General features: G+C 61.4%; 53 protein-coding genes and 2 pseudogenes (1 of these 55 only partly in view). 17 read left to right on the top strand and 38 right to left on the bottom strand.

The annotated features are described in order from the left end of the window. The 8 genes from AD664_RS00305 to aceK form a co-directional block, all read right to left on the bottom strand. Window positions 1–399: the 5' end (the start) of a GNAT family N-acetyltransferase gene (locus AD664_RS00305; RefSeq protein ID WP_053143613.1), read on the bottom strand. It extends 726 nt beyond the left edge of the window; only the first 399 of its 1,125 coding nucleotides appear in the window; it begins with the start codon at window positions 397–399; the stop codon falls past the left edge of the window. Window positions 400–533: 134 nt separating this feature from the next. Then, complete coding sequence (locus AD664_RS00300; RefSeq protein ID WP_256206977.1) at window positions 534–1,610, bottom strand: RHS repeat-associated core domain-containing protein; 1,077 nt, start codon at window positions 1,608–1,610, stop codon at window positions 534–536. A 192-nt stretch (window positions 1,611–1,802) separates the two neighbouring features. Beyond that, the gene (locus tag AD664_RS00295; protein ID WP_053143609.1) at window positions 1,803–3,113 is read right to left on the bottom strand and encodes an OprO/OprP family phosphate-selective porin; all 1,311 of its coding nucleotides are present in this window, start codon (window positions 3,111–3,113) and stop codon (window positions 1,803–1,805) included. Between the two features lie 287 nt (window positions 3,114–3,400). Continuing rightward, a complete protein-coding gene (locus AD664_RS00290; RefSeq protein ID WP_053143607.1) occupies window positions 3,401–3,637 on the bottom strand; it encodes an anti-sigma factor in 237 nt (78 codons plus the stop codon). Further along, the gene (locus AD664_RS00285) at window positions 3,631–4,242 is read right to left on the bottom strand and encodes an RNA polymerase sigma factor (RefSeq protein WP_047739221.1); all 612 of its coding nucleotides are present in this window, start codon (window positions 4,240–4,242) and stop codon (window positions 3,631–3,633) included. Before AD664_RS00285 ends, AD664_RS00290 begins: the two co-directional genes overlap by 7 nt. Before the next feature lie 169 nt (window positions 4,243–4,411). Then, on the bottom strand, window positions 4,412–5,533 hold the full coding sequence (locus AD664_RS00280; protein ID WP_053143605.1) for a beta-ketoacyl-ACP synthase III: 1,122 nt from the start codon (window positions 5,531–5,533) through the stop codon (window positions 4,412–4,414). A gap of 323 nt (window positions 5,534–5,856) precedes the next feature. Beyond that, entirely contained in the window at window positions 5,857–9,768 is a 3,912-nt protein-coding gene (hrpA, locus tag AD664_RS00275; protein ID WP_053143603.1) for an ATP-dependent RNA helicase HrpA, read from the bottom strand. A gap of 112 nt (window positions 9,769–9,880) precedes the next feature. Then, window positions 9,881–11,590 (bottom strand): bifunctional isocitrate dehydrogenase kinase/phosphatase, encoded by a 1,710-nt coding sequence (gene aceK / locus AD664_RS00270; RefSeq protein ID WP_053143601.1) that lies wholly within the window; start codon window positions 11,588–11,590, stop codon window positions 9,881–9,883. Between the two features lie 130 nt (window positions 11,591–11,720). On the opposite strand from aceK, the gene AD664_RS00265 reads away from it, so the two are divergent. Then, entirely contained in the window at window positions 11,721–12,623 is a 903-nt protein-coding gene (locus tag AD664_RS00265; protein ID WP_053143599.1) for a DMT family transporter, read from the top strand. Between the two features lie 97 nt (window positions 12,624–12,720). Here the strand turns inward: AD664_RS00265 and AD664_RS00260 are convergent, their stop codons facing one another. Then, window positions 12,721–13,659, bottom strand: a complete 939-nt coding sequence (locus tag AD664_RS00260; protein ID WP_053143597.1) for an aspartyl/asparaginyl beta-hydroxylase domain-containing protein — start codon at window positions 13,657–13,659, stop codon at window positions 12,721–12,723. 332 nt (window positions 13,660–13,991) lie between these two features. Continuing rightward, a complete protein-coding gene (cysK, locus tag AD664_RS00255; RefSeq protein WP_042731656.1) occupies window positions 13,992–14,966 on the bottom strand; it encodes a cysteine synthase A in 975 nt (324 codons plus the stop codon). 130 nt (window positions 14,967–15,096) lie between these two features. On the opposite strand from cysK, the gene AD664_RS00250 reads away from it, so the two are divergent. The 3 genes from AD664_RS00250 (at window position 15,097) to AD664_RS00240 (ending at window position 18,400) form a co-directional block, all read left to right on the top strand. Beyond that, window positions 15,097–16,173 carry a DUF748 domain-containing protein gene (locus AD664_RS00250; RefSeq protein ID WP_053143595.1) on the top strand — a complete coding sequence of 359 codons (1,077 nt, stop codon included), beginning with the start codon at window positions 15,097–15,099 and terminating at the stop codon, window positions 16,171–16,173. Between the two features lie 168 nt (window positions 16,174–16,341). Further along, window positions 16,342–17,187: a MoxR family ATPase gene (locus AD664_RS00245; protein WP_053143593.1), complete on the top strand. Its 846-nt coding sequence runs from the start codon at window positions 16,342–16,344 to the stop codon at window positions 17,185–17,187. Window positions 17,188–17,221: 34 nt separating this feature from the next. Further along, entirely contained in the window at window positions 17,222–18,400 is a 1,179-nt protein-coding gene (locus AD664_RS00240) for a VWA domain-containing protein (RefSeq protein WP_042731659.1), read from the top strand. 117 nt (window positions 18,401–18,517) lie between these two features. Here AD664_RS00240 and AD664_RS00235 read toward each other — a convergent pair whose 3' ends face one another. The 7 genes from AD664_RS00235 to AD664_RS00205 form a co-directional block, all read right to left on the bottom strand. Beyond that, the gene (locus tag AD664_RS00235) at window positions 18,518–19,438 is read right to left on the bottom strand and encodes a biotin-dependent carboxyltransferase family protein (RefSeq protein WP_053143592.1); all 921 of its coding nucleotides are present in this window, start codon (window positions 19,436–19,438) and stop codon (window positions 18,518–18,520) included. After that, window positions 19,435–20,139 carry a 5-oxoprolinase subunit PxpB gene (gene pxpB / locus AD664_RS00230; protein WP_053143590.1) on the bottom strand — a complete coding sequence of 235 codons (705 nt, stop codon included), beginning with the start codon at window positions 20,137–20,139 and terminating at the stop codon, window positions 19,435–19,437. Before pxpB ends, AD664_RS00235 begins: the two co-directional genes overlap by 4 nt. Next, window positions 20,136–20,888, bottom strand: coding sequence for a 5-oxoprolinase subunit PxpA (locus AD664_RS00225; RefSeq protein WP_053143588.1), 753 nt, complete (start codon window positions 20,886–20,888; stop codon window positions 20,136–20,138). Before AD664_RS00225 ends, pxpB begins: the two co-directional genes overlap by 4 nt. Window positions 20,889–20,949: 61 nt before the next feature. Beyond that, window positions 20,950–22,236 (bottom strand): MFS transporter, encoded by a 1,287-nt coding sequence (locus AD664_RS00220; RefSeq protein WP_053143586.1) that lies wholly within the window; start codon window positions 22,234–22,236, stop codon window positions 20,950–20,952. 344 nt (window positions 22,237–22,580) lie between these two features. Further along, window positions 22,581–23,123 carry a DUF2937 family protein gene (locus tag AD664_RS00215; protein ID WP_042732979.1) on the bottom strand — a complete coding sequence of 181 codons (543 nt, stop codon included), beginning with the start codon at window positions 23,121–23,123 and terminating at the stop codon, window positions 22,581–22,583. A 12-nt stretch (window positions 23,124–23,135) separates the two neighbouring features. Further along, complete coding sequence (locus tag AD664_RS00210; RefSeq protein ID WP_042732978.1) at window positions 23,136–23,912, bottom strand: class II glutamine amidotransferase; 777 nt, start codon at window positions 23,910–23,912, stop codon at window positions 23,136–23,138. Window positions 23,913–23,944: 32 nt separating this feature from the next. Continuing rightward, complete coding sequence (locus AD664_RS00205; protein ID WP_053143584.1) at window positions 23,945–24,442, bottom strand: hypothetical protein; 498 nt, start codon at window positions 24,440–24,442, stop codon at window positions 23,945–23,947. A gap of 101 nt (window positions 24,443–24,543) precedes the next feature. Between AD664_RS00205 and AD664_RS00200 the strand changes: the two genes are divergently transcribed. Continuing rightward, on the top strand, window positions 24,544–26,598 hold the full coding sequence (locus tag AD664_RS00200) for a S9 family peptidase (RefSeq protein ID WP_053143582.1): 2,055 nt from the start codon (window positions 24,544–24,546) through the stop codon (window positions 26,596–26,598). A gap of 143 nt (window positions 26,599–26,741) precedes the next feature. Beyond that, on the top strand, window positions 26,742–27,215 hold the full coding sequence (locus AD664_RS00195) for a cyclic nucleotide-binding domain-containing protein (RefSeq protein WP_053143580.1): 474 nt from the start codon (window positions 26,742–26,744) through the stop codon (window positions 27,213–27,215). Between the two features lie 131 nt (window positions 27,216–27,346). On the opposite strand, the gene AD664_RS00190 is transcribed toward AD664_RS00195, so the two are convergent. Beyond that, window positions 27,347–27,634 carry a hypothetical protein gene (locus AD664_RS00190; protein WP_047739228.1) on the bottom strand — a complete coding sequence of 96 codons (288 nt, stop codon included), beginning with the start codon at window positions 27,632–27,634 and terminating at the stop codon, window positions 27,347–27,349. Between the two features lie 124 nt (window positions 27,635–27,758). On the opposite strand from AD664_RS00190, the gene AD664_RS00185 reads away from it, so the two are divergent. The 4 genes from AD664_RS00185 (at window position 27,759) to AD664_RS00170 (ending at window position 30,021) form a co-directional block, all read left to right on the top strand. Then, a complete protein-coding gene (locus AD664_RS00185) occupies window positions 27,759–28,445 on the top strand; it encodes an MnmC family methyltransferase (RefSeq protein ID WP_047739229.1) in 687 nt (228 codons plus the stop codon). Window positions 28,446–28,492: 47 nt separating this feature from the next. Further along, window positions 28,493–28,867: a YajD family HNH nuclease gene (locus AD664_RS00180; protein ID WP_053143578.1), complete on the top strand. Its 375-nt coding sequence runs from the start codon at window positions 28,493–28,495 to the stop codon at window positions 28,865–28,867. Between the two features lie 228 nt (window positions 28,868–29,095). Further along, window positions 29,096–29,566 carry an RNA methyltransferase gene (locus tag AD664_RS00175; protein ID WP_003198862.1) on the top strand — a complete coding sequence of 157 codons (471 nt, stop codon included), beginning with the start codon at window positions 29,096–29,098 and terminating at the stop codon, window positions 29,564–29,566. 77 nt (window positions 29,567–29,643) lie between these two features. Beyond that, on the top strand, window positions 29,644–30,021 hold the full coding sequence (locus AD664_RS00170; protein WP_042729667.1) for a DUF2892 domain-containing protein: 378 nt from the start codon (window positions 29,644–29,646) through the stop codon (window positions 30,019–30,021). A gap of 119 nt (window positions 30,022–30,140) precedes the next feature. Here AD664_RS00170 and AD664_RS00165 read toward each other — a convergent pair whose 3' ends face one another. Continuing rightward, complete coding sequence (locus AD664_RS00165) at window positions 30,141–31,370, bottom strand: hypothetical protein (protein WP_053143576.1); 1,230 nt, start codon at window positions 31,368–31,370, stop codon at window positions 30,141–30,143. A 30-nt stretch (window positions 31,371–31,400) separates the two neighbouring features. Further along, a complete protein-coding gene (locus AD664_RS00160; protein ID WP_042729665.1) occupies window positions 31,401–31,850 on the bottom strand; it encodes a YcgN family cysteine cluster protein in 450 nt (149 codons plus the stop codon). A gap of 160 nt (window positions 31,851–32,010) precedes the next feature. Between AD664_RS00160 and AD664_RS00155 the strand changes: the two genes are divergently transcribed. Beyond that, window positions 32,011–32,604 carry a nitroreductase family protein gene (locus tag AD664_RS00155; RefSeq protein ID WP_053143575.1) on the top strand — a complete coding sequence of 198 codons (594 nt, stop codon included), beginning with the start codon at window positions 32,011–32,013 and terminating at the stop codon, window positions 32,602–32,604. A gap of 125 nt (window positions 32,605–32,729) precedes the next feature. Here AD664_RS00155 and AD664_RS00150 read toward each other — a convergent pair whose 3' ends face one another. The 6 genes from AD664_RS00150 to AD664_RS00125 all read right to left on the bottom strand — a co-directional run bounded on the left by AD664_RS00150 (window position 32,730) and on the right by AD664_RS00125 (window position 39,264). After that, window positions 32,730–33,662, bottom strand: a complete 933-nt coding sequence (locus AD664_RS00150; RefSeq protein ID WP_053143572.1) for a D-2-hydroxyacid dehydrogenase — start codon at window positions 33,660–33,662, stop codon at window positions 32,730–32,732. 122 nt (window positions 33,663–33,784) lie between these two features. After that, window positions 33,785–34,078, bottom strand: a complete 294-nt coding sequence (locus AD664_RS00145) for a YcgL domain-containing protein (protein ID WP_042729662.1) — start codon at window positions 34,076–34,078, stop codon at window positions 33,785–33,787. Next, window positions 34,075–35,208, bottom strand: a complete 1,134-nt coding sequence (gene rnd / locus AD664_RS00140) for a ribonuclease D (RefSeq protein WP_042729661.1) — start codon at window positions 35,206–35,208, stop codon at window positions 34,075–34,077. Before rnd ends, AD664_RS00145 begins: the two co-directional genes overlap by 4 nt. Before the next feature lie 121 nt (window positions 35,209–35,329). Then, a complete protein-coding gene (locus AD664_RS00135) occupies window positions 35,330–35,971 on the bottom strand; it encodes a class I SAM-dependent methyltransferase (protein WP_053143569.1) in 642 nt (213 codons plus the stop codon). Window positions 35,972–36,040: 69 nt separating this feature from the next. Beyond that, window positions 36,041–37,690: a phosphoethanolamine transferase gene (locus AD664_RS00130; protein ID WP_042729659.1), complete on the bottom strand. Its 1,650-nt coding sequence runs from the start codon at window positions 37,688–37,690 to the stop codon at window positions 36,041–36,043. A gap of 191 nt (window positions 37,691–37,881) precedes the next feature. Then, window positions 37,882–39,264, bottom strand: a complete 1,383-nt coding sequence (locus AD664_RS00125; RefSeq protein ID WP_053143567.1) for a glutamine synthetase family protein — start codon at window positions 39,262–39,264, stop codon at window positions 37,882–37,884. Window positions 39,265–39,775: 511 nt separating this feature from the next. Between AD664_RS00125 and AD664_RS00120 the strand changes: the two genes are divergently transcribed. Then, complete coding sequence (locus tag AD664_RS00120; RefSeq protein WP_053143565.1) at window positions 39,776–40,699, top strand: LysR family transcriptional regulator; 924 nt, start codon at window positions 39,776–39,778, stop codon at window positions 40,697–40,699. Between the two features lie 12 nt (window positions 40,700–40,711). Here AD664_RS00120 and AD664_RS00115 read toward each other — a convergent pair whose 3' ends face one another. From AD664_RS00115 to AD664_RS00090, 6 genes are all read right to left on the bottom strand, one after another. Beyond that, window positions 40,712–41,077, bottom strand: a complete 366-nt coding sequence (locus AD664_RS00115; protein ID WP_042729656.1) for a 5-carboxymethyl-2-hydroxymuconate Delta-isomerase — start codon at window positions 41,075–41,077, stop codon at window positions 40,712–40,714. Window positions 41,078–41,177: 100 nt separating this feature from the next. Continuing rightward, the gene (locus AD664_RS00110) at window positions 41,178–42,101 is read right to left on the bottom strand and encodes a LysR family transcriptional regulator (RefSeq protein WP_042729655.1); all 924 of its coding nucleotides are present in this window, start codon (window positions 42,099–42,101) and stop codon (window positions 41,178–41,180) included. Window positions 42,102–42,772: 671 nt separating this feature from the next. Beyond that, window positions 42,773–44,857, bottom strand: a complete 2,085-nt coding sequence (locus tag AD664_RS00105; protein ID WP_053143563.1) for a DUF6311 domain-containing protein — start codon at window positions 44,855–44,857, stop codon at window positions 42,773–42,775. Continuing rightward, window positions 44,854–45,228 carry a GtrA family protein gene (locus tag AD664_RS00100; protein WP_053143625.1) on the bottom strand — a complete coding sequence of 125 codons (375 nt, stop codon included), beginning with the start codon at window positions 45,226–45,228 and terminating at the stop codon, window positions 44,854–44,856. Before AD664_RS00100 ends, AD664_RS00105 begins: the two co-directional genes overlap by 4 nt. A 5-nt stretch (window positions 45,229–45,233) precedes the next feature. Further along, window positions 45,234–45,944 carry a bifunctional 2-polyprenyl-6-hydroxyphenol methylase/3-demethylubiquinol 3-O-methyltransferase UbiG gene (locus tag AD664_RS00095; RefSeq protein WP_053143561.1) on the bottom strand — a complete coding sequence of 237 codons (711 nt, stop codon included), beginning with the start codon at window positions 45,942–45,944 and terminating at the stop codon, window positions 45,234–45,236. Between the two features lie 3 nt (window positions 45,945–45,947). Beyond that, window positions 45,948–46,916 carry a glycosyltransferase family 2 protein gene (locus AD664_RS00090; protein WP_053143559.1) on the bottom strand — a complete coding sequence of 323 codons (969 nt, stop codon included), beginning with the start codon at window positions 46,914–46,916 and terminating at the stop codon, window positions 45,948–45,950. A gap of 338 nt (window positions 46,917–47,254) precedes the next feature. On the opposite strand from AD664_RS00090, the gene AD664_RS00085 reads away from it, so the two are divergent. Then, window positions 47,255–47,446 (top strand): DUF1508 domain-containing protein, encoded by a 192-nt coding sequence (locus AD664_RS00085; protein WP_042729651.1) that lies wholly within the window; start codon window positions 47,255–47,257, stop codon window positions 47,444–47,446. 42 nt (window positions 47,447–47,488) lie between these two features. Here the strand turns inward: AD664_RS00085 and AD664_RS28055 are convergent, their stop codons facing one another. Both AD664_RS28055 and AD664_RS28050 read right to left on the bottom strand, forming a co-directional pair. After that, window positions 47,489–48,268, bottom strand: coding sequence for a methyl-accepting chemotaxis protein (locus AD664_RS28055; RefSeq protein ID WP_371260930.1), 780 nt, complete (start codon window positions 48,266–48,268; stop codon window positions 47,489–47,491). 78 nt (window positions 48,269–48,346) lie between these two features. Beyond that, a pseudogene (locus tag AD664_RS28050) lies at window positions 48,347–49,123 on the bottom strand (MCP four helix bundle domain-containing protein); the annotation flags it as partial. A gap of 173 nt (window positions 49,124–49,296) precedes the next feature. Here AD664_RS28050 and AD664_RS28045 point away from each other — a divergent pair. Beyond that, window positions 49,297–49,593, top strand: a pseudogene (locus tag AD664_RS28045) (hypothetical protein); the annotation flags it as partial. Here AD664_RS28045 and AD664_RS00075 read toward each other — a convergent pair. Both AD664_RS00075 and AD664_RS00070 read right to left on the bottom strand, forming a co-directional pair. After that, complete coding sequence (locus tag AD664_RS00075) at window positions 49,523–49,807, bottom strand: type II toxin-antitoxin system RelE/ParE family toxin (RefSeq protein WP_053143554.1); 285 nt, start codon at window positions 49,805–49,807, stop codon at window positions 49,523–49,525. The pseudogene AD664_RS28045 and the gene AD664_RS00075 overlap by 71 nt on opposite strands. A gap of 10 nt (window positions 49,808–49,817) precedes the next feature. Then, the gene (locus tag AD664_RS00070; RefSeq protein ID WP_221178971.1) at window positions 49,818–50,051 is read right to left on the bottom strand and encodes a type II toxin-antitoxin system Phd/YefM family antitoxin; all 234 of its coding nucleotides are present in this window, start codon (window positions 50,049–50,051) and stop codon (window positions 49,818–49,820) included. A 349-nt stretch (window positions 50,052–50,400) separates the two neighbouring features. Between AD664_RS00070 and AD664_RS00065 the strand changes: the two genes are divergently transcribed. Next, window positions 50,401–51,885, top strand: coding sequence for a site-specific integrase (locus AD664_RS00065; RefSeq protein WP_053143552.1), 1,485 nt, complete (start codon window positions 50,401–50,403; stop codon window positions 51,883–51,885). A gap of 22 nt (window positions 51,886–51,907) precedes the next feature. On the opposite strand, the gene AD664_RS00060 is transcribed toward AD664_RS00065, so the two are convergent. Then, on the bottom strand, window positions 51,908–52,645 hold the full coding sequence (locus tag AD664_RS00060; protein WP_053143550.1) for a hypothetical protein: 738 nt from the start codon (window positions 52,643–52,645) through the stop codon (window positions 51,908–51,910). 535 nt (window positions 52,646–53,180) lie between these two features. Beyond that, a complete protein-coding gene (locus AD664_RS00055) occupies window positions 53,181–54,098 on the bottom strand; it encodes a hypothetical protein (protein WP_256206976.1) in 918 nt (305 codons plus the stop codon). A gap of 311 nt (window positions 54,099–54,409) precedes the next feature. Here AD664_RS00055 and AD664_RS00050 point away from each other — a divergent pair, with 311 nt between their 5' ends. Together AD664_RS00050 and AD664_RS26720 are read left to right on the top strand one after the other, a co-directional pair. Continuing rightward, entirely contained in the window at window positions 54,410–55,036 is a 627-nt protein-coding gene (locus tag AD664_RS00050; RefSeq protein WP_053143546.1) for a hypothetical protein, read from the top strand. Between the two features lie 681 nt (window positions 55,037–55,717). Further along, a protein-coding gene (locus AD664_RS26720) for an IS3 family transposase (RefSeq protein ID WP_217510060.1) occupies window positions 55,718–56,940 on the top strand; the annotation gives its coding sequence in 2 pieces (ribosomal slippage) (window positions 55,718–56,066 and window positions 56,066–56,940; 1,224 coding nt in all). Window positions 56,941–56,949 lie beyond the last annotated feature (9 nt).

The raw sequence follows: 56,949 nt of genomic DNA, 5'->3' as shown, positions 1-56,949 counted from the left end.
GACCTCCAGATACCCCGGCACGCTGCCCAACAACTCCAAACCATCCTCGACCCGCGCCGCCAGCAAGCGCGGACCGCCGACGGGACTGAACGGCACGGCCGTCAGCAGCTTCGGATAGTAATCAATCCCGGCCCGGGCACACGCGTCGGCCCAGCTGTGGTCGAACACGTACTCACCGTAGGAATGCCACTTGCGGTAACTGGGCAAGGCGGCCAGCAACTGTCCGTCCTCGATGTGCAACAAATGCTCCGGCTGCCAGCCGGATTGCGGGCCGAGGCTGGCGCTGTCTTCCAGGGAACTCAGGAAGGCGTGGCGCAGGAACGGTTGATGGTCGGGCACCATCGCGTCCCATTCCTGGGACGCAATGGTGGAGAGAGTGTCCAGTACGTGAAGCGGCATGCGGGTCCTCGATAGCCGGACGATGGATGGAGCGAGTATCGCCTATCTGGACCTGGTGAGACGAGGAGCAAAGTAGTTTTTGAGTTCATGGGCGATGGGCGATGGGCGTGAATTCCCATTGCTACTCCATTCGATCAATCACCGTCAGGCTGATAACCTAAGTGCCGCTTCCTTACGTTTGGCTCACGCGGCCGTGCAGCTCTGACTTCCTTAATTTGGACTTCTAGGTTCGCCCGAACTCTACCTCTATTCGCAAGAGCTCTGATTGCCATTCTAGAATCGTAATCCTCGGCGACTCTCTTGATTGTCGCAGCGCCCTCCCTAGTGATACCGATTTTCCCTTCGTTTTTTTTGGCGTACTCGTGAGCCGTAGTGGCTAATATCGCATCATCTTTCAATGTCTCGAAATCCGAAGCATTGCGCTGCCCTGCTTTCTCCGCATCATCCCAAAACAAAAGCGCTCGTTTTCTCAAACGAGAAATATGTTTCTTTTCAATCGGATACAACGTTGTCGGATGAGACTTCGAATTTCTAGAAAGTATCTTCGGCAATTTTTCATAACCAGGCGTAGCGGTGGTGACCCTTGGAGATCCAATCGTGTTCCTGAAACCTCTCAGCAACCATCCCCACGGACTATGCCCCGTCGGATCCACGTTATTTATCGGATCCCCCACGCAATACATATACGCATTCAAGCCCCCCTTGCCAAACGGGCTCAAGTTGTCCGGACTGTGAAACCGCATCAACAACGGGTTGAAGACTCGGTAGCCGTTGCCCAGCAGATACCAACCGGTTTGTGTTTCACGTCGTTCGCCGTTGTAGCCCAAATGACAGTTCACCGAGGCGCTCTGCGTACGATGGCCGTACGCCGAATAAGCGATGCTTTTGACAGCACCCTGGCTGATCTCACTCAACACGCTGTTCTTGTCATCGCCCGCCAACAGCATGGCCCCTGAACCACTGCCGGTCCGGTGCTCGGCAAGTACGACACCCTCGGCGCGGATGAAAGTGCTGTTGATGTTCCCGTTGGTTTCATTCGCCAGTTCATCGCTTCGGTAGAAACGTTGCTCTCTACCGGCGGAGGTTGTTCGACCAATCAAGTTGTCCAGCGCGTCATAGTAAAAGCCGTCAGTCGTTTCGTTGCGTGAAACCCCGGAGTCGCCGATCGGGCCATTGGACCCTGGCTGCCCTACTTTATCTGAACCCGCCATGTCGTTCTCCGCATCTGCCATTGCGTCTGAACGAAGTAAGCACGTTTTCCGGAAACCGCGAAACTGTCAGGGTTTACAGGTGCATGCCCGTACAGTGCCTGCGGAAAAATGGATAAAAAAAACCCCGCCAGAGGCGGGGTCGAAAAAGGAGCTTTAACGGATGAAGAAAGAGCTCTGTATCAAGTGCGCGACTTAGAACACGTACTGGGCACGGACCACGAAACCATCGCCGTCGTCGTCGCCGTTGACGTTGGTGACTTTGTCGGTCTTGGCCTTGATGTAGGCGGCGGAGATTTTCACCGCTTCGTTGGCGTACCAGTTCACGCCCAGGTTGTGCACCTTGGCTTCGGCATCGCCGACGTCGCGGGTGGCGCTGGCGGTGGTGATGTTGTCGTCTTCGACGGTCATGCTGTCGTAGCGATAGAACACTTCCCAGGCGCCGATGGATTTGTTCTGAGGCTTGATGGCGTCGAACTTGCCCACTTTATAGCCGCGCGATTCACCGGTGAGGGTGTAGGCGCCCTGAACGTAGAAGCCATGGCCCTTGAGGTCTTCGAAGCCGTCGGCATCAGCCTTGGTCTTGCGGGTGATGTACTCACCCTGGATCGACGCAGGCCCCATGGCGAAGGCGGCTTCCAGGCCGAACGCGGTGTCGCGGTCGTAGGAGCCGGCCGGCGAGTTGTTGGCGCCGCCCAGTACCGGACGGTTACCGTTAGGGCCGGCATCATTGCCGCCGAGGGTTTCTACGCCACGCACGCCCAGGCGAGAGCGATAGCGTGCATCGAACACGGTGTCGGAGACATCGCGCGAGGCCACGTTCACACCGAAGTGCAACACGTTGCCAGCCTCGTGCATCGGGGCGAACACGAAGCGACCGTTGACTTGCTTGACGCTGTCGCCGTCGGTGTCGTCGGTGTCCTTGCTGAACACACCGGCCGAGGCATAGAACGAATCGGCGAAGGTGCTGGACGCTTGCAGGCCCAGGCCGTTCTGGTGGCTGTTGGCCCAGTCGATCAGGTCGTAGGCAGCGTTACGCTCAGGCGCGGTGACCCACTTGGAGCTGGTGGCTTTTTCCAGGCCGAAGTCGGGGTCGAAACGACCGACCTTGATCGACACTGGCTTGAAGCCGTTGTAGGCCAGGGACGCTTCGTCGAAGTAGCCGTTGTCCGAGTCGCCGCTGTTGTGGGACATGTCGTAGTTGATGGTGTAGGCCCAGTCCGTGTACAGCACGCCGGACAGTTCCAGGAACGCGCGACGGATGTAAGCGGCATCGGCCGATTTGCCGTTGTCGGTGTAGATACCGTCGAACTGGCTGTAGTCAGCCTGCAAACGACCGCCGAGCTTGAAGCTGAACTCTTTGTCAGTGGTAGCGACCTCAAGGCCGCCCTTGGTCTTGACCACGATATCGGCGCCATCGGTGGTGACGGTGCCGGCGAAAGCCTGGGCGGTTACTGCCATTGCCAGTGCGCTGGCGGCAAAACCTGCGAAGTGCTTACGGATCATCGAAGAATTCCCCTAGTTGGTAGTCTATGCGTTAGAAAACACGCGGAACTGGGCCCGCTGGTGTTGGGAGGGGATCTTGGCGGCAGGTTGTGTCAGGCGAGTTGCTATCACATAAAGATTTTATGACAGCGGAACTTTTTACTTCGAAAGGGAATAACCAGAGGCGACGCAGCCCACTGTGGGAGCGGGCTTGCCCGCGAAAGCGGTGTGCCAGTCGACATGGATATCGAATGTGCCACCGTATTCGCGAGCAAGCCCGCTCCCACAAATTGCGCGGTTGGCGGATTTTAGTGGCTGGATCGACGACGTTCGGCCGCAAGTTTTTCGGCGAGGTGGTCGAGATCGGGCACCGGCGATTCAGGGAGTTTTCTCAGGGTCGCCTGCATCAGGCGCATCTGGCGGATGAAGCGCCGGCAGTTGGGGCAGAACATCAGGTGATGGCGCACCATCAGGCGTTCGCGAAAGCTCAGTTGCCCATCGAGGTAATCGCTGGAGCGCGCCACTTGTTCCTTGCAGGTCAGCATTCGCCGGTTTCCTCGAAATGTTCCACGGTCGCGAAGACCTTCAGCCGGGCGCGATGCAACAGCACACGGACGTTGGAGAGCGAGATGTCGAGAAGATTACAGATTTCTTCCAGCTCCAGGCCCTGACGCTCACGCAGGGTCAGCACACTGCCCTGCAGCTCCGACAGGCTGAGCAAGGTGTGCTCCAGGCAATCGCGCAGCTCGCTTTCCGTGAGCAGGGCTTCGGGGGTGTCCTGGTGCCAGGCGAACGGTGCCAGCAACCAATGCCCGTCGGCGGCGAAGCGTTCGTCGCCCAGGGTGCCGTGGGGCGCCGGCAGATCGTCGAGCAGCACTTCCCGCCGGTTCTGCTTGTAGCGACCCTTGGCGGCATTGGCGGTGATGGTCAGCAGCCAGGTCTTGAGGCTGGACCGCCCCTGGAAACCGCTGAGATTGCGCACCACCGACAACCAGGCGTCCTGCACCACTTCGTCGGCGTGGCGGTTGCCGACGATGGCATAGGCGACCGCGCGCATCGGGCCCTGGTAGGTACTGACCAGTTCCTTGTAGGCCCGCTGCTCGCCGGCCAGCAGGCGCTGGAGCAGCTGGGTGTCATCGGTGACCGTCATTCAAACGCCCCATTCTGCAGGAAGCCCGACGCTGCTTTTTGTGGCAAGGGAGCTTGCTCCCGCTGGGCTGCGAAGCAGCCCCCAGATCTTGCGGTCGCTGCGCAACCGAGCGGGAGCAAGCTCCCTCGCCACAGAAGCTCCACTTGCCACAGAGGAAGCCCGGACAGGATCAACGCTTGCGCAGAATCACACTGCCAATCGAATAGCCGGCGCCAAACGAGCTGAGAACGGCCACGGTGCCCGCCGGCAGGTCATCCTGGTACAGGTGGAAGGCAATGACCGAACCCGCCGAACTGGTGTTGGCGTAGCGGTCGAGGATCACCGGGGCTTCTTCTTCGGTGGCTTCGCGTCCCAGCAGCTTGCGCACGATCAGCTGGTTCATGCTCAGGTTGGCCTGGTGTAGCCAAAAACGCTTCACCTGGCCGACGTCCAGTTGGTTCTCATCCAGGTGGGCGCCGATCAGTTCGGCCACCATCGGGCAGACGTCGCGGAACACCTTGCGGCCTTCCTGGACGAACAGTTTGTCCCGGCTGCCGACACCCTCTTCGGCGGCGCGGTTGAGGAAGCCGAAATTGTTGCGGATGTTGTTGGAGAATTTGGTCAGCAGCTTGGTGCTGACCACGTCGAACTGGTGCGCCGAGGTGGCCTGGTCGGCGCGTTCGATGATCACGGCGGTGGCCGCGTCGCCGAAGATGAAGTGGCTGTCGCGGTCACGGAAGTTCAGGTGCCCGGTGCACACTTCCGGGTTGACCATCAGGATCGCCCGGGCCTGGCCCAGTTGCACGCTGTTGGCGGCCGCCTGGATGCCGAACGTTGCCGAGGAGCAGGCCACGTTCATGTCGAAGCCGAAACCCTCGATGCCCAGCGCTTCCTGAACCTCGATGGCGATGGCCGGGTACGGCCGCTGCAGGTTGGAACAGGCGACGATCACGCCGTCGATGTCGGCAGCGCTGCGGCCGGCGCGCTCCAGGGCTTGCCTGGCGGCACCGACCGCCATTTCGCAGAGCACCGACCACTCGTCGTTGGAGCGCTCGGGCAGGCGCGGGGTCATGCGTTGCGGGTCGAGGATGCCGTCCTTGTCCATGACAAAGCGGCTCTTGATACCGGAGGCCTTTTCGATGAACGCGGCATTGGATTCGGTCAGCGCCTCCACTTCACCGCGCTCGATGGCCTCGGCGTTGTCGGCGTTGAATTGGGCGACATAGGTATTGAAAGAGTGCACCAGTTCTTCGTTGGAGATGCTGTTGGCCGGGGTGTACAGGCCGGTGCCGCTGATGACGACGTTATGCATGGGCGTGTCTCTGATCTGTTCAGGCAGAAAGCATTGGCACCGACGTACCAATACACAAAGGGACTTTTCCCATCCGGGGAAGCAGCCCTGGCAGCGCTTTATTCCGATCCGCCCGAGGGATTGAAGCTCAAAAACCACGGGACCGGCATTTATAGGCGCGAAGTTTGCCATAAACCCTGGGGTTTGGCGTCACTCCCATGAGCTATGGCACATCTTCCTGTGGGAGCGGGCTTGCTCGCGAAAGCGGTGTGTCAGTCGACACGAGTGTTGAATGTGCCACCGCATTCGCGGGCAAGCCCGCTCCCACAAGGGTTAGGCGCAGGTCACGGCTCCACCTGGCTCCATTGCTTGCCCAGGCGTTTGTCGGAAATCGGCACCTTGGTGCCCAACTGCTGGGCGAACAGCGACACCCGGTATTCCTCCAGCCACCAGCGGTACAACTCCAGTTGCGGGTCGCGCTTGCCTTCCTGGGCATGTTTGTCGGCACGGGCCTGGTATTGGGCCCAGAGGTTCGACAGCTCGCCGCTCCAGACCCGGTCCTTTTGCACCTGGCCGCCGAGCTTCTCGAAGCGCTGCTCGATGGCCCTGAGGTAGCGCGGCAGTTCCTTGAGCCATTGATGCGGGGTTTCGCGCACGAAGCCCGGGTACACCAGGTGGCCGAGCTGCTGCTTGATGTCGTTCAGGGCCACGGCCTGGGCCAGGTCGATCTTGCCCTTGAAGCGCTTTTGCAGGGCGTGCCAGAGCTTGAGGATGTCCAGGGTCAGCTTCGCCAGACGCTCGGCGTGCTCGGTCCACCCGCCGCGCTTGCGCTCGGCCAGGGAGGCGAGCGCGGCGCCGTCGCGGGGCAGACTCGCTTCGCCTTCCAGCACGCAACTGTCGAGGCTCGCCAGCAGGATGTCTTCGACCAGGCTGTCGATGCGCCCCAGCTCGCGATACAGCAGGCCCAGCTCGGTCAGCCCCGGCAGCTTGCCGCGCAGGAACTTGGCGGACTCGGCCAGTTGTTGCATCAACAGGCGCTGCAAGGCGCGGCGGTGCTGGAACTCGGCTTCGGCCGGTGTCGGGAAGCGCCCTTCCTTGACCACGCCGCCCTCTTCCACCAGCGCCGGGTAGACCGTCATCGACAGCCCGGCGATCTTCTGTTGGGTTTTCTCGGCCACCGGCGCAAAGACTTTCGCCTCCACCGGCGCCTGGCTTTTCGCCGTTTGCGGCACCGCCAATGCGGCCTGGCTGGCCTCGGCAAAACGCGCCGTCAGTTCGGCCAGGTCGCGGCCTTCGCCGAGGAACTTGCCCTGGCCGTCGACGATTTCCAGGTTCATGCGCAGATGACTTTCGACTTGCTGCGCCGCTTCGGCCCAGGCTTCATCGCTGACCCGTGCGCCGGTCATGCGCAGCAGTTCACGGCCCAGGGCCTGGGGCAGCGAACCCTCGGCGAAGGTGATGCGTTGCAGCGCGGCCTTGACGAAGTCCGGCACCGGCACGAAGTTCTTGCGCAGGGCCTTGGGCAGATTGCGCACCAAGGCGATGCACTTGGTCTCGATCATCCCCGGCACCAGCCACTCCAGGCGCTCCGGCGGCAACATCGGCAACAGCGGCGCCGGTACGCGCAAGGTCACGCCATCGCGGGGGTGGTTGGGCTCGAAGTGGTAGCTCAACGGCAAGGTCAGGTCGCCGACGCGCAAGGTGTCCGGGTAGTACGCGGCGGTGACCTCGCTGGCCTCGCGAGCCAGTACGTCTTCTTCGCGCATGATCAGCAGTTGCGGGTCTTTCTGGCTGTTGATCCGGTACCAACTGTCGAACGTCGCGGTCTGGTGGATCTCCGCTGGCAAGCGAGCGTCGTAGAAACCGAACAGCGTTTCTTCATCCGCCAGGATGTCGCGACGACGGGCCTTGGCCTCCAGCTCGTCGAGTTGCTCCAGCAGCCTGGTATTGGCCCCCAGGCACTTGGCCCGGGACTGGATCTCGCCACGCACCAGCGCTTCGCGGATGAACAGTTCGCGGGAGACCACCGGGTCCACCGGCCCGTAGTGCACCGGCCGACGACCGACCACGATCAGCCCGAACAGGGTGATCTGCTCGTACGCCACCACCTGCCCGCGCTTCTTCTCCCAATGGGGTTCGAAATGGTTCTTCTTGATCAGGTGCCCGGCCAACGGCTCGATCCAGTCCGGCTCGATCTTGGCGACCATGCGCGCATACAGCTTGGTGGTTTCCACCAGCTCGGCGGTCATCAGCCACTGCGGGCGTTTCTTGCCCAGGCCGGATGACGGGTGGACCCAGAACCGCCGTTGGCGGGCCCCCAGGTAGTCGCCGTCCTCGGTCTTCTGGCCAATCTGGCTGAGCAGGCCCGAGAGCACCGCCTTGTGCAGTTTCGGATAGTCGGCCGGCTCTTTGTTGAGGCTCAACTGCAGGTCGCGACAGATCAGGCTCAACTGCCGATGGGCGTCACGCCACTCGCGCAGGCGCAAGTAATTGAGGAAATTCTTGCGGCACCAGTTGCGCAGCGGACTGGACGTCAACGCCTGGCGCTGCTCTTCGAAACCGCGCCACAGGTTGACCAGCCCGGCGAAATCCGAGTCGGTGTCTTTCCACTGGGCGTGGGCCTGGTCGGCGGCCTGCTGGCGCTCAGGCGGACGCTCGCGCGGGTCCTGGACCGACATGGCACTGGCCACGATCAGCACCTCCTGCAGGCTGCCCAGCTTCGCCGCCTCCAGCAGCATGCGACCCATGCGCGGGTCTACCGGCAGGCGGGCCAACTGGCGGCCCAGCGCCGTGAGCTGGCCGTTGCGGTCCACCGCCGACAGCTCTTGCAGCAGGTTGAAACCGTCGCTGATGGCCTTGCCGTCCGGCGGCTCGATGAACGGGAAATCGGTGATCTCGCCCAGGCGCAGGTGCAGCATCTGCAGGATCACCGCCGCCAGGTTGGTACGCAGGATCTCGGGGTCGGTGAATTCCGGCCGGCCAAGGAAATCCTCTTCGCTGTACAGCCGCACGCAAATCCCCGGCTCGACCCGGCCGCAACGGCCCTTGCGCTGGTTGGCGCTGGCCTGGGAAATGGCTTCGATGGGCAGGCGCTGGACCTTGGCCCGGTAGCTGTAGCGGCTGATGCGCGCGGTACCGCTATCGATCACGTAGCGGATGCCCGGCACGGTCAGCGAGGTTTCGGCAACGTTGGTCGCCAGCACCACGCGCCGCCCCGGATGGGATTGGAAAATCCGCTGCTGTTCGGCCGGCGACAAGCGCGCATACAACGGCAGGATCTCGGTGTGCTTGAGCTGGGCCTTGCGCAGCATCTCCGCGGCATCGCGAATCTCGCGCTCGCCCGGCAGGAACACCAGCACGTCGCCCGGACTGCGGCGCTCGCTGCGCTCATGAGCGGCAATTTCATCGAGGGTGGCGAGGATCGCCTGGTCGACGGTCAGGTCGTCTTCGACCCGGTTGCCTTCTTCGTCCTGCTCCAGGGTCAGCGGCCGATACCAGGTCTCCACCGGGAAGGTACGACCGGAGACCTCCACGATCGGCGCATCGTCGAAGTGCTTGGAGAAGCGCTCAAGATCGATGGTCGCCGAGGTGATGATGACTTTCAGGTCCGGACGGCGCGGCAGCAGGGTCTTGAGATAACCCAGCAGGAAATCGATGTTCAGGCTGCGTTCGTGGGCCTCGTCGACGATGATCGTGTCGTAGCGTTCGAGGTAGCGATCGTTCTGGGTCTCGGCCAGCAGGATGCCGTCGGTCATCAGCTTGATCAGGGTGTTGGCGTCGCTCTGGTCCTCGAACCGCACCTGGTAGCCCACCAGCGCGCCCAACGGCGTCGCCAGTTCCTCGGCGACCCGGCTGGCAACGCTGCGAGCGGCGATACGGCGCGGCTGGGTGTGGCCGATCAGGCCATGCTGGCCGCGACCGATTTCCAGGCAGATCTTTGGCAACTGGGTGGTTTTGCCCGAGCCGGTTTCGCCCGCGATGATCAGAACCTGATGCTTGAGCAACGCGTCCTTGATTTCATCGCGCTTGGCCGCGATCGGCAGATTGTCGTCGTAGCGAATCACCGGCAGGCTGGCCTTGCGCGCCAGCACCTGGTCACACGATGCCTGCATGCGCGCCACCCACTGGGCCAGCTTGGCCTCGTCGGGTTTCTTGCGCAGCTCGAGCAACTGGCGCCGCAACCGGTGACGGTCGGCGAGCATGGCGTGGTCGAGGTTCTTCAGCAGCTTGTCGATAGCGGGGGCTTGGTCAGTCATCAGGTACGCAAGGGGAAAAAAGAGCAGCGGCAAGTTTCAAGCTGCAAGCTGCAAGTTGCAAGCCGCGTTGACCGGAAACTCAAAACTTACCGCTTGAAGCTTGAAGCTGCTTCTATCCCTTGCGCCGATACGGGAACACATCGATCACCTTCCCCGCCCGAATCGCCTCTTGCAGGCCTTTCCAGTAGTCGGCGTTGTACAGCTCGCCGTGCAATTGGTCGAACAGCTTGCGCTGGCCCGCGTCGGCGAACAGGAACGGCGGGAATTCCTCGGGGAACACGTCCAGCGGCCCGATGGAATACCAGGGCTCGGAGGCCATCTCGTCTTCCGGCGTGCGGGGCTGGGGGATGTGGCGGAAGTTGGCTTCGGTGAGGAAGCAGATCTCATCGTAGTCGTAGAACACCACGCGGCAGTGGCGGGTCACGCCGAAGTTCTTGAGCAACATGTCACCGGGAAATATGTTCGCCGCCGCCAGTTGCTTGATCGCCAGGCCGTAGTCTTCCAGCGCCTCGCGCACCTGGGCTTCGCTGGCGTTTTCCAGGTAGAGGTTCAACGGCGTCATGCGCCGCTCGGTCCAGCAATGGCGAATCAGCACGGTATCGCCCTCCACCGACACCGTGGACGGTGCCACGTCGAGCAGTTCTTCCAGGCAGGCCGGCTCGAACTTGCTCAGCGGGAAGCGGAAGTCGGCGAACTCCTGGGTATCGGCCATGCGCCCAACCCGATCGACACTTTTCACCAGGCGATACTTCTCGATCACCGTGGCCCGGTCGACGTTTTTCGACGGCGAGAAACGGTCCTTGATGATTTTGAACACAGTGTTGAAGCCCGGCAGGGTGAACACGCTCATGACCATGCCGCGTACCCCCGGCGCCATGATGAACTGGTCGTCGGTGTTCGCCAGGTGGTTGATCAGCGCCCGGTAGAATTCGGACTTACCGTGCTTGTAGAAACCGATGGAGGTGTACAGCTCGGCAATGTGCTTGCCCGGCAGGATGCGCTTGAGAAAGCCGATGAATTCCGCCGGCACCGGTACGTCCACCATGAAGTACGAACGGGTGAACGAGAAGATGATCGACACCTGCGCCTCGTCGGTGATTAGCGCGTCGATCTGGATGCCCCGGCCTTCGCGGTGCAACAGCGGGATCACCAGGGGCCATTGGTCGTCCTGGGTGTAGATCCGGCCCACCAGGTAGGCGCCCTTGTTGCGGTACAGCACTGAGGAAAACAACTCCACCGTCAGTTCCGGGTCCTTGCAGACCCAGTCCGGCAGGTTCTCGCGCAGTTGGGCTTCGAGGCGCTGCAGGTCGCCCGGCAGGTCGGCGTAGTCCTCGCTGAAGCGGTAGTCGGCGAAGATGTTCGCCAGCATCCGGTCGAGCTGGCCCTGGGGCTTGTAGGTACGCGTCTGGGCGGCCCGGGCCCGGCGCAGGCTGGGCCGGGTGGTGTGGATGAACATGGTGCCGTCGCTGATCAGGTCGTGGCTGAACAGCCCGCAGAAGATCGAGTTGTACCAGGTTTCCGACAGTTCATCGTCGAAACGCAGGTCGATCAGGCTGATGTAGGCGCTCTTGACCAGCGGCCAGCAGCCCACGTCCATCAACGCCTCGGCTTCGAAGGCCTTGCGCAGCCGCGCCACGGTTTCAAAGACTTTTTCTTCATACAGATTGATCCGCGCCGCCGACGCCGCTTGCGCCTCCAGCCACTGGGCCTGCTCGAACCGGGCGCGGGCGCCGTCGGTAATCTGCCGGAAATGCTCGCGATAATCGTCGAAGCCTTCGAGGATCGAACGGGCGATATCGGTGGCGGGCCATGGTTGCGGCATAGGGTGAACCTCGGCGGGTCAGGCTTGTTATTGGCGACTGAGCTTAGAGGCCAATCGCGCGCCAGCGCAACCATTGCCATCGGTATCCGGGGCAGCGACACTTGTCGCCCGATTCTGCCAGGAAAGCCCCGTGAACCTCGTCGATACCCTGCGTTTGCTGTCACTGGCCGCCATCTGGGGGGCCAGCTTCCTGTTCATGCGCATTATCGCCCCCGTCATTGGCACGATCCCCACTGCATTTTTTCGCGTGTCCATCGCCTTCGTCGGCCTGCTGGTCATCCTGACGCTGATGCGTATCGACTTTGATTTTCGCGGCAAGCTCAAAGTGGTGATGGTGCTGGGCCTGATCAACTCGGGCATCCCGGCCACGTTCTACTCGCTGGCGGCCCAGGTGTTGCCCGCCGGCTACTCGGCCATCTTCAACGCCACCACGCCGTTGATGGGCGTGCTGATCGGCGGCCTGTTCTTCAGCGAAAAGCTCACCGTGGCCAAGGTCAGCGGGGTGTTCCTGGGCTTGTTCGGGGTGGGTATCCTGACCGGCGCCGGGCCGGTGGCCTTCGACCTGCAACTGCTGATGGGCGCCCTCGCCTGCCTGCTGGCGACCACCTGCTATGGCTTTGCCGGCTTCCTCACCCGTCGCTGGCTCGATCATCAAGGAGGGTTGGACAGCCGCCTCGCCGCGCTGGGCAGCATGTTCGGCGCCACGGTGTTCTTGCTGCCGCTGTTCGGCTACACCGCCATCAGCCAGCCCCCGGCCAGCTGGGGCGGCTGGAGCGTCTGGTCGTCGCTGCTGGGGTTGGGCCTGGTGTGCACGGCACTGGCGTACATTCTGTACTTCCGGCTGCTCAGTTCCATCGGCCCGGTCAAGTCCATGACCGTGACCTTCCTGATCCCGCCGTTCGGCGTGTTGTGGGGGGCGTTGCTGCTGGATGAGCCGCTGGGCATGGCGCATCTGTATGGCGGGGTGCTGATTGCGGCGGCGTTGTGGCTGGTGTTGAAGCCAGGGGTGACGAAGCCTGTTGAGGTAGAGTGAGGCAGTGGCGAGGGCTTTGCTCCCGCCGGGCACGAAGCGGCCCTCGTTTTCTGGGGCGGCTGCGCCACTCAGCGGGAGCAAGCTCCCTCGCCACGGCTCAGCCGAACAGCCAGTAGCCCAGGGCCGCCAGCACCACCACCGCCAACACGGGGCGCATCACCCGGTAGGCCTTGGGATGCTTGCGCTTCCACTGCTTGACCTGGCCGCTGAAGCCGTCGCTGAACCGCTTGCTCCAGGCGTAAGCCTGGTTGATCCCGCCGACGCGTTCGTCGTCGAGGTTCTGCGGTGCGGTGGCGCGACCGAGGAAGGCGCTGATGGCGCGGTTGAGACGGGTCATCAGCCGGCTTTTCAGCGGGCGTTCGACGTCGCAGAACAGGATCACCCGGGTTTGCGGCGTTTCGTTCTTGACCCAGTGCACGTAGGTCTCATCGAACATGACGTCTTCGCCATCGCGCCAGGCATAGACCTGGCCGTCGACAAAGATCCGGCAGTCGTCGGAATTGGGCGTGGACAGCCCCAGGTGATAGCGCAGGGAACCGGCGAACGGGTCCCGGTGAGGGTTCAGATGGCTGCCGCCCGGCAGCAGGGCAAACATTGCGCCCTTCACGTTGGGAATGGCGCTGACCAGCTCGACGGTTTTCGGGCACAGCAGTTCGGCAGACGGCAGCGGTTTGTCGTACCACTTGAGGTAGAAGCGCTTCCAGCCTTTCTTGAAGAACGACCCGAAGCCGGCATCGTTGTTCTTTTCCGCGGCCCGGATATAGCCTTCGTCGAACAGGTGCATGGCCTCGTCACGAATGACGTGCCAGTTGTCCTTGAGCACATCCAGCTCGGGAAATTTGCTGCGGTCCAGGTAGGGCTTGGAGGGCACGCCGGAAAACAGGTACATCAAGGCGTTGTAGGGGGCGAACAAGGCCGAGTGATTGACGAACTGGCGCAATACCGGCAAACGCGCGCGACCGCGCAAGTGCACATACAGCGTGCTGCCCAGAAACAGCAGCAATACCGAGGCCTTGGCGACAAACGAAACGGTCATTGTAAAACTCCTTGTCCAAAACGACTTGCGCAACGCCATCAGCCCGGCGCGACGGCCGGCCATGGTATAGAGCCTTGCCCGGGGAAGAAACCGCCCCAGGCAACATTCACTGTTGAGAATGACGCAACAATGCCCTTCTTAACACGCATGAGCTGAACGTTGGCTGATGCCAATGTTCAGCTCATGCCTTTTCACCACTTTGCACGGCCCACTTTTGTGGCGAGGGAGCTTGCTCCCGCTCGACTGCGAAGCAGGCGCCTGCTTTACAAAAGGGGCGCTTCGCACCCCAGCGGGGGCAAGCTCCCTCGCCACGACAGCCGTATCGAACGCCGTTACTGCTGGATCTCCTGCTCGGTGAACAAATCACTGAACAACATGCTCGACAGATAGCGCTCGCCCGAATCCGGCAGGATCACCACCAGGGTCTTGCCCTGCATTTCCGGTTTTTCCGCCAGGCGCACGGCCACGGCCATCGCCGCGCCGCAAGAGATGCCACAGAGAATGCCCTCCTCCTGCATCAGGCGCAAAGCCATGGCCTTGGACTCTTCGTCGGTGACCCGCTCGACCTGGTCGACGATCGACAGGTCAAGGTTCTTCGGCACGAAGCCGGCACCGATCCCCTGGATCTTGTGGGGGCTGGGCTTGATCTCCTGCCCCGCCATCGCCTGGGTAATCACCGGCGAGGTTTCGGGTTCGACCGCCACCGACAGGATCGGCTTGCCACACGTGTTCTTGATATACCGTGAAACGCCGGTGATGGTTCCCCCGGTGCCTACCCCCGCGACCAGCACATCCACCGCGCCATCGGTGTCGTTCCAGATTTCCGGGCCGGTGGTTTTTTCGTGGATCGCCGGGTTCGCCGGGTTTTCGAACTGCTGCGGCATGAAATAGCGGGAAGGGTCGCTGGCGAGGATCTCGGCGGCCTTCTCGATGGCGCCTTTCATGCCCTTGGCCGGCTCGGTGAGCACCAGTTCCGCGCCCAGGGCCTTGAGCACCTTGCGCCGCTCGACGCTCATGGACGCCGGCATGGTCAGCATCAGCTTGTAGCCACGGGCGGCGGCGACGAACGCCAGACCGATACCGGTGTTGCCCGAGGTCGGTTCGATGATGGTCATGCCCGGCTTGAGCCTGCCGGTGCTTTCGGCGTCCCAGATCATGTTCGCGCCGATCCGGCACTTGACCGAATAACCCGGGTTGCGCCCCTCGATCTTGGCCAGGATGGTCACGCCACGCGGCGCGATGCGGTTGATCTGCACCAGCGGCGTATTGCCAATGGAATGGGCGTTGTCGACGAATATGCGGCTCATGACCGGTCCTTGAGGCTGCGGATAGTTAAGCGCCTTAAGGTAAGCCTGTTGCCCATGGGCGTCCAGTTGCACCGAACGTTCACGCGGCGACAACGGTCAATGGCTTTAACAACGCTGGAGAATGACTGACATGAAGCGTCGATACAGCTGGCCACTGTGGGGACTCGCCGCCCTCGTCGTGCTGCTGGTGGCCTTGCACTTCACCTTGCCTTATCTGGTTCGCAACTACCTGAACGACAAGTTGGCGAACATGGGCGATTATCGCGGCCAGGTCACCGACGTCGACCTGGCGTGGTGGCGCGGGGCCTATCGGATCAACGGCCTGAAAATCATCAAGGTCGACGGCAAGGTCCCGGTGCCTTTCGTCGATGCACCGCTGGTCGACTTGTCCGTCAGTTGGCATTCGCTGTGGTATGACCATGCAGTGGTGGCCGAGGCGGAGTTCGCCCGGCCCGAAGTGAACTTCGTCGACGGCGGTGGCAACCGACAGAACTCCCAGACCGGTCAGGGCACCAACTGGCGCGAACAACTGAGCAAACTGCTGCCCATCACCTTCAACGAAGTGCGGATCAGGGACGGCCAGGTGACCTTTCGCAACTTCAACTCCAAGCCGCCCGTCAACCTGCGGGCCACCGACGTCAATGCCAGCTTCTATAACCTGACCAACGTGGTCGACACCGAAGGCAAGCGTGACGCGCGTTTCGAGGGCAAGGCGCTGGTGGCCGAACACGCGCCCCTGGAAGTGCTGGCCACCTTCGACCCACTGAGCAATTTCGAGGATTTCGATTTCCGCCTGCGGGCCACGAACATCGAACTCAAGCGCCTCAACGACTTCGCCGCGGCCTATGGCAAGTTCGACTTCAACGCCGGCCACGGCGACCTGGTGATCGAAGCGCAGGCGACCAACGCCCAGCTCAGTGGCTACATCAAGCCGCTGCTGCGCGATGTAGACGTCTTCGATTGGCAGCAGGACGTGGAAAACGAGAAAAAGAACATTTTCCGCTCGGTCTGGGAAGCACTGGTCGGCGCGGGTGAAACGGCACTGAAGAACCAGCGCAAGAACCAGTTCGCCACCCGGGTCGAACTCAGCGGCAATGTCCATCAACAGAACATCAGCGCCTTCGAAGCCTTCCTGCAGATATTGCGCAACGGCTTCGTCCAGGCCTTCAACGCCCGCTATGAACGGCCACCGCCGTCCAAAGGCTAGGCGCATCAAACCTGTGGCGAGACCGGGTCAACATGTGACGCTCCATTCAGAGACTGAATACAGCGTCTGCGTTCACAGTCGGCGGGACGTCGCGTTATAGTCGGGCACGACATTTATTTTCGCGCGCCCCGCCTCGCCGGGCCGACGACACGTTCGAGGAATCCGCAGATGAAGTTCGAAGGCACCAGCGCCTACGTGGCCACCGATGACCTGAAGCTGGCCGTGAACGCCGCCATCACCCTGGAGCGGCCGTTGCTGGTCAAGGGCGAACCGGGCACCGGCAAAACCATGCTGGCCGAGCAACTGGCTGAGTCCTTCGGCGCCCGCCTGATCACCTGGCACATCAAGTCCACCACCAAGGCCCACCAAGGCCTGTACGAGTACGACGCGGTCAGCCGCCTGCGGGACTCGCAATTGGGCGTGGACAAGGTCCATGACGTGCGCAACTACCTGAAGAAAGGCAAGCTCTGGGAAGCGTTCGAGTCCGAGGAACGGGTCATCCTGCTGATCGACGAGATCGACAAGGCCGACATCGAGTTCCCCAACGACCTGCTGCAAGAACTCGACAAGATGGAGTTCTACGTCTACGAGACCGACGAAACCATCAAGGCCAAGCAGCGGCCGATCATCATCATTACCTCCAATAACGAAAAGGAGCTGCCGGACGCCTTCCTGCGCCGCTGCTTCTTCCACTACATCGCCTTCCCGGACCGCGCGACGCTGCAAAAAATCGTCGATGTGCATTACCCGGACATCAAGAAAGACCTGGTCAGCGAAGCGCTGGACGTGTTCTTCGACGTGCGCAAGGTGCCGGGCCTCAAGAAAAAGCCCTCCACCTCCGAGCTGGTGGACTGGCTCAAGCTGTTGATGGCCGACAACATCGGTGAAGCGGTCCTGCGCGAGCGCGATCCGACCAAGGCCATCCCGCCGCTGGCCGGTGCCCTGGTCAAGAACGAACAGGACGTGCAGCTGCTTGAGCGCCTGGCGTTCATGAGCCGTCGCGGCACGCGTTGAGCCCTCTTCGTCAACAAGCGCGAGGGCAACTGCCATGCTGCTGAACCTGTTCAATGAGATGCGCGCCGCCAAGGTGCCCGTGTCGGTGCGTGAACTGCTGGACCTGATCAATGCGCTGAAACAGCGGGTGATCTTCGCCGACATGGACGAGTTCTATTACCTGTCCCGGGCGATCCTGGTGAAGGACGAACGGCATTTCGACAAGTTCGACCGGGCCTTCGCCGCTTACTTCAATGGCCTGGAAAAACTCGACGATCATCTCCAGGCGCTGATCCCCGAAGACTGGTTGCGCAAGGAGTTCGAGCGCTCGCTGACCGATGAAGAACGGGCGCAGATCCAGTCCCTCGGTGGCCTCGACAAGCTGATCGAGGAATTCAAGAAGCGCCTGGAAGAACAGAAGGAACGCCATGCCGGCGGCAACAAGTGGATCGGCACCGGCGGCACCAGCCCGTTCGGCTCCGGGGGTTTCAATCCCGAAGGCATCCGTGTCGGCGACGCCGGCAAGCGCCAGGGCAAGGCCGTGAAGGTCTGGGACCAACGCGAGTACAAGAACCTCGACGACCAGGTGGAACTGGGCACCCGCAACATCAAGATCGCCCTGCGCCGCCTGCGCAAGTTTGCCCGCCAGGGCGCGGCCGAAGAGCTGGACATCGACGGCACCATCGACCATACCGCCCGGGATGCCGGCCTGTTGAACATCCAGATGCGGCCGGAGCGGCGCAACACCGTCAAGCTGCTGTTGCTGTTCGACATCGGCGGTTCGATGGATGCCCACGTGAAGATCTGCGAAGAGCTGTTCTCGGCCTGCAAGACCGAGTTCAAGCACCTGGAGTACTTCTACTTCCACAACTTCGTGTACGAATCGGTGTGGAAGAACAACCTGCGCCGCACCTCCGAACGCACCTCCACCCAGGACCTGCTGCACAAGTACGGCGCCGACTACAAAGTGATCTTCATCGGCGACGCCGCCATGGCGCCCTATGAAATCACCCAGCCGGGCGGCAGCGTCGAGCACTGGAACGAAGAAGCGGGCTACGTGTGGATGCAGCGCTTCATGGAGAAGTACAAGAAACTCATCTGGATCAACCCCTACCCCAAGGACACCTGGGGCTACACCGCCTCCACCAACATCGTGCGGGAACTGGTGGAGGACCGGATGTATCCGCTGACCCTGCGAGGGTTGGAGGAAGGGATGCGGTTTCTTTCCAAGTGATCGTTGGTGCCCTTTAGGGCCTCATCGTCGGATCGCCGCCCGAAGCAAGCTCGCTCCCACACTGGATCTTCGTCACACATGAGATCCCCTGTGGGAGCGAGCTTGCTCGCGATGCTTTTAGCGGTCGAGAAAACCGCGCAAGCACTCCACCTGCTGCCGATGCGCCACCTCCTGCACCACCGGCCGCAACCGCACCTGCGCCCCCGGCAGGCATTGCGCCAACCGGGCCAGGGCCAGCGGGGTCAAGGCGCCCAGGCGCGGGTAGCCACCGATGGTTTGCCGGTCGTTGAGCAACACGATGGGCTGGCCGTCCGGCGGCACCTGCACGGCCCCCAGGGGAATGCCTTCGGAAATCATCGGCGGGCCCTGGTATTCCAGCGGCGTTCCCAGCAGGCGAATGCCCATGCGATCGGCGCGGCTGTCCAGCGTCCAGGGCGTGTTGAACGCATCGAACAGGCTGCGGCCACTGAACGCCCCGTTCTGCGCCCCCAGGATCAGCTCCAGCGGCTGAGCCTGCTGGAAATCCGGGATCAACCGGCCCGGCATCGGCCGAGGCGTGGCCGTCCCCCCATAACTCAAGCGCTCGCCGCGAGCCAACGCCCGCCCCTGCCCATCCAAACCGCCGAGCGCTTCGCGCACCACCGTTGCCCGGCTGCCCAACACCGCCGGGGCTTCGAAGCCGCCAGGGGCCGCCAGGTAGGCCCGAGCCCCCAGCACGGGCTGGGTGAGCGCCAGGGATTGGCCTTTGCGCAGGCTGAAATAACGCCAAGGCGCCACGGCCTGGCCGTCCACCCGGGCGCCCAGGTCGGCCCCGGCCAACGCCAGCACGCAGTCGTCCTCGGCCACCAGCGTGAAGCCGCCAAGGGTGACTTCCACCACCGCCGCGTCCAGGGCATTGCCCAGCATCCAGTTGGCCCAGGCCATCGACAGCCAATCCGCCGCACCGCCCTGGGTCACGCCCAGGTGGCGGACGCCAAAGCGGCCGGCGTCCTGCAACAGGCACAGCGGGGTGCTGGCCTGGATCAATAAGCGGCTCATGCCTGGGCCTCCTGGGGTGTGTCATCGCCGCCCAAGCGGATGAACTCGGCGTGGTCCACGGCGACAAAACGCACCGTGTCGCCGGGTTGCATCAGGCTGTAGCCGTCACGTTCACGGTCGAACAGTTTGGCCGGGGTGCGGCCGATCAGGTTCCAGCCGCCAGGCGACACCAGCGGGTACGCCGCGGTCTGGCGCTCGGCAATCCCGACGCTGCCTGCGGCCACCCGCTTGCGCGGCGTGTCCAGGCGCGGCGCGGCGAGCGCTTCATCCACCAACCCCATGAAGGCAAACCCCGGAGCGAAGCCCAGGGCGAACACCTGGTATTCGTGTTCGCTGTGGCGACGGATCACCTGCTCCACGCTCAACCCGCTACGACCCGACAACAGCAGCAGTTCCGGTCCGACGCTCAGGTCGTACCACACCGGCAGCACATGGCAGCGGCCAGCCGAGCGAGCATCGGGCGACAAATGGTTCAGCGCCTCGCTGACCAGCGTCCGGGCTTGCGCCGGGCTCAAGGCCAGCAGGTCGTAATGCACCATCAGCGTGGTGTAGGACGGCACCAGGTCAATCAGGTCGGCGGCGAACACCGCGCGCAGGCGCTCGCTGGCGGCGAGCATCCACGGCATGTTGTCTTCGGCGATTTCATCGAACAGGCGCACCATCAGGCAGTCCACCGCGACCACTTCCACACGTGGCTTCATGACGCACGCTGCCGGTCCAGCGCTTCGCGGATGCGTTGCACGGCGGCCACGGAGCTGGCGTTGTCGCCGTGCACGCACAAGGTATTGGCGTGCAGGACCAACGCGCTGCCATCGCTGGCGGCCAAGGCATCGCCACGGGCAATGGTCAGGGCCTGGGCAATGATGACCTCGGGATCGTGATGCACTGCCCCCGGCGCCTGCCGCGACACCAGGCGGCCAGCGCTGTCGTAGGCACGGTCGGCGAAGGCTTCGAACCACAACGTCAGGCCATATTCGTCACCCAGGGCCTGGGCGGCGCTGTTATCCCGGGTCGCCATGAGCATCAGCGGCAGGTCCGGGTCATAGTGGGCCACCGCCTCGATCACCGCGCGCAACTGCGCCGGGTTGGCCATCATGTCGTTGTACATCGCGCCGTGCGGCTTGACGTAGCTGACCCGTCCACCCTGGGCCCGGCAGATGCCGTCGAGGGCGCCGATCTGGTAGTGCAACAGGTCCTGCAGTTCCTGGGCAGCGTAGGCCATGGAGCGGCGGCCGAAGCCGGCCAGGTCCTGATAGGCCGGGTGCGCGCCGATCTGCACGCCGTTGGCCAGGGCCAGGCTGACGGTCTTGCGCATGATGCTCGGGTCGCCGGCGTGAAAGCCGCAGGCGATGTTGGCGCAATCGATGAAGGGCATCACTTCGGCGTCTAGACCCATGGTCCAACTGCCGAAGCTTTCGCCGATGTCACAATTCAATAGCAGGCGGTTCACGCTGAACGCTCCTGTAGGTACTTTCTTCTGACCCTGGGGGCACACACCCCCAGGTTACTCGTTACTCGGCTTCCAGTTGCTTGCCTTGGGTTTCCGGCAGGCTCAGGGCCGCCAGGATCACCACGCCGTAGGACACGGCCGCAAACGCACCGATCCCGACGCTCAACGGCACCCGCTGGCTCAGCAGGCCGATCAGCAGCGGGAACAATGCCGCCACCGCCCGACCAATGTTGTAGCAAAAACCCTGGCCCGAGCCCCGGATACGTGTAGGGAACAGCTCGGTGAGGAACGAGCCCATGCCGCTGAACATCCCGGAGGCAAAGAAGCCCAGGGGAAAGCCCAGCCAGAGCATCACGTTATTGCTCACCGGCACCTGGGTGTACAGCAGCACAATGGTGAACGAGCCGACGGCGAACAGGACGAAATTTTTCTTGCGCCCCAGAATGTCCGACAAGTATGCGCTGATGACGTAACCCACGTAGGAACCGACGATCACCATCGCCAGGTAGCCACCGGTGCCCAGCACGCTCAAGCCGCGCTCGTTCTTCAGGAACGTCGGCAGCCAGGACGTGATCGCATAGTAGCCACCCAGGGCGCCGGTGGTCAGCAGCGAAGCGCGGATCGTGGTGAAGAGGATGCCGGGGGCGAAAATCTCGTAGAACCTGGCGTTATTGCCAGACGCCAGGCGGGCCTTGGTCTGGTTGTAGACCTCCGGGTCCTTGACCAGCCGACGGACGAAAATCACGAACACCGCTGGCACGATGCCAAGGATGAACAGCGCGCGCCAGGCGTCTTCCGGCGCCAGCACCGAGAACAGCAGCGCGTACAGAATCGCCGTCATGCCCCAACCCAGCGCCCATCCCGACTGCACCATGCCCACCGCCTTGCCACGGTCCTTGGCGCGAATCACCTCGCCCATCAACACCGCACCAGCGGTCCACTCGCCGCCGAAGCCGAAGCCCATCAGCGTACGGGCGATCAACAATTGTTCGTAGTTCTGGGCAAAGCCGCAGAGGAAGGTGAAGAACGCGAACCACAGCACGGTCAGTTGCAGGGTACGGACCCGGCCGATGCGGTCCGAGAGAATGCCCGCCACCCAGCCGCCCAGTGCCGAGGCGATCAGGGTGCTGGTGTGGATCAGCCCCGCCTGGCCGGTGGTGATGCCCCACATCGCGATGAGCGTCGGCACCACGAAACTGAGCATCTGCGTGTCCATGCCGTCCAAGGCGTAGCCGATCTTGCAACTCCAGAATGTGCGACGTTCCTGTTGGTTGATGTTGCGATACCAATCGAACGGGCCGGAACGAGCCTTGGACTCGGGGACGCCGAGCGTGTCGGGTGCACTCATGGTGGTTCTCCACGGTTTTATTGTTTTAAGCCTCGACGCTGCAAACGTCGGGATCGGGTGCCGTGATTCTTGAGCGCAGGCGCCGGCGCGTCCAACTAATAAAACCTCGGACGGGTCATAAGAAAAAGTTGATTGGATAGACGCAGGGATTGGCGCAGCCACGACGGCAAGGGGTGGCTGTACACAGTATCTGTGGCGAGGGAGCTTGCTCCCGCTGGGCTGCGAAGCGGCCCTGAACCCGGACACCTCGGTGTACCAGACAGATTGAGTTGATTGTTTGGGACTGCTTCGCAGCCCAGCGGGAGCAAGCTCCCTCGCCACAAAAAAGCTGTTTGATCTGGGTGCTACAGCCCGCGCAAATCCCGCTCTTCGATCGGCCGGCTCTGGCGCAGGCGCTTGCCGCCCAGCACGACCCAGTCGATCAGGCGGAACAGGCATTCCAGGCCGAACGACAGTAGCATTGCGCCGCTGATGCCCCAGACCATGGCCTCGGGGGTCAGCAGGATCTGGTAGCTGTAGCCGTTCCAGGTTTCCTTGCGGATGTCCGGGTCGGCGGCCAGTGCCACTTGCAGCAAGCGGATGTACCACGGCCCCTGCATCGCCTGGAACTGCTTGTCCAGGGCCTGCTGGCGCACGAGCAAGGTGTTCAGGCTGTCGGCGTCGCTGCGAAAGATCGGGTCTTCGCTGGCGCGGTAATGGGCCACCAACGCCTGCATGTCACCCTTGAAGAACTGGTTGGCGGTGCCCTGGAAACCTTGCAGGCCTGTCTGTGCCTCGATCAGGTGGGCCTCGACCCGCTTGGCGTAGTCATTGATGAAGCCCGGCACCTGGACCCCCACCAGCAAGCCAATCGCGAACAACACCAGCCGTAGATAACTGAGCAACATAGCGTGACGTCCTTATTCGGTCCGGCCCTGGCTGACGCATTCGCCGCGCCGCCACAGGCTCCATTGGCCCGGTTCGTAGCGGGTCCAGGTTTCGTTTTCGGTCAAGGGCTCGGTGGCGATCACCGTGACCACGTCGTTGGGCGTGGTTTCGGCCTGGAAATCGACGATCACGTCGACATCCTTCAGCCGTGCCGGGCCGAATGGCGCGCGCCGAGTGATCTGGGCCAGTTTGGTCGAGCAATAGCAGAACAGCCAGTCGCCGTCGCTCAACAGGCAATTGAACACGCCTTTGCGACGGTATTCGCCGCAGGCTTCGATCAGCGCCGGCAGCAGTTGCTCCACGTCCACCGGTTCCGGGAAGGCCTGGCGCACGCGGTTGAGCAAATCGCAGAAGGCCGCTTCGCTGTCGGTGTCGCCCACCGGGCGGTAGAAACTCACGCCCGGTTGGAAATCGGCGAGCTGGCCGTTGTGGGCGAAACACCAGTTGCGGCCCCACAACTCCCGCACGAACGGGTGCGTGTTGGCCAGGCAGACCTTGCCGACGTTGGCCTGGCGAATATGCCCGATCACCACTTCACTCTTGATCGGATAGCGCTGCACCAGGTTCGCCACTTCCGACTCGCTACTGGCGGCCGGGTCCTGGAACAGGCGCAAGCCCCGGCCTTCGTAGAAGGCGATGCCCCAGCCGTCGCGGTGCGGCCCGGTCTTGCCCCCGCGCTGCATCAGCCCGGTAAAGCTGAACACGATGTCGGTCGGCACATTGGCGCTCATGCCCAGTAACTCACACATGCTCGGACTCTCGCTTCAAAGGGCAGGCCTGGCTACAGGCGCGGTTCGATGCGCGAACGCTGGGGATTGCTCGGCACCGGCGGACGACCGTAGCGATCATCGCCGGCCACGCCGAACGGCGGCTCATCCTCGGGCTCATCGGCGGCGGCAGCGGCTTTTGCGGAGGCCGCACGCGCCTTGCGGGCATTGGCCGCGCGCTCGATGGGCAAGCGCACCAGCGCGAAGAGCAAGTAGACGCCGAACGCGATCATGCCGTACATGAACAGATCGGACGCGGCCCGCCAGACGTTGTTGCCCACCTTGAACAGCACGTCCAGGGCGACAATGGCCACGGCAGGGGCAAACTTGTCCTTCACCGGGTCGACAATGGTCGGGCAGAACAGCAACACCGCCATCAGCAAGCGCAGCGGCTCGCGCAACCAGCGCCACATCCAGCGGGTCATGCGCATCCACACCAGCAGGCAGCCCAGGGCCGCGAAGGCATAGAGGCCCCAGGCGATCAGATAGTCGTTCTCGGTCATGGTGTCCATGGCAAGGCAGGCAAAGAGGCGCTTATAGTAACGACTTTTCGCTCGTCAGGCTGCCCCGGCGTCTGCCAAGCCCCTTTTCGTACAACGTTCGAGAGCCTTCCATGTCCTTATCTGCCCACGTTTCCAACGCCCCGATTGCCCGCAGGGACGCCGGGGTGGACCCGTACGCCTGGCTGCAGGAACGCGACACCGACGCGGTGCTCGACTACCTCAAGGCCGAAAACAGCTACCAGGAAGACCAACTCGCCGACCAGGCCGAGCTGCGCGAGGCCCTGTTCCAGGAGATCAAGGGACGGATCCTGGAGACCGACCTGTCCCTGCCCTCGCCCTGGGGACCGTACCTGTACTACACCCGCACCACCGCCGGCGACGAATACCCGCGCCATTACCGCTGCCCGCGTCCGGCCGACGACAGCCTGAGCGTGGACGAGAGTCGCGAACAACTGCTGCTGGACCCGAACGCGCTGGCGGGCGGCGGTTTCTTTTCCCTCGGTGCGTTCAGCATCAGCCCCGACCACCAGCGTCTGGCCTACAGCCTGGACACCACGGGCGACGAGATCTACACGCTGTTCGTCAAGGAGCTGTCCAACGACAAGATCAGTGAACTGTCCTTCGAACACTGCGACGGCAGCATGACGTGGGCCAACGACAGCCTGACGCTGTTCTTCGGCGAACTGGACGACACCCATCGCCCCCACAAGCTCTGGCGCTATCGCCTGGATGGCACCGCCGCCGAAGAAGTGTTCCACGAGCCGGATGGACGTTTCTTCCTGCACTGCTACCGTTCCAGCTCCGAGCGCCAGTTGATCCTGTCCCTGGGCAGCAAGACCACCAGCGAAGCCTGGGTGCTGGATGCCGCGCACCCGCAACAGCCTTTCACTTGCCTGGCGCCACGGCGCGAACACCACGAATACGACGTCGACCACGGCCTGCTCGATGGCCAGTGGACCTGGCTGATCCGCAGCAACCGCGACGGCATCAACTTTGCCCTGTACCAGGCCGCGGACACCGGCGTGGCGCCGACCGAAGCCGACTGGCAGAACCTCATTCCCCACAGCGAAACGGTGATGATCGACGGCCTGAGCCTGAATGCCGAGGCGATGACCCTGAGCCTGCGCGAAGGTGGCCTGCCGATCATCGAAGTTCACCCACAGGGCCTGCCGGCCTATCGCGTGCAACTGCCGGACGCCGCCTACAGCCTGCACGTGCAGAACAGCCTGGAGTTTTCCAGCCCGCGCATTCGCCTGCGTTACGAAGCCTTGAACCGCCCCGCGCAGATCCGCCAACTGGACCTGGCCAGCGGTGAGCAGGTGGTTCTCAAGCAAACCCCGGTGCTTGGGCCGTTCGATGCCGACGCCTACGTCAGCCAGCGGATCTGGGCCACGGCCCCGGATGGCACGCAAGTTCCCATCAGCCTGGTGGTCAAGCGCGAGGCCCTCGGCCAACCGGTGCCGCTGTACCTGTACGGCTACGGCGCCTATGGCCAGAGCCTCGACCCCTGGTTTTCCCACGCACGGCTGAGTTTGCTCGATCGCGGCGTGGCGTTCGCCATCGCCCACGTACGCGGTGGCGGTGAACTGGGCGAAGCCTGGTACCGCGCCGGCAAGCAGGAGCACAAGGCCAACACTTTCAGCGACTTCATCGCCTGCGCCGAGCATTTGATCGCCAACGGTTTCACCACCGCCGAGCAGTTGGCGATCAGTGGCGGCAGCGCCGGTGGACTGTTGATCGGCGCGGTGCTCAATCAACGCCCGGAACTGTTCAAGGTCGCCATTGCCGAAGTGCCGTTCGTCGATGTGCTCAACACCATGCTCGACCCGGAGCTGCCACTGACCGTCACCGAATACGACGAATGGGGCAACCCGCAGGAGCCGGACGTCTATGATCGGATCCGCGCCTACGCCCCGTACGAAAACGTCAAGGCCCAGGCATACCCGGCGCTGCTGGTCATCGCCGGCTACAACGACAGCCGCGTGCAGTACTGGGAAGCGGCCAAGTGGGTGGCGAAACTGCGCGCCACCAAGACCGACGACAACCCCTTGCTGCTCAAGACCGAACTGGGCGCCGGCCACGGTGGCATGAGTGGGCGCTACCAGGGATTGCGTGACGTAGCCCTCGAATATGCATTTGTGTTGAAGGTTTTGAGTGTGGTCTGAGGAACTCTATGGGATGGCCGGGTCTTAGCTCCATGCGCTGGGCATCCCAGATCAAATAATTGTGGGAGCGAGCTTGCTCGCTCCCACAAGGGTTCTTCTTCAATCCAAACCCGTAGCAGACACAAGAAAAAGACCGTGACGACATGTCAGAACCGACCTTACTGAACAAAGAAATCCGCGACTGGCTGATGGACTGCGGTCTGTTCGACCAGTTGCAACCTTCCGACTTCGCGGCGGCGTCGGGCTATTTCAGCATCAGCGCCATCGCCGAGGGCGAGGCGATCTTCCGAGAGGGTGATGCGGGCAGTTTCATGTGCATCATCCACACCGGCCAGGTGGCCGTGCAGAAAACCGGCCCCGACGGCCAACCCGTGACCATCGCCACCTTGCGCAGTGGCCGGGCGTTCGGCGAAATGGCCGTGCTGGACGGCGAGCGGCGCTCGGCCAGTTGCATCGCGGCCAGCCCCTGCCAGTTGCTGAACCTGGGCAAGGACTCCCTGGAAAAAATGCTCAACGACGCCCCCAAGATCGCCGCCAAGATCATCCGCGCCCTCGCTGTGTCCCTGTCCAAGCGCCTGCGCATGGCTGATGGGCAGCTGCTGTCGCAGCAGGTCTGACGGCCAACCACAATCGGTGTGGGAGCGGGCTTGCTCGCGAAAGCGGTGTGTCAAACAACATTGATGTCGACTGACACTCCGCTTTCGCGAGCAAGCCCGCTCCCACAGGGCCCGTCATTCACCTATCAGGTTCACCCCCCCGGCGACTTGGCCTTCGGCGCTTGCGACTCCATGCCCGGTAGCGGTTGGTCCTTGGGCGGGTGGGGCATTTCGATCGGCGGCAGCAAAGGCGGCCCGGCGCTTCCGGGGCCGGTCTTGGGCAGGCCGCTGGGCGCGACCGGCGGGTACGGCAGAGGCGTGGCGGTGCCGGGCGAACCGGGGATGCTCGGCGGGTTGACCGGAATCGTCGGCTGCTGGGCCTGCGCGCAACTCATCGAGCACACCGCCAGGACAATGGCCGGTAGAATGATGCACTTCATCAATGGCTCCGTGGCGACTGTTGCCTTCAGGCTAGACCCAGGTGGCCTGTGTGGCTAATGGATGCACTGGAATTAACCGCACAGCCCGCTGGCACAGCGGTCCGTCCTCCCTCATGAGACTTCCATGAAACGTTTCGTTCTGCTCGACACCACCCCCATCCCGGCCAACGGCGGCGCCTTGTGCCTGTTCGAGTACGGCGAAGACTTCGTCATCAAGATCCAGGGCGGTGACGGCGGCCAGTTGATGAACACGCGCATGCACGGTTCCGAGGATGCCCTGGCCGAGATCCCTTGCCGCAAGGTCGCCGGCCGGCCCGGTTCACGCGTGTTGATTGGCGGCCTTGGCATGGGTTTCACCCTCGCCTCGGCCCTCAAGCACTTGGGCAAGCAGGCCGAAGTGGTGGTGGCCGAGCTGGTGCCCGGCGTGGTGGAGTGGAATCGCGGCCCCCTGGGTGAAAAGGCTGGGCGGCCGCTGTCGGACCCGCGCACCGTCATCCGCCTTGAAGACGTGGCCAAGGTCCTGCAGGCCGAACCCCAAGGGTTCGACGCGATCATGCTCGATGTCGACAACGGTCCCGAAGGCCTGACCCAGAAAGCCAACAGCTGGCTGTATTCGGCCGCCGGCCTGGCCGCCTGCGCCAAGGCGCTGCGCCCCAAGGGCGTGCTGGCGGTGTGGTCGGCCAGCGCTGACCGGCAGTTTTCCGACAAGCTGAAAAAAGCCGGCTTCAAGGCCGAGGAAGTGCAAGTGTTCGCCCACGGCAACAAAGGCACCCGCCACACCATCTGGATTGCCGAGAAGCTCAAGGGCTGAGCTAAACTGCATCCAACCGTCATTTGTCTTTTCTACAAGGTGAACCCATGAGTTCGTCAACGCCACCGTCCAACACCGCCAAGCTGGACCGCATTCTCGCCGACGCCCAGCGCGACCGGGAAATGGGCTACCGCGACAAGGCCCTGAAAATGTACCCCCACGTCTGCGGCCGCTGCGCCCGTGAGTTTTCCGGCAAGCGCCTGAGCGAGCTGACCGTTCACCACCGCGACCACAACCACGACAACAACCCGCAGGACGGTTCCAACTGGGAACTGCTGTGCCTGTACTGCCACGACAACGAGCACTCGCGCTACACCGACCAGCAGTACTTCGGCGACGGCTCCCTCAGCACGCCAAAAATCGCCAAGGCGACCCACAACCCCTTCGCCGCGCTGGCCAGGTTGATGAAGAAGGACGAGTGATCGGCAAAGCCCTGAACCAGCCTCTTCAGGGGCTGTCAGGGCCTCTTCGCGAGCAAGCTCGCTCCCACAGTGGATCGAGGCGTACACAAAAGCTCACGTACGCCGATAGCCCCTGTGGGAGCGAGCTTGCTCGCGAAAGCGGCCCGACAGTCACCACCAGTCTCGAAACTGCCGCCCCTCCCCCATTCCCCGTATAATCTCGCCTTTTTCCCCAAAGGCACCCCGCCCGTGGCCAACAAACGCTACAGCTGCATCGGTCTGTTCAACCCCAAGTCACCGGAAAACGTCGGTTCGGTCATGCGCGCCGCCGGCTGCTACGGCGTGGCGTCGGTGTTCTATACCGGCAAGCGCTACGAGCGCGCCGCCGACTTCGTCACCGACACCAAGAAAGTGCACTACGACATTCCACTGATCGGCATCGACGACCTGAAGAAAATCCTGCCCCTGGGCTGCGTACCGGTGGCCGTGGAACTGGTGGAAGGCGCCCGTCCGCTGCCCGAATACACCCACCCGGACCGGGCCCTGTACATCTTCGGCCCCGAAGACGGCTCGCTGGACAAGGACATCCGCGACTGGTGCGAAGACGTGGTGTACATCCCGACCACGGGCTGCATGAATCTGGCCGCCACCGTCAACGTCGTGCTGTACGACCGCATGGCCAAAGGCAACAACACTCGCTCCGGTCCGCAATTCCGCTGACCGGCGTCAAATCCGATTGAACAAGGCAAACGCTCGGGCAGTCAGCTTTATACCAACCCCCACACTGGAGACAGATCATGAGCGATAACAATCCATTCGAGCCGATTCAGAGCACCCCTTTCCAATCCCACCCGCGGCAGAATGTGCACGGCTGGGAGCGCATCGGCTCGCTGGCCGGTGGGGTGCTGATGATGGGCAAGGGCTTGCGCCGTGGCGGGGTGATCGGGCTGGCTCAGCTGGCCATTGGCGGCATGGCGCTGGCACGGGGCATCACCGGGCATTGCTCGGCCAAGTCGCTGTTGGAAAAAAATCGCCAGAACCTCGACAACGCTCGCGCCCGGATCGAACAGGCCGGCGAAGAGCTGAGCCGCATGAAGGCCAACGCCGAAGCGGCGACGAGCACGGCTACGGTGACGGGGAATGATTCGCTGGTTTCGCCCAAAGCCGGGCTCTGATCTTTACGCCGGGGCTGATGGCCCCACCGCGAGCAGGCTCGCGCCTACAGTGTCTCGGCCACAAGACCGCAGAACACCGTTGAGCCCCTGTGGGAACGAGCCTGCTCGCGAAAGCGCCGTCACTGAAGCAAGCGGTTATCCAGGACGGTGGAAGCGCCCTCCAGGATGCTTTCGCTGAGCTGCACGAACTCCTCGGTATCGACCGTCTCCAGGCGCATCGCCCCTTGCAGCACATCGTCCAGCGAACGCTTGTTGCGGGTTTTCAGGCGGATCTCACGGTCCAGTTCCTGCAACAGCAGGACCGCCTTGGCCACCATCGCGGGGCTGATCTGCTCGCCGCGCAAGCTCGTGACACCCCGGCTGTCCCGGGCGAGCCGGTCATTGAGGGCCTGATAGCGCTCGTCACTCAGGCCGCCGGCGCGACGCAGCAGTTCGATGGCATAGAACTCCGTCAGCCCCTCGCTGATCCAGTCGCTGCGATCACGGTCGTTGACCCGTGCCAGCACTTGCATCAACTCGCGCAACAGCGGGCTGCTGCCCCGCTCGCTCACCAGCGGCGGACGGCTGTGCAGGTAGATCGATTCGTGAGCGCCCTGGGCACCGCGCCATAACGGGTCGCCCGCGCCGACGATCAGCAGCTTGGCGGGATGACGCGGCACCACGGCCTGCACCTGCGGCCAAACGAACGTCAGCAGCGTCAGCACGTCCATCCGGCGCATGCCCTGGCCTTGAGGCGAGGCCACCGTCACCTCGGTCTCCCCCAGGCGCGTGCGGCGGCTGCCGAGTTTGCCGGCGAGCATCCAGCCGGTGGGGCGGTCGAAAAGGCGCGAGGGGTTGTCGATGCGAAAGCGCTGCTTGCCGATGCGCGGCCACGGCGTCTCGATGCTTTTCCAGCCGTCGGGCAACTCGACCTCCAGGCGCGCGACCAATTCGACACCGTCCTGCTGGTCGAGCTTGGCCGACGGCACCAGGTCGTCGCCGCGAAACAGGGCCCAGGTCGGGGTCATGCGGGTTTCGAAGGTGCCATTCTTGCGTGTATGGCTGATGCGCACCCGGTAGCTCAGGCTGGCCTTGTCGGCTGTCGGCCGCCAGACACCCCGGGCGTGCTTGCCGGGGGTCAGTTGCCACTGGCCGTCGGCCTTGAAGTCACTGTAGCGGCTGCCGTCGTCGAGGTCGAAATCCAGGCTGCGCACCGCCGAACCGCGGGCCAGCGTCAGGCGCACTTCGGCCTGGTCGCTCTGGGGCAGCAGGTGCACGTGATAATCCAGGTCGACTTTCTGCGCCGCCCACAAAGGGCCACACACGACCAGGCACCCGGCCGCCAGCATCCGTTTCAATCCTGCAGCCATGGGTTCTCCCTGGTAGCGATGCCCGGCGGTTCAGCCGGCGCGAAAAATCAGATGATCTTCCCAATCTTCTTCGGGCACGCTGCCTTCGGCCAGCATGCGCCCGGACTGGGAAATGCGTTCGTGGTGCACCGCATCGCGATCACCGCAGACAAGGTGGTGCCACAGCGGCAGGTCCTTGCCCTCGCTGACCAGCCGATAACCGCAGGTCGGTGGCAGCCACTTGAACTCATCGGCCTTGCCCGGGGTAAGTTGAATGCAATCGGGAACGAACGCACGGCGGTTGGCATAGTCGCTGCACTGGCAGGTCTTGAGGTCCAGCAGTTTGCAGGCGATGCGCGTGTAGTAGACGCTGTTGTCTTCTTCGTCTTCGAGCTTTTGCAGGCAGCACAGGCCGCAGCCGTCGCACAGCGATTCCCATTCCTGGGCATCCAGCTGATCGAGGGTTTTGCGTATCCAGAACGGTTCGACTTTGGCGGCCATGGCTCAAGCATCAACATCAGGTGGTGAAAAGGCCGACAGTCTAGTGCCCGGGCTGCTTAAGGCCAAGCATTGGCGACTGTCGGTAGGCGGGGTCTTGTCAGGCCGCACGCCGCGACGTAGGTTGTTGCGACATTTTCCAAACAGCCCTGTCAGGTGAGCCATGAGCGCCAATTCCCGCATCGCCGATTACGCCATTCATCCGCAGTTCATCGAACGCTGGTCGCCCCGCGCCTTCACGGGCGAAAGCATTGCCGAAGACACCCTGCTGGGCTTTTTCGAAGCCGCGCGCTGGGCGCCATCGGCCTACAACTCGCAACCGTGGCGGTTCCTGTACGCGCGCCGGGACACGCCGAACTGGGAGCGTTTCCTGGGCCTGCTCAACGAATTCAACCGCAGCTGGGCCCAGCACGCCTCGGCGCTGGTGATCATCGTGTCGAAGACCACCTTCGCCGTGCCCGGCGCCACCGAAGAAACCCCGGCGCAGAGCCACACCTTCGACACCGGCGCGGCCTGGGGCCACCTGGCGCTGCAGGCCAGCCTCAGCGGCTGGCACACCCACGGCATGGCCGGGTTCGATCAGGCACTGACCCGTCAGGAGCTGAAGATCCCCGAGGGCTACGACCTGCACGCGGCCGTGGCGATTGGCAAGCTGGGGGACAAATCCACCCTGGCCGAGTACCTTCAGGCCCGCGAAACCCCAAGCCCGCGCCGGCCGTTGAGCGAACTGGTGGCCGAAGGCGATTTCACTCTGTAGCCCACCACTCAATCCCCCTGTGGGAGCGGGCTTGCTCGCGAAGGCGGGGGTTCAGCCAACCTCAATGTTGACTGACACATCGCCTTCGCGAGCAAGCCCGCTCCCACAAGATTGGTCGGCGGTTTTCAGTAACCCCGAGTGAAATCCACTTCCCCGCGCAGTGCCTCGCCGGCCTGGTAGGCCCGCAAGTTTTCCAGAAACAGCTGCGCCATCATCGGTGGCGAGGTCGGGGCGGAGCTGTGGCCGGTGAGCAGCAGGCCCCAGGCAGTCCAGAACGGGTGGCGTTGCGGCAGCGGCTCCTGGCGGCAGACGTCGATCACCGCGCCGGCCAGGTGCCCTTCCTTCAGGGCCTCGACCAGGTCCGCATCCACCACCGCCACGCCGCGTCCGACGTTGATGAACAGGCCGGTGGGCTTGAACTGCTTGAACAACGCCGCATCGTACACATCATGGGTGTCGGGCGTGTTGGGCAGCAGGTTGATGACGTAGTCCGCCTCCCCCACCAGCCGCGGCAGATCCTCCAGCGCCCCCACTTCGACGAACGGCGCCAGCTCGCGGGCCTCGCTGGCGATGCCGTACAACTGCACGCCAAACGGCAGCAGGAACTGCGCCACGCGTTGGCCGATATCGCCCGTACCGACGATCAACACCTTGCGCCCCACCAGGCCCTGTCCCTGGCGATTGTCCCACTTGCGCTCCACCTGGCTGACCAGGCGCGCCAGGACCTCGCGCTCATGGCCGAGCATGTAGGTGAGCACGTATTCGGCCATCACCTGACCGAAAATGCCCACCGCTCGGGTCAGGCGGTAGTCACGGGTCAAGCCTTCGGCAAGCAACGGCGTGATGCCGGCCCAGGTCGATTGCAACCACTGCGGGCGGTGGCCTTGGCGCAACAGTGTGGCGAGCAGGTCGGGCTGGCCGAGCCAGACCGGGCAATCGGCGGCCAGCCGCGACAGTTCGGCGGAATCGCCGCTGGTCAGGACTTCAAGATCGGGGGCAGCCTGGCGCAGCAGTTGGGCGTATACCGCATGATCGTGTTCGGCAATCAGAACGCGCATGAATCAAACCTTTCAAAAACAGTACAGACGACCGCCGGCGGAGTGTTTCCCGCCCTGCGGTCATCATCGATAAATCCATTCCAGTGTTTCAAGCGCCCCAGGACGGGGCCTCGGGGTACCTGTCAGACCGGGTCGTTACGGCGCAGCAACTCTTCGGGCAGATGCTCGATGTACTCGTCTTCGGCAGGCGGCATCTGCAAGTGGTAGCCCTGGGTATCGAGGTTTTCCAGCACCCGGTTGATGTCCTCCCGGGACAGCTGTCGCTCCGGGGTCAGGACCAGGTCAAAGGCATGGATCGCCTTGCCGAAGGCCGCCATCAATGGCTCGGGGACCCGCGCCAGTGCATCGCTCTTGAGCACATACAGGTACATCTCGTTTTTCTTCGAGCTTCGGTAGATGGAGCAGATACGTTTCAAGGCTGTTCTCCGGCAGTGGCCAGGCTGTCGAGCAGCGCCTGGCCCATCAATTCGCGGCGCCAGCCACGCAGCGAATCGGGCAATTGGTAAGGGCCCTCGGGAAAGCCGCTCTTGATCAGGGCTTCGAGGGTTTTCTTGCGCAGCATCAGCTCCGGGGCAATCCCCAGGCGTTCGGCTTCGGCCTGTCCCAACGCCCGCAAGCGCTTGACCAGGGCCGCGGCCTCGATCGGCAACGGCTCGGCCACGGCCGGCGGCCATTGGTCGGGCGGTACGCTGCCGGCGCGTTGGATCAGGTCCAGCAGGAACTCGCCGTCCTGACGCACGGTGCGCGGGTGCATGTCTTCGATTTTAGCCAACGCCCCGAGGTTATCCGGCTGCGTGCGGGCCAGGGGCCACAGCGAATGCTCGCGGATGATGCGGTTGCGCGGCAGGTCGCGGGCGCGCGCCTCACGCTCGCGCCAGGCACACAGCTCGCGCAGCACGGCCAATTGGGCGCGGGAGAGTTTCCAGGCCAGCTTGGCCTCGCGGTACACCTCATACGGGTCGACCTCGCGACGCAGGTTGGCCACCAGCTCGGCACCATCCTCCAGGACCCAGGCGTATTTTTCATCGGACAGTTTCGGACGCAGCTGTACGAAAACTTCCGCCAGATGCAGCGCATCTTCGGCGGCGTAGCTGATCTGCGTCTCGGACAGGGGCCGTTGCAACCAGTCGGAACGGGTCTCACCCTTGGGCAGGTCGATCCCCAGCACGTCCTGCACCAGGCGCGAGTACCCCATGGAGAACCCCAGGTTCAGGTACGCGGCGGCCAGTTGGGTGTCGAACAACGGCGCGGGCAGGCTGCCGGTCAGGCGCAGCAGCACTTCAAGGTCTTCGCTGCAGGCGTGCAGCACCTTGAGCACCGCCGGGTTCTCCAGCAGTGCGGCCAGGGGTTGCCAGTTGTCGATGGTCAAGGGGTCGATCAGGTAGGCGCGCTTGCCATCGCCGATCTGCAGCAAGCCGGCAATCGGGTAAAAGGTGTCGACCCGCATGAATTCGGTGTCGAGGGCGACGAAGGGCAACTGCTGCCATTCGGCGCAAAACTGACCGAGGCTATCGTTGTCGCGAATCCAGTGAATATCGATGGCCACACGGCTCTCCCTTGAAGAATGGCGCGCAGTATATATCGCCGCCGGCGATTGCGAGCATTCGTAGAGCCAGAGCCTGAGAGAAATTGCCCGCGCAAACGCAAGAATAGTCCTACATTACGAACTAACTGGTCTTACGCAATACATATACCCGCGTCAGTGCAAAACCGGGCAGGAAATCCTGGTGCCACACAACGGTGAAACCGGCCTTTCGGAATTCGGCCTCGATGTCCGCCTTGCCGGCGAGTTTGCGCGGCGAAGAATGGCCGATCTTCAGACGGCCCTCGATCTGCACCGAAACGATCACCGTGTCGCGGCTGACCCGATAAAACTCGCGCAACAAGGCCAGGCGATGCTCGCTGGCGCTGACGTGCCGAAACAGTTGCAGGCAAAAAATACAATCCACCGCGTTCGCCGACAGCCCGATGGTGAACGCCGAACTGGGAAATGTCCTGACCCGCTGGAGCAGCGCGCCACCATGGTGGGTGAGCGCGTGCTCGAGCATGTCCGGCGATGGGTCCGCCGCCAGGATCACCCGGTTGGCGTGCTCGGCCAGCACCGGCCAGAACCGCCCGGCCCCGCACGCCACATCCAGCACCAACCCCGGTTCACCGGCCATTTTCAGGGCGTTGCGCACCATGTGCTCATCCCGCCAGAACGCCAGGCGCAGCCGTCGAGGCGCCGGTTGGCAGCAGACCTGCGCATGCTCCTGGTCGTGCTGCCTGGCGAACTCGAGCTCGACGGTGGAAGGGGGTAGCGCGGACATACGAACGGCTCTTGGGAAATGGATGACAGACAGGTTAACCGGCGTCGCGTGAAAAAAAGGTGTAGGCACTCATTCGCGCGCCAACACGCCGTCGATGACCGCGCCGCGGCAATTGGCGAACAGGTCCAGGTCCGGGTTGTAGACCTTGCTGCTGACCTCCAGCAGCCCGAGCATCGAATGGAACAGGTTGTCTTGGCTCAGAGGTTTCTCACGGCTCAGTTGCAAGCAATGGGTGTCGACCGAGAACGCCTTCTGATAGCTGTCGGAAAACCAGGCGAGCATCGCCACGTGCTTCTGTTGTTCCGGGGCGAGCATGTAGGGCGTGCCATGGAGGAACAGGTTGTACTCGCCCAGGGACTCGCCATGGTCCGACAGGTAGAGCATGGCCGTGTCGACCTTGTCCTGGTTGGCCCGCAGCAGGTCGATCAGCGTCGACAGCACATGGTCGGTGTACACCAACGTATTGTCGTAGCCGTTGACGATGCTCTCGCGACTGCAATTGTTCAGCGCATTGCTCTCGCACACCGGAGTGAAGTGCTCGTACTCCTTGGGGTAGCGCTTGAAGTACTCCGGCCCGTGGCTGCCCATCTGGTGCAGCACCAGCACGGTGTCTTTGTCGAGGTTGTCGATGAAGTGCTGCAGACCCTGCAACAGGATTTCGTCGCGGCACTCGCTGTTGGCGCACAGCGCCGGATCCTTGAGGTTGCTCACATCCTGCAACGTGACGCGGTCGCAGGTGCCCTTGCAGCCGGATTGGTTGTCGCGCCAGATCACCTCCAGCCCGGCACGTTTGAGCACGTCCAGCAGGCCTTCTTCATTCCTGGCCTTGCTGGCGTCGTAGTTCTTGCGCCCCATGTTGGAGAACATGCACGGCACCGACACGGCGGTCTCGGTCCCGCAGGAATGTACATCAGTGAAGGCGATCAGACCGGCTTCCTTATCCAGGTTCGGGGTGGTGTCGCGGTTGTAGCCGAGGATGCCGAAGTTCTCGGCCCGGGCGCTCTCCCCCACCACCAGCACCGTCAGGGATTTGCGCCCGTGGGTTTGCCAGGCCGGGTTGCGGCTGGCGTCCTCGCCCACGGCGATGAAGGGTTGCTTGGCCGATGCGACCTGTTCGCGCAAGTAGCCGACGGTCGCCCCGATGTAGTTGCTGGGCACGACCATCAGGCGCAATTCGTGGTGGTTGCGAAACAACGACGACAACCCTTGGTAGTTGACCAACGCGACGCCACCGATCACCGCCGCCGACGCCACGCCGACCAACAACTTACTTAATAACTCCCTTGGCCAGCGACGATAGTTGATCGGTGTCTTGAACAATAACCAGGACGGCACGACACCCAGTAAGACGATGTAGGCAAACAACTTCAGCGACAATAGGTCGCGGACTTCCGTGGCATTGGTTTCGGCAAAGTTGCGCAGCATCCCGGCATCGATCAGCACGCCATACTGCGCCATGAAATAGGCCACGCCGGCGCTGATCATGAACAGCAGTATCAACACCGGCTTGAGCAGCGGCCGGAACGCCACGAGCGTCAACACCAGGTTGAAGGCGCAGAAGATCATCACGCCAAAGGCCAGGCACATCAGCAGGCCCCGGGCGTCCGCCGTGGTGATCGCCAGCAAGTGTTGCCAGAGCACAATGTTGAAGCCCACTAACAAGAAGGCACTGGCCACCAGTGTCACCCACTCCGGGCGCACGGCTTTAATAGTCGGCATGATGATTGACGGTTTCCTGAAAGTTGCTCTTTGAAAAAGAAGTGCCGCAGGTGAATGTGAAAAATTCATTCCCTACGGCAACACAAACTTTAAGTAGGCCACCATCAATTTTTCGTGAAAAAGTTGCTATTAAATAATTTTTTACCCAACACGCCGCAGGGGCGCATGCCCCCGTGCGGCTTGCCCGGGCGTCAGGCGTGATGCAAGTACCAACGCCAGTCCTGCTCGCCCACCTCCCCCATGAACTGGCGGTACTCGGCGCGCTTGACCGCCAGATAAACATTGAGGAACTCATCGCCAAACGCTTCACGCGCCCAGGTCGAGGCATCCAGGGCACCCAGGGTGGTGAGCCAGTCGGTGGGCAACAACGCGGTCGCCTGGGCATAACCATTGCCTTCGATAGGCGCCCCGGGATCGCACTGCCGGCGTATACCGTGATGGATACCGGCCAATATCGCCGCGGCCGCCAGGTACGGGTTGGCGTCTGCACCGCAGACGCGGTGTTCGATGTGCCGGGACGAAGCGGGACCGCCCGGCACCCGCAGGCTCACGGTGCGATTGTCCACGCCCCAGGTCGCCGCCAGCGGCGCGTAGCTGTGGCTTTGGAAGCGTCGGTAGGAGTTGGCGTTCGGGCAGAACATCAGCAACGAGTCGAACAAGGTTTCGAGCATCCCGCCCACCGCATGGCGCAACAGCGGCGTGCCCTCGGCGGCTTCGCTGGCGAACAGGTTGTGGCCCTTCTCGTCCGCCAGGCTGACATGCATGTGCAGGCCGGAACCTGCCAGGTGGGCGAAGGGCTTGGCCATGAAGCACGCGGCCATGCCGTGTTTATGCGCCACGCCCTTGACCAGCCGCTTGTAGCGCACCGCTTCGTCCATGGCCTGCAAGGCATCGGCGCGATGCTCGAGGGTGATCTCCAATTGGCCTGGCGCGTACTCGGAAATCGCGGTCCGGGTGGGAATCCCCTGGAGCTTGCATGCCGCATACAGGTCCGCCAGGAACGGTTCGATCTGCTCCAGCTCACGCAAACCGTAGACCTGGGTGGCACTCGGGCGAGCACCGTCAGCATCCCGCGCCGGTTGCGGCCGCCCCTGGCTGTCGCGTTGCGCGTCCAGCAGGTAGAACTCCAGCTCCGCCGCCATCACCGGGTAATAGCCGTCCGCCTGCAAGGCCGCGATCACCCGGCTGAGCAGGTAGCGTGGATCGGCGACGGTCGCGGACATTCCCTCCTCGGGGTGCATGCTGACCTGCACCGCAGCCGTGGGGATCAACCGCCAGGGCAGGCGCTGCAAGCTGCCGCTGAGGGGATAGGCCCGGCAATCGACGTCACCGACGTCCCACACCAGCCCGGAGTTTTCCACGTCGTCGCCATTGAGGGTCAGCCCGAGAATCGTGCTGGGCAGCGGCCGGCCACTGGTGTAGACCGCCCGCAATTCGTCCCGGTGCAACAATTTGCCGCGAGGCACGCCGTTGTTGTCGAGAATGAACAGCTCGAACAGTTCGATATCGGGGTTTTCGGTGAGGAAGGCGTCGGCGTGCTGCACTGACGCGAAGGGTGTCTTGGCAAGGTTCATCGAAAGGCTCGTATGGTCATGTCGGACAGGCGCCCAGGCGCCGTCAACCCGTGCTCGCATGGGCAAGCACCGTGAAGGGATCAACAGGAAATACGGCAGTCCGGAGGCCGGGCATGGCGACAATGCCAGAGTGCCCAGAAGGCCAGTTCCGAAGGCAGCGCGCTCAGCGAGGGCGTCGCGACGCAGCGCGGCCCCAGGGCAGTCGGTGACGAGTACGGGTTTGCTGAAGGCCAGCCGTCCATGAGCGCATCACTGGAAAACAGATCCAAGCAGCGTCCCACGACAACCTACAGACGTTAAACATTGATTTGATGGAGTTCGGATCGGGCCGAGCTAAACAATGACTCATCGACCCGGGCGTTGATCGACGCGTCGTATTCCCTACATTATGTGTCCCACTGCCGACCGTGAAACGGCCTGCCCGGCATTCTCTTGGGACCATCGTTCCGTTACGATCATCAGCCTGGTTTGCGCAAGATCCGCGCAAGGAGCACAGCGAGAGACAGAAAGGATGCTGAACAGTAACTCCCTCAGAAAGCTCGATATGCAAGACCTCATGGTGTTTAGCGCCGTGTACGAGCAAAGCAGCGTCACCGGCGTGTCCGAGGCGCTGTGTGTCAGCCAGTCCACTGTCAGTTACTGCCTGAAGAAACTGCGAACCTGCTTCGAAGACGAGCTGTTTATCAACACCCGCACCGGCATGCGTCCTACCTACAAGGCCGAGGGCATGTACGACCACGTGCGCGCCATTTTGCAAAGCATCAACCTGTGCCATGCCGGTACGCCTACGTTCGATCCGACCCGGCAGGCCATCACGTTCAATATCTGCGCGCCGGAGTATTTCGAACACGTGATCCTGCCGCAGTTGCTGCGAAGCTTCGACTACGCCGACCTGCCCGTGGTGGTCAACGTGCACAAGCTCGAAGCCGATATTCCTGCCGAAGAACTGCGAGACGGCAGCCTCGACCTGGTGATCTGCTTCGGTCCGAACTTCCACAGCAACCATGCCGACTTCAAATCCCGGCAGTTGCTGGAGGAAGAATTGGTGTGTGTCGTGGACAAGCGGGCGACGCCACTGGAGCCGCAACTGAGCCTTCAATCATTCGTACAGCGCCGGCACGTTTTTCCGACACCCTGGATGTCATCCAGCAACATGGTGGACGGCTGGCTCTCGCAACAGGCGCACCAGCGCCAGATTGCCGCGCGAGCCAACAGCTACAGCGCCGCGTTGAAGATGATCACCGGCACCGACTTCATCCTGACCCTGCCGCGCCGCATCCAGAAGCTGCTGGCGAACGAGGCGATCTTCAATCACCACGAAGTGCCCAAGGGGCTGCCGGGGTTTACCTTGAACATGCAATGGAGCCAGGCCGCCGACCAGGACAGCGCCAATGCCTGGCTGCGCGAACAGATCATCAAGGCCTGCGCCGGGTAAGGCGCCCGACGCTCAACGCTCGATCAAGGCCTTGGCGTACGGGCCGCGATCGATGTCGAGGATTTCCGCACACAGTTGCACGGACACGCCTTCCGGCCAAGGACCCAGCTCCTGGATCACCGCCAGCAGACTGTCGGCCAACTGCTTCTTGATTTCCGGCGAGCGACCGCTCAACAGCGCCAGCTTCACGTGCACGAAAGCGCGCTCGCCCAGACCGGTGCCGACCCGAAACGTTTCCACCTTCATGGCTCGGCTCTTGATGTCCGACTCCGCCGCGAACTGACCGGACGCCACCAGCGCATTATTGAGGCGCAACAGGGCGACCTCGGGCTTGAGCTCGGGCAGGTTGGCGGTGTACTCCATGTGCAGGTGGGGCATGTATTCGACTCCGGTTCGAGAATGACGAGGTGATGAAACCTGGCAACCATAGCTCGACTTTCGCCTATGCGGCAGTTTTTTGTTGCGTCGTCCGGCGAGCTCAGGAACGCCCTGGCGCGATGCGCTCGCCCATGAACGCCTCCAGCCGGGATCGCAGCCAGCGCTCGGCCGGGTCGCTGTCGACATGGCTCAGCCAGACCATGGACAAGTCCAGGGTGGGGGTCTTGAAGGGAAAGGGTTCACTGAACAACTGGCCCGATGCAGCCATCGCCGCGGCGGTGTAATCCGGCAGGCTGGCGATCAGGTCCGTGCCTGCCAGCAGCGCCGGTAACGCGCTGTACTGCGGCACGGACAGCACCACCTGGCGCGTCCGACCGATCTCGGCCAGCCACTCGTCGGCAAAACCGGCCACGTTGGCGGTATGGGACACCAGCACATGCGGGCGCGCGCAGTATTCGTCGAGGGTCAGCGGCGTGTCCGATGCATCGGCGCGCAATACCCGGGGCTGGATGTGTCGCAACAATTTGCGCTTGGCATTGGCCGGCAGCCCACGCGTCTGGCTGATGCCCACGGTGATGTCACCCGATGCCAGCAGGTCGGGGATGCGCCAGTAGTCGACGTGCTGGACCACGAACACGATTTGCGGCGCTTCCTGGCGCAGGCTGCTCAGCAAGGGCGGCAGCAGGCCGAACTCGACGTCGTCCGACAGGCCGATGCGAAACGTCATGGTGCTGCTGGCGGGGTCGAAATCGTGTGTCAGGCTCAGGGCCACCGACAGCGAGTCCAGGGCCGGCGACAAATGCCGGATGATCTCCTCGGCCCGGGCGGTCGGCTCCATGCGATGGCCGACGCGAATGAACAGCGGGTCGTTGAACATCTTGCGCAAACGGTTCAGGGCCGAACTGATGGTCGGCTGGCCCAGGAACAACTTCTCCGCCACCCGCGTGACGTTGCGTTCGAGCATCAGCGTTTCGAACACCACCATCAGGTTGATGTCGGCCTTGCGCAATTCGTTGCGATTCATCCACAGCTCCCAATCCCGAACTGGATGCAGTGTAGAAACGCCGAGGGTTGCACGTCTATCCACAAAAGGTCCAAGCGCGCGGTTTCGATCATCCACAGGCTCCCACCGGGGATCTACGGTAAACACACATCCCGTGCCCGCCAACGATCAAAATGTGGGAGCGGGCTTGCCCGCGAAGGGGCCGGGCCTGGCCAACATCTCCGCCGACTGACACACCGCCTTCGCGGGCAAGCCCGCTCCCACAGGGGATTTACGGCGAACACACATCCCGTGCCCGCCAACGATCAAAATGTGGGAGCGGGCTTGCCCGCGAAGGGGCCGGGCCTGGCCAACATCTCCGCCGACTGACACACCGCCTTCGCGGGCAAGCCCGCTCCCACAGGGGATTTACGCGAACACACATCCCGTGCCCGCCAACGACCAATCTGTGGGAGCGGGCTTGCCCGCGAAGGGGCCGGGCCTGGCCAACATCTCCGCCGACTGACACACCGCCTTCGCGGGCAAGCCCGCTCCCACAGGGGATTTACGGCGAACACACATCCCGTGCCCGCCAACGACCAATCTGTGGGAGCGGGCTTGCCCGCGAAGGGGCCGGTCTATCCAACATCTCCATCGGCTGACACCGCTTTCGCGGCTAGGCTCCCACAGGTCTGCTCCTACAGGATGAGTATTCAGTTCACTGTCAGGGATTTCAGCCCCAGCCCCAGGACTCGCTCATCCGTCCCCAGCCCCAACGCCTTGGGGCTGGTTGCGTCGGGCAAATGGAATTGCACGCGCACCTGGCCTTCCACTCCCATCGTCTCTCGAATGGCAGGTGTCAGCGGCAGCTCGAGGGTGTTGTCCTGCAAGCGAGTAAGCCGCGTCGACAGCACCGCGACACCATTGATCGAAACCTCGACCCGCTGGCTCGTATGCCGGGGCTGGATGAAGGCCGCCGCTTCAATGGCAATCCCGCGGGCCTGGGGTGGTACGCGTAACACCACCTCAGCCGCCATGCCTTCGGACCAGGTGCCCCAATCCTCGACACGCCCCCAGCCACTGGTCAGCATCGCATTGGCGCGGTTGAACACTTGGCGCTCACCAAGCTGGGCTTGCACTTCCAACGTCTCATCGGCAAATGGCCGGCACTGGGCGCAGGACTTCCAGCCCGGTGCCAGGACCACCAAGCCATCGACACGGGTCAGCAGGTCGGTCTGGCGATGAACGGTTTTCGCCGCCAGGAGCGCGGCGCGGCTGTCGAGGATGTACAGCGAGTCCGCCTCATACTCACCGCTGGCAAGCATCTGGTCGGCGCGCCGTTGGGCTTGTTCGATCTCGCGGGTGCCCATGCGCCCCAAGTACACGCCATCGGTTCCCAGCCCATGGCTCAGGGCGTACTGACTGGTCAGCAACCAGTTCTCCGGCTGATTCTGCGGCATCAACGTGCGGACCTTCGAATAATGCCCGGCTGCGCTGGCCCAGAACGGATCGCTCATCGAGGTCGGCCAACTCGACGCGGCGGGCTGCATCCGGTTCTTGCGCAGGCCAGCCCAGCCGGCATGGGTATCCAGGACCTGGACCACCAGGGCGATGGCCAGCAGGCATGCCGCCGCCCGCGGCCTGTTGCCCCGAATCACCAGGAAGATCACGACAAACACGATGGCGTAGAACACCGGCCAGAACATCCGACCGGCCGCGCGAAACACATTCGCCGCTTGTTCAAGGCTTTTGGGCAGCCAGTAATGCACCTCAAGCAGGCCGATGCCAAGGTGGTTGGTCAGCGAAAAGAGCGTCAACCCGATCAGCGCCACGAGCAACAGCCACCGGTTACGCACGGCCCTGCCCAGCCCCGTATCGCCTTGCAGCAGGGCCACGCCCGCGCAGATCGCCAGCACCAGGATGCCCAAGCCCAGGTAATTGAAGCCTTCGTAATCCCCCGGCCCCTGGGGCATATCCCGCAACACATGCGACCAGCCGCTGGGGTTGACCAGCGACATGACGTTCAGGCGATACAGGCCATAACCGCCTGCCACGGTCCCGCCGCCCACGCTGAAATAACCCGCCTGCCAGCAGCAGAACGCAACCAGCAGAAACAGGCCCGCCAGCTCGATCCCGGTACGGCGCCGCGACAAAGTGCCCTGGTGGGTTCGGGTCGCCAGGTCCGCCAGCCAGATCAACGCCACCATCGCCAGCAGGTACGCATGCACCAACGCCGTTGCCGCCAGCAACGCCCCCCACGCCAGCGAACGCTTCTCTACACCGGGGCGCAGCGCCAGGTACAGCGCCGCCAGGATCAGGAAATGCCCGGACAACGACAGGTGCCCGCCCATGCGCAGGAACATCGGCGGCGAAAACACGAACAGGCCGGTCCCCAGCAACCGCACCCACACCGAGGACGACAACAACCCCATCAGTTTCCAGGCGAACCAGGCCTGCAGGACAAAACAGGCCAGCAACCAAAAACCGAAATACTGGAAGGTGTCCGGGAGCCAGGCACTGAAAGGTTTGAACATAAACGCCAGCAGCGGGTTGGAATCGGAAAAGATGATCCCGTTGCCCAACTCCAACCCATAGGAGGGGTTCATACCCAGTGGAAAAGTCCAGGGCGAATGGCGGAAAAAGGCCCAGCCCAAGTAGTGAGTCGCCGCATCGCCCTCCCCCAGCCAGGCAATGTTCGTCGGGTCGAGCACCCGAGGGCCGATGACCAGCAGAAATGCCAGCGCCCCCAGCAGCAGGGGCAATAGGGAAAGCAAGTAATGGCGGCCGCGAACGGTCATCGATAGGTCCAGAAATTGTGCAGGATGAAGGTAAACACCGGGATGATCAGCGCCACGGCCGCGATGCCCGCCAGGTAGTCCAGGCCGGCGCTCTGGGCCACCCAGGCCACCAGCATCGCCAGCCAGAACCCGCCGATCGACACCACCACGAAACGAGCGAGGGTGCGACCGTGCAACTGGCTGGAAAAACTCCACAGGGTGTTGATCAGGTAGGAAACGAGAGTGGCGACTACAAAGGCGAAACCATTGGCCAGCGGCGGGCTCGCCAGGACCAGGTGCATGAACGCCACGGCGGCCACCACGTGTATCGCGGTGACGAGCAGGCCCGTCAGGGCGAAACGCAGGGCACGGCGTAGCAACGGCGAATGCATCCAGGTCACGGCTTCTGCGCCAGGCAGAACACCGTCAGGCCGGCGAGACGATTGGCGCCCATGAACGGGCGCTCCAGGCTGCACAAGGCCTTCAACACACCGTTGACCCACGGATGATGCCGCGCCAGCTGGGACTTGGGCGCCTCGCTGGACGTGCTGCGCTGCACCAGCCGCAGGCCGGCGGCAATGGGGAACACCAGGCCGAAATAATAGGCGCCTTGCTGCACCTGCAACCCGGCCTGCGCCACGACGCCCTCCAATTGCCCGAGGGTATAGCGGCGCTTGTGTTCGAGGAAATCGTCGTGGCCGCTCCAGAGAAGCTGGAACGCCGGCACGGTGATCAGGAAACGGCTGCCGGACGGCACCTTGTCGACATAGCCCTTGAGCAACCCGACGTCGTCGTCCACATGCTCCAGCACATCCATCAGCAACACCAGGTCGGCGTCCAGCGTGTCGATGGCGCGTCGATAATGAACCGGTTTGCCGGCGGTGGTGGCATCGGAATCGTCCGGGTAACTGATGTCCACGCACCACGCCTGGGCCGTGTCGGTATGGGTCAGCAGATGGTGGGAAAAAAACCCCGACCCGGCGCCCACATCCAGCAACGTACGGGCCGAAATGCCCTTGAGCAGGTGGCGCATGGCGAGCGCCTTGGAACGGTAATACCAGTGCTGCCCGATATCGGGCCCCAGGATATCGGTTTCCTTGAGATCCACGGTTCAGTCCTTAGGGTCATAGATGCGTCGCACCAGGAACACCGGTCGACGCTTGGATTCGATGTAGGTGCGGCCCAGGTACTCCCCCAGCACGCCGATGCCGATCAATTGCAACCCACCGAGGAACGTGACCGCCACCATCAGCGAGGCATAACCTGGCAAGTCGATGCCGGAAATCAGGGTCCGCAGGATGATGAACACCGCAAAGGCGAAAGACACCAACGAGACGCACAGCCCCAGGTAGGTCCAGATGCGCAGCGGTTCAGTGCTGAAGCTGGTGATGCCTTCGAGGGCGAAGTTCCACAGGCGCCAGCCGTTGAACTTGCTGTGGCCGGCGGCACGCTCAGGCCTGACGTAATCGACGTAGGTGGTGCGGAACCCGACCCAGGCAAACAGCCCTTTCATGAAGCGCCGGGACTCGGGCAACGTCTGCAAGGCATCGACCACGCACCTATCCATCAAGCGGAAATCACCGACGTTTTCCGGCAGCTTGTGATCGGCGATTTTATTGTGCAGGCGGTAGAAGCTGTTGGCAGAAACCTGCTTGGCCCAGGAGTCGGAGTCGCGGTTGACCCGGTGCCCCAGCACCACCTCGGCACCGTTGCGCCAGTGCGTGATCATTTCGAGAATGACCTCGGGAGGGTCTTGCAGATCGACGTCGATCGGCACCACCGCCTGGCCGCGCGCGGCTTGCAGACCAGCGCTCAATGCCGCCTCCTTGCCGAAGTTGCGACTCAGGTCGACAACGCGGATACGCGGGTCGGTCTTCTGCCGTTCCAGCAGCAGCACCAGGGTGTCGTCCACGCTGCCGTCATTGACGAACACCAGTTCCAGGTCCACCAGCGATTCATGGACAAAGACCTGGTCGATACTGGTGATGAACAAGTCGATGGACTGGACTTCGTTGTAAACCGGTATGACAAGCGAAAGCGCTAGACGTCCTTGCAGATCCGTTCCTGGATATTCAGTCACTTGATGGCTCTTTTTCTTATAGTGTTTTCGGACCTGTCGGACAGCCCCACCTCAGGTTACCGGCCCTCAGGCCTTCATTGGAGGAGGCCCGTGTCGAACCGTATTAAGCAGGACCGGCCAGGGCAACGCAAGGATGAAACCGGAACTTGCCACAGACTCGCCGGCCGCAACATGACTTGTTTTCCACTCATGGTCGAGCCGTTCGCCAGAGCCTGCGCCCGGACGTACCCGATAACCAATGGAAACGATTTTCACGTAGCCAAATCCGGCAGCTTGGCTAGGCTGTGAGCCACATGTGCACCACATGTCTTGACTGAATCATCGCAGGGAGCGAATCGATGTACTTTGAAATCTACCGGCAAACCCGTGGCACCCTTTGCACCGGAAAAGGCCAATGGCGCTGGCGCTTGAGGGCCGGCAATCATGAAACGATCGCCAGCGGCGAATCCTATGTGAACAAGGCCGACTGCATGCATGCCATCGGGCTGATCAAGAACGTCCAGGGCGAGACACCCGTAAAGGAGATCTGACCGTTGGAGGGCTCCAGGACGCACGATCCCGGGGCCACGGTCTCAAACGCGAAAACGCCCCGTCAATTGCGCCAGGTTCTTCGATAGGGTGGAAAGCTGCTGGCTGGCCTGCATGCTCTGGGCAGAGTTCTGCGCCGCTTCGTTGGACAAATCACGGATATCGGAAATATTGCGGGCGATTTCCTCGGTGACGCTGCTCTGCTCCTCGCAGGCGTTGGCGATTTGCGCAGCCATGTCGTTGATCCGCTGGATCGAGCCGCTGGTACCGCTGAGCACCTGATCGACCCCGGCGGCCTGCGCGACACTGTCGCGGGCCTTGCCGCTGCCTACCTGCATGGCCTGGACGGCCTTGGCGACGCCCGATTGCAGACGCTCGATGCGAACCTGGATGTCCTTGGTCGAATCCTGGGTGCGCGCCGCCAGGGCCCTGACTTCGTCCGCCACGACAGCGAAACCGCGGCCCTGCTCCCCGGCCCGAGCGGCCTCAATGGCTGCGTTCAGCGCAAGCAGGTTGGTCTGCTCGGCAATCCCGCGGATGACCTCCAGCACGGCGCCGATGCTGGAAGTTTCCTGGGCCAAGGCCTCGATGGTAGACGACGCACTTTCCACTTCCTGGGCCAGTTGCCGAATCGAGTCGATGGTGCTGTTGACCACCTCGGTGCCATCACGGGATTGGCTGCTGGCCTGCTGTGCGGCGTCGGACGCGCTCACCGCATTGTGGGCCACCTCGTGTACAGCGGCGCTCATCTGGGTCGCCGCGGTGCTGACCTGGTCGAGGGCGGCATGTTCACTGCTGATCAGTTGATCATTGGTCGCCGCCATCTTCGCCATGGCGCGTGCCGCTGAATCGACCTCACCGGACACCCGGCCCACCTCGGCAATCAGCGGTTGCAGCTTGTCGAGGAAACGGTTGAAAGCACTGCCGAGCTGGCCCAGCTCATCCGCCGAGCCCACCTCGAGGCGCCCCTTCAGGTCGCCACCGCCCTCGGCAATCTGCTCGACGCGGTGCAACAAACGCCGCATGGGACGCAACACCACCAAGGGCAAGACCGCAATCAACACCATACAGCCGAGCAACCCAATCAACAGAATGCCGCCCTGCTGCACCCCCACCGCTTCACCATGATCAATTGCCGCCTGACCCTCGCGTTGCGACGCGGCATCCTCCAACTCACCGAGCTTGTCGATGGCATCGCGCATGGTATCGAATTTACTTTCACCCTCGCCGAAGCTCAGGGCACTGGCCGCCTGTGGATTGCTCGCCGCTTGCTCGACCACCTGCCGTGACAGTTGCGACCACTGGGCAAAGCGGTCATTGAACTGACTGACCAGCGCCATCGCATCGGCCCCCGGTTGCATCGCGGCGTACTTCTGCACGCGATCATAAGCCTGCTTCAGGTTGTCCCGATGACTGGCCCGCAACGCCTCCAGATGCTCCCCCGCATTACCCCCCAGCAGGCTGCGTTCGGCGACAAACGCCTGGTAAAGGTCGCGATCGGCGTTGAGCAGCAGGCTGATCGCCGGCAGATAACGGTTGGTCAATTGCGTGCTCGACTCCGTCACCTGGCCAATGCCCCGCATCCCCGACCACCCCATCAACACCAGCAACAACGCCAGGAAAGCAATGGGCAGGGTGATTTTCCAGCGAAAGCCCAGATCGGCGAAGAACCGTGGCATGAGGTCACTCCTTTTTAGGGTATGTCTTACCTATCGGCAGGCAAGCCTTCTGCTAGAGAGACATTAGCGCAATTGTCACAGGATGGTGACATGCGCAGAGGATTACGCCGGGAATTGGCGTGGCGTGGGTGCTTGCTCCCGCTGGGCTGTGAAGCGGCACCTTAGTATTCGACCTTGAAGGGGCACGTCGGCATGCGGCGCCGGGTATTGAGCAGGTGATCGATCTGAGCGAACTGCTGGCAAGTCGGGTATCGGGTTGCGTTGATCCGCGCTTGCCCCAAGTCCGTGGCGTCGTGACGAGATCACCGCCTGAAAATCAAACGCCAGAAACGAAAAAGCCCCTGAAATGTTCATTTCCAGGGGCTTGGTGCTATCAATTATGTCAAAACAAGAGCTTGGTCAGACTCGACGGTTGGCGACTTCATAAACTTCATCGTCGCGTCTTGCGCCTACACACAGGACCAAGATAATTTCGGTGCCGTTGATGCGATAGACGATGCGTACATCACCCGTCCGAATTCGGCGATAACCGGCAAGCGCTCCACGAAGGGCCTTACCGATCTTCTCGGGCTCTCCTTCTAAAATACGCTCGCGTATCACCTTCAGGATTTGTTTCGCCTTGGCATTGCCCAGCTGTTTCAAGTCATGTTCAACATCGGGGTGAAATCGGACGCTCCATTTCATTAGCTGCTGCCTACTTGAAGCAAGCCTCCATACTCTCAAGGCTTACTGTGTTCTGTTCGTCCAAGGTTGCCAGACGCTCGATGGCCAGGCGCTCGGCACGCAGATCCTCAAGCTCATCCTGCAGGGCTTGATAGGCATCTACGCCTACCAACACAGCAGCCGGCTCGTTGTCTTTGAAAATCACCAGGTGGGTGACCTCCCCACTGGTGACTTCCTTCAATTTCGCACTGAAACCGCGAACCATCGCGGTAGCGGAGACTGCCTGCTCAGCTCGGTCTAGAAGTGCACTCATGCGCTAGTTGCCTCAATTCATTTGTTAACGTCGCTGCTTAGGCGCGCACCCTGAGTATACGTAAAGTAATGCGCAAAACAATGCGCACTAGAATCACTCAAACCCGAAAAACGAAAAAGCCCCTGAAATGTTCAACCATTTCAGGGGCTTAATCGTATTCAATAATGGCGGAGAGATAGGGACTCACCATACATTACCCTCAACCCCTTTAACCACGGCAATACGCGGCTTACAGCTTCAATAGTAGTACAAATGAGTAGTACAATTCGTTGTATACCTCTCATTCTACAGTGGCGTGTCCATGGCTGACAATTTGATCCAGAAGAAGGGCGAATCCACGTGGTACGTCCGCCTTGCCGTTCCTGTTGACGTACAGAGTGCCATGGGTGGGAAGACAGTCCTTATCCAATCACTGAAGACCGGTCTTCGATCAGAGGCAATGACCCGTCGCCTCTCCGTTCTCGCTGATTGGAAAGCTCAGTTCAAGGCAGCCCGTGACAAGCGAAGCCGCCGTGGTGATGGTTGGAAAGACCGTGTTGCAGAGGATGCTCAAAACTTCAACCAGATCATCCGCCAAATGAAGATCGATACGGCCCTTGGCGAAACGATAGCGTCACCGCTGGACATTGATCCCGCCCACCTAGAAGAGTTTAGGCAGTTCGTTTTCAGCGATACCGAAGGTGGGCGACGTCGCCAAGCAGAGGCTGAGGCTGTCTACGCGATGCAGGGGAAGGATGGCGAACTCGCCGCCCATGACTTCGTTCATAAGATGGTGCTGGAGATGTGGGGCGGATTGATTGCTCACAAGAACGACTTCTCTGCGACTGAAGCCGAAGAGGCGCAAGCAATCCTGGCTGACCCGACCACCCACAAGGTCAAGTCCCCGATTACTAAACAACGCATCGCCACTTTCCGTCAGTACCGTGAAGCACGGAATGTTGCCACCAAGACGATAGATCAGCAGCAGTCGAAGCTAGAGAAACTGTCGGCATATCTGACAAAAGAAGGGAAACTGCTCGACTTCGACGCCGTGTCAGCGTGGCTCGACTCCCTCAAGCTGGCGAGCAAGACCCTCACACAATACTTGCTGGCAGGTAACGTCTTTTGGAAATGGGCGATGAAGCACGACATTCGCTGGCGTGAAGACTACAAGGATAAGGCCAACCCATTCGAAAACCATGAGCTACCGCAAACCCGTGGTAAGGAACGTGCAGACCGTCAGCGAAAAGACTTCCAGCCGAAAGAAATTGCAGAGCTTCACGCTGCCGCGTTAGCTGCTGACCACACGACACTGGCTGACTTGATCCTCTTGGGTGCGTACACAGGCGCCCGCATTGAGGAGCTTTGCCAGTTGAGGGTTGAGCACCTGATTGAGCCGGATGGAATCGAGAGCTTCGACATTGTTGATTCGAAGACCACAGCGGGCATCCGCGTCGTACCTGTACACCCTGCCCTATCGAGCATTGTTAAGCGTTTGAAGGAGGATTCGAAAGACGGCTTCCTCATCCCCTCCGATAGCAAGAACAAGTACGCAATACGGTCTGACGCGCTCTCTAAGGCGTTTGGCAGGCTCAAGGAAGCTCAAGGTTACGGTCCCCAACACGTATTCCATTCGATCCGTAAAACGGTCATCACTCAGCTAGTCAGGGCTGAAGTGCAAGGTACGCTAATCGCTGAACTGGTAGGTCATGAAACTGGAACCGTGACCTTCGATGTTTACTCACAAGGTGCGAGCACGGCACAGAAGCTGGCAGCAATCTCCAAGCTCCCTTCCCTGGAAGCCTGAAAACGCCTGTCAGAGGGTCTCATCACAAAGGCAGATGAGACATATCGAAATCTGGGTGCAGAACGTATGCCCGACCGTCTGCGGTCAAAGAAACGCCCCTGCCACCGTTGGTGTAATACTCATCAACAAGCTTACGCTTCACAAGCACATCAACGGCGCCCTCAGTCTGAACCATCGTGAATTTGATCTTTTGGCTGAGGTCTCTCACGTAGCAAGGTTTGTCGGCATTGTCGTAAATCATGATACCGGCAAGGACTATATGGTGAGACTCGGTGAGCGGTTGTACCTTCGGAGTCTGTAGGTCAGCAATTTTCGCCACAGCTTCAGCTAGCTCCGATTCAGTAATTTCCAGCTTCTTACGTGTGACTTCCAGTTCCTTCATGGTCGCATTTAGCGTGGCATCTACAGCGTTCAGCTTCCCGATAGAGTCCCGCGCCTTTGCATATGCCATTTTCTCTTCAGCCTTCGCAGCACTCACGTCAAGACGCTTAACCACAAAACTCCAGACTCCCAGTGCTCCCAGCAATGAGGGCACGATCAACACAACCCAGAAAAACCACAGTTGCACGGGGATCGTCTGCCCCAGCGAACTGACAACGCTCGACACCCAAGCTCCCACCGCCGCGAACATTGAGGTAAAAAACGAAACGTCGAAGTAGCTCTCGACCATCTTTGTCACAGGCACAGCTGCGATAGTTGCGACCGTCCACCCTGCAATTTTCTTCAATCCAGAACCCTGCTTTGCGATGTCCGTCTGCATGCCTCACCTGTAACTGTACTTGCCCAATGTCGCGAATGTTAACTGAGTTATTCGTCTGAAAGCCAACCAGCGCAGCGCATCCGGGGAACACAACAATTTGAGCGTTACGACAGCCCATATCCCCGTGCCCCCCTTCCGGAGACAAAAACCTCACCTAAGCAAGGGTTACCGTCGGGCACGATAACTTTTGATGTCTACGATTCAGGTGTGCCCATTGAGACCATCGCGGAGATGCTTCGGGAATTGTTCGTAGGCGGGGGGCAGTGACTGTGTTGTTGGGGCTGGTGGCGACACCGAAAACTCGTCATAAACCATCGATAAACCCAAGCATAACCTGCACTGAATTCGTCATGCCCCAATCACCCACTTCCATTCCGCCCAGTGTTTACGAGGTGAAGTGACCGTCTGGGCTAAGCAAGGGGCGTTCCTCTACACAAATAAAAGTTTTTGAGCTGCATTACTTTTATTTCTTACTTATCACCCAACAAAAGTTTCCAATCCGAGAAAGCCGATAAAGCTTCTATATCCGGACGCATTAACGCAGACCATTGAATAGGTCGCGGGCTGTGGATGGGACTCGATCTATCTGGCCCGACTCCAGCACCTTAACAATAGAATGAGTTTCATTGCCCTCGACACGACCATAGAAGAGATAATAACGATCTCGCTCAAAAGTCTGCCAGCCCCGACTTTCGAAGATATCCAACTCACAATGACCGCTGAGCTCATGCTGGGGTGATTGGAAGTTAAAGAAGATTCGATTAAACCGACCTTTTATGATGGAGGTAGGTTGACCGAAAAATAGGAAACTTTTCCCTAAGTACTGACTTATATTGCGCTGGGCTTTCTCGATAGAGACTATGAGATCACGCAACCTGATAGCATCTTCACCTTCAAACTGGATAGCAATATCAAGGTTTATCTGAGCTAGTCGCACCAACCTACCTACAGTATGAAAGTGTCCTGGGTTGAGCAAATTCCCATCGGCATCGAAAAAGTTTTCAAACCCACGACCATTCACCGATGAACCGCCCTGCACCTCTTTCCTCTTACGCGGGTTTTGGTCCTGTTCGTCTTCGTCTTCATCCTCTTCATTTTCCGCCAAGGTCTTCCAACCTGCGAATGTGACGAGGTTGATGGCTCTCTTCTCTTTGCCGCTATCTCCGTCCCCTCCTCCTGCACTGGCTTTCTTCCTGTGAGGGCATTCGACCGTTTCGAATCCGGGCATATGGAAGTAGAACGCAGGGACCCCATCTTTTCGTTTTGGAGTCTTGCGAGGACGTCTACCGCACTTGACACCGCATTCAGGGCAGTAGATCAGCCCGTGGTGTTCATCGTCGAAATAAAGCTCTGGGAGAACCCTAGGAGCGTCAACGAGGAGTGCTGGCGCCACAGCTGTTGGCTGAGGATCAAGTAGTAGAAAGGCAACATGGGGGATCGAGACCTGTGACATACATTCCTTTGCTTGAGAGGGATATTGATCGTCCAAAACTACGTGTAAGCGCTACTGAAATAGTAGCAAGAAGCCACCCTTTCACCCTATCGACTCATAAAAGTAGGTCGGCGTCAACTAGACCTTGACACAGACCGTGGAAAAGGGCATTATGCTCGCCTGTCTCGATGGACAGACCGATATCTCGAAGAGCCTCACGCGAACACTGTTCATGCAGCGTTTTAGATGGGGCTTTTTTGTGGGCGTCGATAAACTAACCGGCACAACCCGAGAGGATGCCTATGGAATGAACTTGGATAGGAGAATGAATAATGGTGCTCAAACGCCCAGCCTTTACCGCAACACCCTTTCTTCACGTCGATGGACTGTTGATCAGTTCAGCAACCGGCGAAATCTTCGGCTACGACGACAAGCCCTCGGTGTTCTCCGAACGCCCTGACTACCAACCTGAACTGAGTAAGTGTCGAAGTGCTGACGATCTCGATGCGTTCTTGAAGCACGTTGACCGACGCAAGCTGCCTGCACATACGCTGCACTCACTGCTCGACGAGCAAGATTTTGCCCATGGCGTTTGGCGCCGTACAGGTGTGGATTGTCGTATCACACTGCCGATGATGAACACCCTTCGCATGCTGCACGGGCTGGTTCAGTACCATAACATCATCATCATGCCTCAAGCTGATCTGGCGAAAGCATTGAGTACAACAGAATCGAATCTGATGAAGAAGCTGTGCACCTTGATCGATGCGAACATGGTACGGGTCAGCACATCAAGGAAAGGTGATATTCGGAAGGGCGAGATCAAGCTGGTGATCAATACTAGACTGATCTTCAGGGGTGATGATCACGCGCAGGAGCGGTATATGAAGGACTGGTATCTGAACCCAACAGGCGACAGATCAGCTATTGCCGAGAGCGTACTAAAAGTCGCGGTATAGCTTACATCACTTTTTCAAAAAAATTACGCAAGAATCTTGCTGCAAGCCTCGAAACGTAAGGACTTGCACAAACTCTTAATATTAAAGAGAAATCTACTTAGCGGACCTGCTAAACGGTCCAACTTTGCAGAGGATACAACCAACAACACAACAAGGAGACCATATGACTGACGCGTCACAAGTAAAACAAACTCTCACAACCCATGGCAGAGGATCGAAAACCCATATCCCAGACTACGCTCCGATTTTATTCAACCTCCCCAAAATCGCCACAATCAAACCGAAAGACATCTTATTGTATGGCATGGGTATAAATGACTTCGCAGTAACTCCAGCTGCCGACGACTGGTCATTCAATGTGTGGGATAGGATACTTGACTGCTGCTACAACGACAATTCAACTAGGTCACGTGCAACCTACTTCGATTGCAGCGTAGCTGAATGCTGGCACAGATACTCTGATTTTAAAGTATGGTTCGACAAGAACTGCATCATCGGTTATCAGTTGGACAAAGATATCCTTTTACCAGGCAATCGCATATACGGCCCTGATACGTGCTGCTTCGTGCCTAAGTATATCAACGACGCCGTACGATGGCGGAGAGAAATGCTGAACGAGCCCCTTGAAAGACAGGACACCGTTTCCCCCTTAGGATAAGGGATAGGCAAACGGGTATGTTTATGACTAACAGCAACGACAAGGGTGGCGGCGAACTGCTTGGCCAGGAGCGCCGTCGGCGCTGGAGTCCCGAGCAAAAGCTGGCCATGGTGCGCGAAAGCCTGGAGCCCGGGCAAAGCGTCTCGGTGGTCGCCAGGCGCAACGGCATAAATGCCAACCAGCTTTTCCTTTGGCGCAAGCTTTATCAGGAAGGCAGCTTGTCGGCGGTCAGTGCCGGCGAGGCCGTCGTTCCAGCTTCTGAGCTGAACGACGCGTTGAAGCAAATCCGCGAACTTCAGCGAATGCTTGGCAAAAAGACCATGGAAGCAGAAGTGCTCAAAGAGGCCGTGGAGATCGCTCGCTCGCGAAAATGGATTGCGCACTCACCCTTGTTGCCGGGGGACGACCAGTGAAGCTGGTCAGCGAAAGTCTCGGTGTGTCGCGCTCTCAGTTAACGGTTCGGCTCAAACAAGGCGCGCAGCCAAAGGCCCGGCGTGCTCGGCATTCAGACGATACGGCTGTAGTTGCAGAAATTCGGGAGCATCTCGGTGATCTTCCCACGTATGGTTATCGCCGAATGTGGGGCCTGCTACGCCGATCCCGCGAGCAGTTGGCACTGCCTACAATCAATGTGAAGCGGGTCTACCGCGTGATGCGTGACCACCGACTTTTGCTGGCACGTCGTGTAAAACAGCCTGGTGTTGCTCGAAAGCATGAAGGTCGCGTTGCTGTTGCTACTAGCAACACCCGATGGTGTTCCGATGGGTTTGAATTTCGCTGCGACGACGGCGCCAAGTTGAGTGTGAGCTTCGCCTTGGACTGCTGCGACCGAGAGGCGATTGGCTGGGTCGCCAGCCCGACAGGCTACAGTGGCGACGATGTTCGCGACTTGATGCTGGAAAGCGTGGAGAAGCGGTTTGGCGATCAGCTGCCCAGCACGCCTGTGCAGTGGCTGAGCGATAATGGCTCGGCCTATATCGCAGAGCAGACTCGGCTCTTTGCACAGCAAATCGGCTTGCAGCCTGTCACGACGCCGGTTCGCAGCCCGCAGAGTAATGGCATGGCCGAGAGCTTCGTGAAGACCATCAAACGCGACTACGTGGCCCACATGCCTCGTCCGAACCGCGAAACGGCGCTACGTAACCTGGCAATCGCTTTCGAACATTACAACGAGCAGCATCCACACAGCGCGCTGAAATACCGCTCTCCCAGAGAGTTCAGGCGCATGAAAACGGCATCAAGTTAACGGGGTGGC

The organism is Pseudomonas sp. P97.38 (assembly GCF_001269745.1).
Taxonomy (GTDB): Bacteria; Pseudomonadota; Gammaproteobacteria; order Pseudomonadales; family Pseudomonadaceae; genus Aquipseudomonas; species Aquipseudomonas chlororaphis_E.
The sequence above is the reverse complement of the archived record's forward strand: the minus strand, read 5'-3'. Positions and strand labels throughout refer to the sequence as shown.

Coding starts and splice junctions, on each gene's coding strand:
- AD664_RS00300 (WP_256206977.1), bottom strand. CDS start 1,610: ATGGCGGGTTCAGATAAAGTAGGGCAGCCAGGGTCCAATGGCCCGATC.
- AD664_RS00295 (WP_053143609.1), bottom strand. CDS start 3,113: ATGATCCGTAAGCACTTCGCAGGTTTTGCCGCCAGCGCACTGGCAATG.
- AD664_RS00290 (WP_053143607.1), bottom strand. CDS start 3,637: ATGCTGACCTGCAAGGAACAAGTGGCGCGCTCCAGCGATTACCTCGAT.
- AD664_RS00285 (WP_047739221.1), bottom strand. CDS start 4,242: ATGACGGTCACCGATGACACCCAGCTGCTCCAGCGCCTGCTGGCCGGC.
- AD664_RS00280 (WP_053143605.1), bottom strand. CDS start 5,533: ATGCATAACGTCGTCATCAGCGGCACCGGCCTGTACACCCCGGCCAAC.
- hrpA (WP_053143603.1), bottom strand. CDS start 9,768: ATGACTGACCAAGCCCCCGCTATCGACAAGCTGCTGAAGAACCTCGAC.
- aceK (WP_053143601.1), bottom strand. CDS start 11,590: ATGCCGCAACCATGGCCCGCCACCGATATCGCCCGTTCGATCCTCGAA.
- AD664_RS00260 (WP_053143597.1), bottom strand. CDS start 13,659: ATGACCGTTTCGTTTGTCGCCAAGGCCTCGGTATTGCTGCTGTTTCTG.
- cysK (WP_042731656.1), bottom strand. CDS start 14,966: ATGAGCCGCATATTCGTCGACAACGCCCATTCCATTGGCAATACGCCG.
- AD664_RS00250 (WP_053143595.1), top strand. CDS start 15,097: ATGAAGCGTCGATACAGCTGGCCACTGTGGGGACTCGCCGCCCTCGTC.
- AD664_RS00245 (WP_053143593.1), top strand. CDS start 16,342: ATGAAGTTCGAAGGCACCAGCGCCTACGTGGCCACCGATGACCTGAAG.
- AD664_RS00240 (WP_042731659.1), top strand. CDS start 17,222: ATGCTGCTGAACCTGTTCAATGAGATGCGCGCCGCCAAGGTGCCCGTG.
- AD664_RS00235 (WP_053143592.1), bottom strand. CDS start 19,438: ATGAGCCGCTTATTGATCCAGGCCAGCACCCCGCTGTGCCTGTTGCAG.
- pxpB (WP_053143590.1), bottom strand. CDS start 20,139: ATGAAGCCACGTGTGGAAGTGGTCGCGGTGGACTGCCTGATGGTGCGC.
- AD664_RS00220 (WP_053143586.1), bottom strand. CDS start 22,236: ATGAGTGCACCCGACACGCTCGGCGTCCCCGAGTCCAAGGCTCGTTCC.
- AD664_RS00215 (WP_042732979.1), bottom strand. CDS start 23,123: ATGTTGCTCAGTTATCTACGGCTGGTGTTGTTCGCGATTGGCTTGCTG.
- AD664_RS00210 (WP_042732978.1), bottom strand. CDS start 23,912: ATGTGTGAGTTACTGGGCATGAGCGCCAATGTGCCGACCGACATCGTG.
- AD664_RS00205 (WP_053143584.1), bottom strand. CDS start 24,442: ATGGACACCATGACCGAGAACGACTATCTGATCGCCTGGGGCCTCTAT.
- AD664_RS00200 (WP_053143582.1), top strand. CDS start 24,544: ATGTCCTTATCTGCCCACGTTTCCAACGCCCCGATTGCCCGCAGGGAC.
- AD664_RS00195 (WP_053143580.1), top strand. CDS start 26,742: ATGTCAGAACCGACCTTACTGAACAAAGAAATCCGCGACTGGCTGATG.
- AD664_RS00190 (WP_047739228.1), bottom strand. CDS start 27,634: ATGAAGTGCATCATTCTACCGGCCATTGTCCTGGCGGTGTGCTCGATG.
- AD664_RS00185 (WP_047739229.1), top strand. CDS start 27,759: ATGAAACGTTTCGTTCTGCTCGACACCACCCCCATCCCGGCCAACGGC.
- AD664_RS00180 (WP_053143578.1), top strand. CDS start 28,493: ATGAGTTCGTCAACGCCACCGTCCAACACCGCCAAGCTGGACCGCATT.
- AD664_RS00170 (WP_042729667.1), top strand. CDS start 29,644: ATGAGCGATAACAATCCATTCGAGCCGATTCAGAGCACCCCTTTCCAA.
- AD664_RS00165 (WP_053143576.1), bottom strand. CDS start 31,370: ATGGCTGCAGGATTGAAACGGATGCTGGCGGCCGGGTGCCTGGTCGTG.
- AD664_RS00160 (WP_042729665.1), bottom strand. CDS start 31,850: ATGGCCGCCAAAGTCGAACCGTTCTGGATACGCAAAACCCTCGATCAG.
- AD664_RS00155 (WP_053143575.1), top strand. CDS start 32,011: ATGAGCGCCAATTCCCGCATCGCCGATTACGCCATTCATCCGCAGTTC.
- AD664_RS00150 (WP_053143572.1), bottom strand. CDS start 33,662: ATGCGCGTTCTGATTGCCGAACACGATCATGCGGTATACGCCCAACTG.
- AD664_RS00135 (WP_053143569.1), bottom strand. CDS start 35,971: ATGTCCGCGCTACCCCCTTCCACCGTCGAGCTCGAGTTCGCCAGGCAG.
- AD664_RS00130 (WP_042729659.1), bottom strand. CDS start 37,690: ATGCCGACTATTAAAGCCGTGCGCCCGGAGTGGGTGACACTGGTGGCC.
- AD664_RS00125 (WP_053143567.1), bottom strand. CDS start 39,264: ATGAACCTTGCCAAGACACCCTTCGCGTCAGTGCAGCACGCCGACGCC.
- AD664_RS00120 (WP_053143565.1), top strand. CDS start 39,776: ATGCTGAACAGTAACTCCCTCAGAAAGCTCGATATGCAAGACCTCATG.
- AD664_RS00115 (WP_042729656.1), bottom strand. CDS start 41,077: ATGCCCCACCTGCACATGGAGTACACCGCCAACCTGCCCGAGCTCAAG.
- AD664_RS00110 (WP_042729655.1), bottom strand. CDS start 42,101: ATGAATCGCAACGAATTGCGCAAGGCCGACATCAACCTGATGGTGGTG.
- AD664_RS00105 (WP_053143563.1), bottom strand. CDS start 44,857: ATGACCGTTCGCGGCCGCCATTACTTGCTTTCCCTATTGCCCCTGCTG.
- AD664_RS00100 (WP_053143625.1), bottom strand. CDS start 45,228: ATGCATTCGCCGTTGCTACGCCGTGCCCTGCGTTTCGCCCTGACGGGC.
- AD664_RS00085 (WP_042729651.1), top strand. CDS start 47,255: ATGTACTTTGAAATCTACCGGCAAACCCGTGGCACCCTTTGCACCGGA.
- AD664_RS28055 (WP_371260930.1), bottom strand. CDS start 48,268: ATGGCGGCGACCAATGATCAACTGATCAGCAGTGAACATGCCGCCCTC.
- AD664_RS00075 (WP_053143554.1), bottom strand. CDS start 49,807: ATGAAATGGAGCGTCCGATTTCACCCCGATGTTGAACATGACTTGAAA.
- AD664_RS00070 (WP_221178971.1), bottom strand. CDS start 50,051: ATGGTTCGCGGTTTCAGTGCGAAATTGAAGGAAGTCACCAGTGGGGAG.
- AD664_RS00065 (WP_053143552.1), top strand. CDS start 50,401: ATGGCTGACAATTTGATCCAGAAGAAGGGCGAATCCACGTGGTACGTC.
- AD664_RS00060 (WP_053143550.1), bottom strand. CDS start 52,645: ATGCAGACGGACATCGCAAAGCAGGGTTCTGGATTGAAGAAAATTGCA.
- AD664_RS00055 (WP_256206976.1), bottom strand. CDS start 54,098: ATGTCACAGGTCTCGATCCCCCATGTTGCCTTTCTACTACTTGATCCT.
- AD664_RS00050 (WP_053143546.1), top strand. CDS start 54,410: ATGGTGCTCAAACGCCCAGCCTTTACCGCAACACCCTTTCTTCACGTC.